Origin of the sequence: Caballeronia sordidicola (genome assembly GCF_000729995.1) — a bacterium.
In the GTDB taxonomy this organism is placed as follows: Bacteria; Pseudomonadota; Gammaproteobacteria; order Burkholderiales; family Burkholderiaceae; genus Caballeronia; species Caballeronia sordidicola_A.
The window spans coordinates 115,005-172,005 of the sequence record NZ_JNFG01000003.1; the positions used below are offsets into that span (position 1 = coordinate 115,005).

The window sequence follows — 57,001 nt, forward strand, 5'->3', positions numbered from 1 at the left end:
AAAGCCGAAGCCGATCCAGTGGTCCGGCGTTTCCGCCATCGGAACGCTCAGTGCCGCGCGCTTGTGCAGCACGTATTGAATGCGCATTTCTTCGAAGGCCGTCTCGATCGAGGTCTGATCCACGTTGCCTTCGCCCGACGCGCCCATCGAGCCGCCCGTCCAGACGCGGCCGCCCGCCATCTGGACAGGCAGAAAGATCGATGTGCCGACACCGAGCACAGCACAATCGAGATTGCCGCCGTATTTGCCGGCGAAGTTCGCGCTCACCGGCTTGTCGCCCGGCGGCTGCGTGCCGATATACGCCTGAAATGGCTTCAACGGAATGTTGACGCCGGGCACATACGCGGCCGATGTGCGCTCCTTGTCGAACTTCAGGTAGCGCAGGTAGGGCTTGAAATCGTGCGGCAGCGCGCCAACGCCTGGAGGCGCGGAATTCCAGCCCCAATCGATCGGGCGCATGCTCAGCATCCGGCATTCGATCAGGTCGCCCGCTTCGGCGCCCTCCACCACGACCGGGCCAATCAACGAGAACGCGCCATTCGGATACTTCTTGCGGATCGGCTCGCGCTCCTTGAACGTCATGCCGTACTTCGCTTCATTGCCCCAGTTGGTCCACGTACCGTCGTACCACACGGTGTCGCCTGATTTGACGGCAGCGGCGACCGGCGTGTCCGGCTCCATCTGGCCCACCCGTACCGTCTCCTCCGAAGGCACGAGCCTGACGAGCGCGCCGTCCGGCGATACCAGTCCACCGGCCTGCCCCGGCGTAGCCGCGCTTTGCGCACGGACGGCGCGCGGCAATCCGAACGTGCCTGCGGCCAACGCGCCGAAGCCGAGCTTGAGCATCGTGCGACGGCAGCGGGCCGTTGCATCCAGCGTCGTCGCGCCACACTGCTGCGCCCCGCCTTCTGTGACGAGTGATTCGATATCCTGCTGCGTCTCTATTTTCATTTGCATTCCTGATCTATTTTAGATGTACTGGCCCGATTCATCGCGTGGTCGACGCACCAATCGATTCGATCGCGCTCTTGACGACCCGTTCGTCTATGTCAGAAGGCGCCCCGCCAGCGCCCAGCGCGCCGAGCAGGTGTCCGCCGGAAAAGATCGGCTGCACGCCCCGTCCAGGCAGGAACGGCGCGTAATAACCGGCGCTGGACACGTTGCTGTACTCCGACGGATCATCCCTGAAACGTTGCTCCAGTGTTGTCCCTGACTGTCCGCCAAGCGCGACAGAGGCGAAGGCTTTGCCGCGCGCGAAGTCGAGACTCGCAAAAGGCGCGCCGTCCATGCGCACAGCCGCGATCAGATGGCCGCCCGGATCCACCACGGCGAAGCTCAGCGCAAGATGATGCGCACGAGCCTCAGCGGTGCCGGATTCGATCAGCTTCATCGCCTGAGCCAGGCTCACCGAATACGTCTCGACTGGCACGACCGCCTCCGGCACGGATGCCGGGTCGGCCGCGTTGGCGCTCCGTACACCGGCGAAGCACAGCGAGCAAAGCGATGCAATCGCGGCCTTCCTCATCAATCGAAACGGAATATCCAATTTCACACTTGTCTCCTCTTTGTTGTCGCGTGGCCTTACTGCGCGACTCGTCTCAAGCTAAAGCCTACGTGCCTGTCGTCCGCACGCCATAACCAGAAAGCCCACACATTTACCGCTGAGTCCGATTAATTCGAAAGACTCACCGCGCTCGAACGTGCCACCCGTTCAGCCCACCTTGCGATGAAAGCGGTGAATTCTGATTTCGCCCCAGAGCTGAGCCGCGAAGAGCGGGTCATTTCGATTGAAAGTCTCGACTTCCTCGCGTGTCTGCGCTTCCACCAGAAAGAAGCTGCCGATCTTGTTCTCGCCGGCGTCGTCCATCAATGGACCGGATGTGACAAGCGTGATCGGCCCGCTCTGCAGATACGCGCGATGCTTCGGGGTGTTGGCTTCGCGAATGGCCAAGGCACCAGGCTTATCGGTGCAGAAAACAATCCAATGCATGATTTACAGTTCCTATCAAAGTCCGACAGGATGGGTATGCACCTTCCGGGCAGCACCTGGAATCCCGTCGGGTTAATCGTTTCATTGCCCTGCAGCGGGCGAGGTATTGGCCGGATTACCTGACGCCGGCGCGAAAGCAGCGGCCGCATCAAGCCGGGCAAACGTGAGGCACGGGGTTGCGATGACCTTTCGCGACGCAATGCGGCGTTGAACCAACGGTGAATCTCCCGAATTACGTGGATGCAGAAATAGCCTCCAGGGCCGGGCCTCTGCGGCCGGAAAACGGATGCAGTATCAGTCCATTGCGGCCTAACCGGATGGGCTGCACGTCCTGTGGTTTACCGAATGATCCGATTTTTCTACGCCGCGCCCCGACCGGTTCAGAATGATTCAGATCTTTTAGCCAGCCGAATGAGAGAATTTCGAGCATGCGATACCGTCATTCGCATCCGAATTCAACGTCTCAGAACATTTAAGTTGTCTGGAAATCGAACTGCTGGCAATGTGGTTCGAAACTATCTACGTTATTTCTTAGCGGCCACGTTCCATAGTTTCTACTTTTCGTTCATGCTTGAACCACGTACTCCGGACTGGCGGTCATGCGCAGCGCGTTCGTTGCCCCCTCTCCGGTGGCCGCTGATTCTGCTGACTCGTTCAACTCGCTGTCGGGGTGGCGCCTCATACGCCGTCCCGTTCAATCGTGTTCGCCCACTGACGGTCGCGGACGCAACATCATGGAGTCAAGCCGATGAAAGCCTATGTCTTTTCCCTGCTCGGCATTCTCGCTGGAGAGCAGATCATCCCGGTGGCCAAGCAGATGCTTGCGGGAAGCGGCTTTCACACCGCCTGGCAACAATCGAAATGTACCCAGCACATGTTCGGCTCGCTGCCTGGCCGCAATGCAGGCGATACGGCACGCGTCGCCTCGGCGAACTTGCCGGACAAGCGCTCATGAGCAATCACGCGCCGAACGTCCCCGATCGGGTCTTGCAAGCAGGGCAACGACTACTTCGGGCATAACGGTGACGCCTCCGCCCGCAGCCCCGATCACGCTCCCGCCCGCGCATACGCGCCTGCTGCTAATCGGCCTTGGCCTCGCCACCGGCATGGAGTTCTATACGTTCGACAGCATGAACCTGGTGTTGGCGGATCTGACCGGCACGTTGGGCGTGTCGGCAGACGAGGCGAGCTGGCTGCTGACGGTCTATAGCTGCTCGCTGTTTCTCGGCGTACCCATTTCGATCTGGATGGCCGGACACTATGGCTACAAGCGCTTCCTGCTCGCGACAATTGGCGTGTTCGCGCTCGCATCGATGGGATGTGCGATATCCCCGAATCTCGATTCGATGCTGATCTGGCGCGCCGTCCAGGGGTTGGCCGGGGCCGGTCTGGTCGTATGGTGGCGCGCCAGCATCTACGTGCTGATGCCCAAACCCCAGCGCAGCCCGTCGCTGATGAAGGCTTCCACGCTCCTCTATCTGTCGAGCGCAGCCGGGCTTCTGGTCAGCGGCTATATCACGGATCATTTCAACTGGCGCCTGATCTTCCTCCCCAATCTGTTGTATGCGTTCGCCGCCATATGGCTGCTGGCCCGCTACTTCCCGACGCTCCCGCCTCCCGCCTCCGAACGCGTAGTCAGCTCTGACTGGCTCGGCATTGTCCTCCTCGCCACCGCGCTGATTTCGCTTCAGATCATCCTCAATCGCGGTGAAATCGACGACTGGTTCGGATCCCTTCATATTCGCGTACTAGCCTGGACAGGCGGTGCGGCTCTGCTTCTGTTCATCGTCTGGCAGGCGAGTCCAGCGAATCGAACGCCGCTCCTTTGGCTCGGTCTGCTGCGTGACCGTTACGTGTTGTCATCCGCGTTGATTGGTGTCTTCACGGGTATGATCCTGTCGGGCAGCCTGTTTGTTCTGCCCGAGTTTCTGCGCAATCTTTCAACCCATACCTATAGCGCGACTCAGGCCGGGCAGATCATATGCGTCTACGCGTTGACCGCAGCCGCCATCCGGCCGCTCATGGTCGGTGTGATCGCAAGAATCGGCCAGCGCAAGACCATCGTGATCGCCCTGCTCATGCTGATCGCGTCGATGATCCTCTTCAATCGCCTGCTGACGACGGACACACCTGGCTACTACTATGTCGTTCCGCTCATCCTTTACGCGTGCTGCCTGTCCCCGCTGTTGCCGGCAGTCGGCAGTGGCACCGTGGCGAGGATCGAGCAAAACAAGCTCCTCGACGGCGTCTCCCTTTACATGACCTTCCGGCAGTTCGGCGCTTCGCTCGGGGTCGCACTGCTGACCATTCTGATCGGGCATCGCGAGACGCTTCATTCATCACGGCTGTTTGAACACCTTCGGCACAACAATCCGCTAACGCAAGATTTGCTCGCGTCGGTAAGCGCAACGCTGGTCGCGCGCGGCGGCTATTCTCCGGTCGAGAGCCAACGCGCAGCAGTACGCGTTCTCGCCGAAGCAGGCGCACACCAGGCTGCCACACTGAGCTACGCGGACGCTTTCGCGTTCATGGCGGTCGTCGGCGTCGTCGCGCTGTGCCTCGTCCCAATCATTCCGCCCACCCCGGTGGTCAAAAAATAAGGAACGCGGCCATGCAAACAATGTCAGTTCCAACGCCCATTGATCCGCGCGACCGGGGGCTGCGATGAGCGAAGCGCCGCCGGTTCAAAAACCAGCAGCCACACCGCCGCCCGTGATTACACCTCCGGCTCCTCCGCAGCCTGACAATCGACGGTGGATGATCCTCGGCATTCTCGTGCTGATCGTCCTATTGGCAATCGCCGCGTATTTCCTGGTGCCGAATCTGTACGAGAAGCAGACGGACGACGCCTATGTCGACGCGCATCTGGTTTCGGTCATCCCCAAGGTCCCGGCTTATGTGCAGACCCTTCATGTCAACGACAACAGCAAGGTGGCTAGTGGCGATCTCCTCGTCGAACTCGACCCGCGCGACTACGTCACTCAGGTAGATTTGGCGCGCGCTAACGTCGCGGCGGCCATTGGCAAGCTGGAGGAGGCGCGCAATCAGGTCGCGGTGGCCGATGCCAACATCGGCCAGCAAAAGGCAGAACTTGACGTCGCCCGCGCCAATGCGAAACTTGCCGTCGCCAATCTGGCGCGGCTGCAATCCGTCTCCGATGTGCGCGCCGTGTCATCGGAGCGCGTCGATGAGGGCAAAGCGGCCGCTGACGGGACGCGGGCTTCCGTGACTGCGGCCCAGGTCAAGGTCGATGCATTACAGGCGCAGGCGACGCTTGCACGCGCCCAGGTGAAAACCGCCGAGGCTTCGGTCGCTCAGGCTCAAGCCATGCTCGCGCAAGCGACGCTCAACCTCTCGTACACCAGGATCTACGCAACCGAGTCCGGCAGCGTCGCGAACAAGAGCGTCGAGCAGGGTAACTTTGTGCAGCCTGGGCAAACGCTCTTGTCGATCGTGCCGGACAAGCTCTTTGTGATTGCTAACTACAAGGAGACCGAACTCACCCACGTAAGACCGGGCCAGTCAGTCGCGATATTCGTCGACGCGTTTCCGGACTTGCGGCTTCGCGGCCACGTCGACAGCATCCAGCGCGGGACCGGCTCGCGCTTCGCGCTTCTGCCGCCAGAGAACGCAACGGGCAATTTTGTGAAGGTGGTGCAGCGGGTGCCGGTGAAAATCGAACTCGACAACCCCGGGGAAGCACTTGAATGGATCTCGCCAGGGATGTCGGTCGAAACAGAAATCTTCATCAGGGAGCGCCCGGCGTGGCTCGGCTTTCGAAACTAGCGTCGCGGCCGGCTAGCGTTCATCCTGGCCGTCTACGGCGTATCGCCAGTCTCACCGCTAGCATCGCTGCATCGGCGGGACTCCTCACGGCTTGCACCGTGGGGCCCGACTACGTGTCGCAGAAGCCGGTCATGCCGGCGAGTTTTACAGAACATATCGGCTCGGCAACGAGTGAGGCGACAAGACCACAAACGTCGAATACGTCGAATGACACCTGGTGGGAAGGGTTCGATGACGCTACGCTCAACGCGCTCATGGCAGACGCGCTGCGTTCAGCACCCGACGTGGCCATTGCCGAAGCGCGTGTACGCGAAGCGCGGGCTTTGCGGGGCATTGCCGGCGCCGATCAATACCCAAGCGCCGAAGCCGGCGCCGAATATGACCGGACCCACGGCAGCGCCAATGTGCCGATCGGCGTACCGCCCGGCGGTCTCGGTCCGGGCGCCACCGGCAATCTCTGGCAGGCCGGATTCGACGCATCGTGGGAGATCGACGTGTTCGGCGGCACGCGGCGCGGCGTAGAAGCGGCCGAGGCGTCCTATCAGGCCACGGTGGCAGACCTCGGGGACGTCGAGTTGACACTGCTCGCGGAGGTCGCACGCAACTACATCGAATTGCGCGGCGTGCAGCGACAACTCGCGGTCGCGCGCAGCAATCTTGCCATCCAGAAGGATTCGCTGTCGCTGACCCGGTCGCAATTCGACGCTGGGCTCGCCTCGCGTCTCGACGTGCTGCGTGCGCAAGCGCAAGTCTCCGATACCGAGGCTGCCATCCCAACGTTCGAGGCGAATGAGCGCGCGTCCATTTATCGAATCGGCGCGCTGACCGGTCATCCGCCGGAGCAATTGCTTGCCCAGCTGGATACCCCGCAAGCGATTCCTTTGGCAGTCGCGGACGTGCCCGTGGGCCTTCCGTCCGATCTCCTGCGACGCCGGCCGGATATTCGCGCGGCAGAACGCCGGATTGCCGCCGCGAACGCCCGTATCGGCGTCGCTCAGGCAGATCTTTATCCTCACTTCTCGCTAACCGGCGCTGCGGGTCTGGAGAGCCTGAACGCCTCGACATTTCTCACTGCGCCGAGCCGCTATTTCTCGATCGGCCCGAGCATCAACTGGCTGATATTCGATGCCGGCAAGGTTCGCTTCGCGATGCGCGCGGAACAGGCGCGGACCGATCAAGCCGCCGCTGCGTACCAGCGGACGGTTCTCGGTGCGCTCCGGGATGTCGAGACGGCACTTGTGTCTTATGCGCAATCCCAGGTGCGCCATGAGCGACTTGCCGCGGAGGTAACAGCCGACCGGGAAGCCGTGAGCATCGCAACACGGCTCTATCGGCAAGGTCTCAATGACTTCCTCTCCGTGCTCGACGCCGAACGCTCGCTGTATGCTGCCGACGATAAATTGGCGCAGATCGATCGGGATACCGCGCTTGCGCTCGTCGCGCTCTACAAGGCGCTCGGCGGCGGCTGGCAGGCCCAGGACAATACCCCTAACGTCTCCACCCTGCAGCAATGAAAAAAAGATCCCGACTTCCTCTCCCGCCTGGAAATTGTTGTCAATAAAACAAATTATTCAAAGTCGATTTTTTCTAAATGCAGCCATTCCGGAGGCTTTCACTGCCCCTCCCTAAGACAAGAATAGGCGCTCGGTCAAACGGCATGCCCGAACGTGTTTCTACCGATTGACGACACTTAGCACATTTGATTAATGTAACGAGCATGACAACAGTACCAATTGATGGCGAAAAGCCTGTGTGGATTCTGCAAGGAAGCTTCGGGCGAGCAACCGTAAACTTCATAAGCCGTCCGCTTGTTGCTCACGCTCACTCCCAGTACCAGTTTCTTTTCAAGCTTGGCGGAAGCAACTGCAATTTCCGCATCGGCGCGGACGAATGCGCGCTTACAACCGAACGGGCAATTTGCCTGAATCCCTGGCTCGAACACTCGAAAAGCAGCAGTGATGGCGAGCCATCCCTGATCCTTTCTCTCGTCATTGAAGCGCCCTGGCTGCGCCAGCAATTGAAACTTGCTGAAGGCGGGACGGCGAGCATCTTCCCGAAGGCTGCGGTGGTCGTCACGCCGGACGTTCGGCACCACGTGGATCGCATCGCTGCCGCGATCACCAACCACCTGGTCGCCCAGGACGACGGTTGCATGCACATTCTTGAAGATCTGGTGACGGCGCTCGGTCGGGACTTTGCCGATCCTGCGCTGACGGCCGGGATCATATCGTCAGGCAGACCCATCGACTTTCGCATCCGAAAAGCGCTGGATTTCATCAAGCACGCCTCGGTAACCAATCCCACCGTCGCACAGGTGGCCGCTCAGGTCGGGCTATCCAGGTCGAGATTTTTTCAGCAATTCCGCCTATGCATGGGCATTTCACCGCAACACTATATCGATTGGGTCCGTATGTCACATGCGATCCAGTTGCTTGGGGCAAGCGACAAACCGCTATCCGACGTGGCAGAAGAGTTGGGGTTCGAAGAACACAGCCACTTCACCCGTTTTTTCGCCCAACACATGGGTGTGCCGCCCAGTGAATTTCGCAGGCGTTCGGTTACGCTGGATAGGCAGAAAAGTTGAGCGTGCCAATAGCTCACATTCGCGCGTGGCGAAAAAATTTTCACACATAGCGTTGTCAAAGCAGTCACCCACCGAGCCCATCGAGGGGCGCGCGCCGGTCACCTACAACGAGGATCGTTGGGGAATCAAGCAACGATCCTATTGAGGCTTCGGCCAGGGACGACCTGCTCACCTCACCGGCTTAACGCTCGCCCACCGATTTAACCCGGCACATACGAGCAGCAACGACGACGTCACAAAAAACACCGCGCGCAAGCCGACATGCGCGCCGATCAGCCCACCGATTAACGGGCCTATCACCTGCCCGCTGAACTGGGCGGACTGCAAATAGCCGAGCGTCTTGCCGGAGTTGTGATCGGCGACCGCGTGCCGGATCTCCTTGGCTATCGATGGAAGCAGTCCCGCGAGCGTCATGCCCATCAAGCCGCGCAGAATGGCCAACTGCCACCAGTCGGTGACGAACGCCTGCGGCACCAGCACCACGCCGGTCGCGATCAAACACCCGATGATGACCTTCGAGCTGCCAATGCGATCGGCCAGCGCGCCAAACCGCGCGGCCGTCAACATGCTGCCGAACGCCGATGCCGCCATCACGATCCCGGCCATGCGCGCGACATGGTCATGCGGCACGCCGAGTTGCCCGATATAAACCGTGATGATCGGCTCGATCGACATGTTGGCGAGCAACACCATCATGGCTGTCACCAGCAGCGCGAGGATCACCCGCCGGTTCATGACCGGAGGCAAAGCCGCGCCAGTATCGACACGCTTCTTCACGTCGGTCGCACGATCGAAGTCTTCGCGCACAAGCACGATGGTCAGCAGCGCAGCCACGGCGATGATCGCACCGCCTACGAAGAAGGTGCCGCGAATACCGACGTAGGTCGGCAGGAAACCGCCCACCAGCGGTCCCACGAGATTGCCTGCGAGCGCACCCGTCGACAGCACGCCCAGTGCCCATCCGGCGCGCTCGCGAGGCGCTTGCGTGCCGACCATGACGATCGATGCCGAGGCGTATCCGCCGATTAACCCCGCGATCAGCCGCAATACGACAAGCTCGGTCAGGTTATGCGCGAGGCCGATCATCGACATCACGATGGCCATGCCGAGCGCCGCGCGGATCAACATGGGCTTGCGGCCATAACGGTCCGCCAGGCGTCCCCAAAGCGGCGCTGTAATCGCGGTGCCAAAGAACGTGGCGCCGAATGCGACACCCGACCACTGCACGACCGCCGCCGGAGAACTCACGCCCAACTGCTGTACATACAGCGGCAGGAACGGCAGCAACATGCTGAGACTAAGCAGCGTCGTAAAAGACCCGAATACGCAGACAAAAAGATTGCGCCGCCAATATGGCGCGTTGCGTTCGGCATAACTGAGCCTCTGGACATGGCCGTCCGGCGGCATAAATGAACTGGTTGCTTGATTCATGAGGGCCTCGATCGTTCTATCTGGCGTTGGGCGATGGCCGGGCGCATGGGCGTCGATCCGGGTCACCATCGCAAAAGGAGTAGACCGCTTGCATATTATCTCAATTTAGGAATATGATGTTTATATCGTTCTCAAATTGAGATTTTTATGGACCACACCAGTCTCGACATTTTTCGCGTCGTCGCCGCCGAACTCAGCGTGACCCGGGCGGCCAAGCGGCTCGGCCGCGTGCAGTCGAACGTGACCACGCGAATCCAGCAGCTCGAGGAGGAACTGGGGGTGGCACTGTTTCGGCGCGACGGCAATCGCCTTACGTTGAGCACGGAAGGCGAACGTTTTCTCGGCTACGCCAACCGCATGCTCGCGCTGGCCGACGAAGCACGGCAAGCGCTAAGCCCGCAAGCGCCCTCGGGCACGCTGCGAATTGGCAGCATGGAAAGCACGGCTGCGGCGCGTCTTCCGGGACCGCTTTCAGCCCTGCACGTCCAGTACCCCGACGTCCAGCTCAGGATAACGACTGCGCCCTCGCGGCAACTGATCGAACAGGTTCGCAACGGTCTGGTCGATTGCGCGTTCGCGGCGCTGCCGCCGTGCGGCGAGATGGCGTCGGCATCGGATCTCGAGGCAGTTGGACTTCACGCTGAACCCGTGTTTCGCGAGGAAATCCTGCTCGTGCTGCCGCCGGGACATGCCGCCGTCCGCCGGGGCGCGGACATCACCGTGCGTTCGCTTGCTGCGTTCGCAGACGGCTGCAGCTACCGCGTGCTCGCTGAAGAATGGCTTGGTCAGGACAGGTCGCCGCTCGACATCCAGGAAGTCGGGTCGTATCACACCATGCTGGCGTGCGTCGCGGCGGGCGGCTGCGTATCGCTCGTGCCGCGCAGCGTGCTCGAGTTGCTGCGCGAACCGCCGGCGTTGCGCACGCATGTCGTGGCGAAGGTGGATACGTGCCTCATCCATCGAAACGGATACGAGACGGCGGCTTTCAACGCGCTGCGCGAAGCGCTTGCGCCATTTATGTCGAAGAATCGCGCAGCAAGGAGAAAATCATCATGAGCACGATTCGCCAGGTTTCATCGACTGCAGGCCAAGGCATGGCGGCGCTGGTTGCCGCTCTCGTCATGGCAGTCGGAATGGGCTTCGGACGTTTTGCGTTCACGGGCATCTACCCCGTCATGGTCAGCGATGCCGTGCTGACCGTGCACCAGGGCACGCTCGCCGCATCGGCGAACTATGCGGGTTATCTGGCCGGAGCGCTGCTGATTGCTGCAGTGCATCCGCGACACTCGCGCAGGCTGTGCATGCTCGCGCTCGCGGGCATTGTGGTTTGTCTCGGGGTGACGGCGCTGTTGAGTGCGCCCTGGTTGATCATCGCGATGCGCGGCATCACGGGCGCCGTCAGCGCGGTCACCATGGTGGCGGCTTCGCTCTGGCTGCTGCAACATCGCGGCCACACGCACGGCGCCCCCTTGCTTTATGCGGGTGTCGGCATGGGCATTGTGCTGTCGTCGGAAATGCTGATCGCGGGACGTGCATTCGATCTGCATAGCGCCGGGCTTTGGTGGGTATTGGCAGCAGGCGCATTGATCCTCGGTGCAATTGCGCTGCCGAGTCTCGATGCACGCCCGGTTGACGCTCCCGGCACGCGTGCAAGCTTGCACGGACATGAGTCCTTCCCCGCGCTCGATGCGGGGCGGCTGATTGCGCTTTACGGGCTGGCGGGCTTCGGCTACATCATCACCGCGACCTATCTGCCGTTTTTTGTCCGGAACGCGCTTGGTTCAATCGATCCGATCCAAGTCTGGGCGTTGTTCGGGCTGGGCGCGGTTCCGTCGTGTTTCATCTGGCATGCAATCCATATGCGCCTTGGTACGCGACGCGCGCTGTTCCTGAATCTCGCGCTGCAAGCGGTAGGCGTCCTCTTGCCGGTCGTGTCGCCGAACGCGGTTGGATTCCTCGGCAGCGCGTTGATCGTAGGCGGTACATTCATGGGCACCACCACTATTTCGATGCTCGCAGCCCGCCGGGTAGCGCACACGATGCGCATGAGCATTCTCGCCGTGATGACCGCATGCTTTGGCATCGGGCAGATCGTGGGACCGCTTGTCGCCAATGCGATGTACGCACCGCATCATTCGTTCTCGGGATCGTTGGAGACGGCTGCGGCGGCGTTGGCGGTGGCGGCAATGCTTTGCGTACGTCTGGGCAGGTCTGAGCAGAGCCACGCAGATTGAAATGGCAATAGAATGCGTGGATGACTACCTACGCCGCTCTCTTGCGGGCCGTGAATGTTGGCGGCACCGGCAAGCTCCCCATGTCTGAACTTCGCGCAATGTGCGCCTCCGTTGGTTTTTCCAACGTGCGCACGTATATCGCCAGCGGCAATGTTGTGTTCGACAGCAAGCTTTCGGAGAAATCCGTGAAAGCGAAACTGGAGCGTTGCCTTGAGACTTATGCGGGAAAGCCGGTAGGCGTCCTAGTCCGGACAGGCGCTGAGCTAGCCGCGGTTCTTGCCAACAATACCTTCAGCTCAGCGGCGCCGGATCGAACCGTCGCAATCTTCCTCGACGCACCGCCTCCTGCAGACTTGCTCGATAGTGTGAGCGGCCAGCAAACAGAAGAAATCGCACTCGGGACACGTGAGATCTACGTGCACTACAAAGACGGAATAGCCCGTTCAAAGCTGAAAATCCCGGCCGCCGGAACTGGAACCGCTCGCAACATGAATACCGTCGCCAAGCTCTCCGAGTGGGCGGCTGCGTAGGTGGTTTGTCATGGCTTGGATTGTAGATTCGAGGCCTGTTTCGAGGAGTGAATCGATGCTGCATGTATTAACAATAAGCGTCTCCATCGATCGCGATTGGCAAGACCTGTACAACGCGATTTGGCGTCCTGAGGCATTCCAAACCTGGGCGTCAGGACTGGCAGATTCGACGCTCGAAGAGTGCGACGATCACTGGAAAGCTCACGGCCCGGAGGGAAGCGTGAGCATTCGATTTACCGCTCACAATCAGTTTGGCGTGATGGACCATTACGTTCGCCTGAGCAGCGGCGAGAAAATCTATGTGCCGATGCGCGTATTTCAAAATGGTGCCGGAGCCGAGGTCGCATTCACGTTGTTCCGGCAACCGGGTATGTCGACTGAGAAATTCGAAGCCGATGCAGCCTGGGTGCGGCGCGATCTGGCCGCGCTCTGTGCCCAGTTTTCTTCATGATTGCTCGTTGCGTCTAAATGGCAGCGTCAAGGTCCGATCGATAACGCGCAGCCCGCGGCTTCAGACGAACACGACCACGAACACGAAAAAACAGGATTGAAAATCATGAACGACACGCCAGATGCAGCGCCAGACAGCACAGCTGCGCGAGTCGCCTTGTGGCGCGCTCTGCATGTCGAGGCCGACGCAACGCCGCATGTACTTGAAGACGAAATCGGCCTGAAGCTGCTGGCGCCGGACAAGGATTGGCGCAGCCGCGGGGACATGGACCCGCAGTTCACGCGGCCCTTTCGCGCCTCAATCGTGGCTCGTGCGCGCTTCATTGAGGACCTGGTGGTGGAACAGGCCGGCCACGGGCTCAGGCAGTATGTCATCCTCGGCGCCGGCCTCGACAGCTTCGCGCAACGGAGGCCGGAGATCGCTTCCCGCCTCCGGGTGTTCGAGGTCGACCAGCCTGGTCCTCAGGCATGGAAACGTCAGCGTCTGATCGAGCTCGGCTTCGGCATCCCGGACTGGCTGCGATTCGTGCCTGTCGATTTCGAGGCGGGAGAGGCCTGGCGAGATGAGCTAGTGACAGCCGGCTTCGATGACAGCACGCCTGCCATCGTGGTCTCCACGGGCGTCAGCATGTATCTCTCCAAGGAGGCGAACGCGGCCGCGCTGCGTCAGGTCGCGGCCTTCGCCCCGGGATCGACGCTCGCCATGACATTCCTGCTCCCGCTGGAGATGGCAGACCCCGAGATACGTCCCGGGCTCGAGATGGCAGAGAAGGGAGCGCGAGCAAGCGGGACGCCGTTCCTCAGCTTCTTCACGCCGTCGGAGATTCAGGCAATGGCCCGCGAAGCGGGCTTTAGAGAAGCACGGCACGTCTCGGCGGCCGATCTTACCCAGCGCTATTTCGTGGACAGGACAGATGGTCTGCGCCCGCCAAACAATGCGGAGGAACTGCTGGTCGCAAGTACATAACGTTACTGAAAGGCACTCAATCACCCAGCCCATGCCCGGCGATCCATGCAGCGCTGACGTCATCGTTCAGGCGGGCACCTTTGGCGCTCTGAAGGTCGCCGCAGGAATCCTGCGACAATCTCCGATACACAAGGAGCATCGAAAATGTTGATTGCCTTCGGTGGACTACCGGGAACCGGAAAGACAACAATAGCGCAAACGCTCGCTCGCAAACTCGCGGCGGTTTATCTGCGTATCGATACGTTGGAGCAAGCATTCATCGCGTCAGGGAGCGCTCAGGCGGATATCGGACCTGCCGGCTATCTCGCTGGATATGCTGTTGCGAGCGACAATTTGCGGCTTGGGTTGACCGTTGTCGCGGACTCCGTCAATTCGTTGCATGTAACGCGTAGCGCCTGGAGAAATGTGGCGCTCGAAGCAGGTGTGCAGGTCTTCGAGATCGAGCTGATTTGTTCCGATACAACGACGCACCGTCAGAGAGTCGAGGGCAGACGGGCCGACATCCCGGGCCACACGTTGCCGACATGGAAAAGCGTGCTTGAACGTCAATACGATCCATGGCACTCAGAGCATCTGATAGTCGACACTGCTAACGTGTCAGTTGAGCAGGCCGTCGAAACAATCATTCATTACCTGTCGATGTCGCTTCCGGAAACTCGAATGCTTTAGCGTTTAAAAAATTCGTTTCTTTGGGACATCCCTGAAGAACGCAAGGGCCTCAGCGACTCCCTTGATAGACGCCGTCTGCTCGCCGGCCACAACGACCGATACCCCACCCTCTTTGGCTGGGATCAAAATTCCCGTTCGTTATGGGGTATTTACGCTCACGATCATGCCGATCGACGCCGGCCTCTTTGGATAGCCATGATCATGTTGGTGCCGTCGGGGTCCGCCAGCATCAGGAGCACAGCGGCCTCCGTGCCGCGATAGATAGGAAACGCGACACAATCATCACGCAAAACGCGCAGGCTTTAAAGGGCCGAGGAACTGCGCCCAAGCTCGGGCTCAGTTCCCCTCATGCAAAACGCCATGGTGAGCAAGCGTGAACCGATCCGCGACTCGATTAGCGGAAGCCGTAGATCAGCACCTTTTTCCCCTCAAAGCTCACTTGCACAGCTACCTCGCAATTCGAACACGATTTGCCGTCGGCGGCCGGCCCGGCGGACGGGACGGTCTCCGTGGCGATAATCGCTTTGACGAGCGTCCCGTCGTCAGCGACCACCATTTCCAGGTCAAGCACGACGCCGGCCGGCACGGGGCCGGCGGTATACGTGATTTGCATGGTACCGGTGCAATCGTCGTTCACCTTGTAGGTGCCACTCTGATTCGGATTGAATGCAGTCTGCCCACCTTTCGGGACCCCGTTCATATTCCCGAAGTCGGTTCGTGTAAACCGACCTGAGCCATCAAACGTCACGATGGCGACGTCATTCAGGATGGACGGGGTGGTGAACGGGTGCAGCGTAGTTCCCTCCAGCCATCCAAGAACTTCACCCTGGGCGCTAAACCCATACGCTCCCTTTAGCGTTGCGTTCGAACAAAGCCCGCCGGCCTGCGCGGCGCCACTTAGCGAGACAAGTACAACGGCGGTTGCTGACAAAATGCTCAAATGCTTGATCTTCATGATCATCTCCTTGTCCCCGAGTCAGGTACTTGAGTTCCGAGGCGCAAGGGTTCTTATTGCCAGACTCAATCAGGCTCGCCATTCGGAAAACTGAAACTAATACAGACACAGTTATGCCCGGACCACCGCCTTCTGCGGACCCGGCGATAGTGAAACGGGGGACCGTCGACGCGGTCGTCTGTTCGAGAAGTGAGGCGGGAAAGCCCAAGCGCAGGCCAGCTAATGCATGGCGAAACGCTTCACCAAGCAGTGATGTTTCGCTCGGTGTTGGCAGACACGTGCAAAAGGGGTGCACGAAAGTCCGCGCAATGGTGACTTCGTGGGTCAGCCATGCTTGAAGATCGCATAGCAAAAAATAGTGTATGCCACGATATTCGCAGATGCCAAATCAATATCGCAAATATTGGATCTTCCTGCATACAAAGGGAAATACGGCGCCCCACGTCTCTCCGGCTGAAGTGGAGCAGTCGGCTTGGAACTATACTGAGGCACCTGGAGGTTTCAATGGCCGATCACGACCGACTACACCCGCTACGTCCGCTCCTGAAGAACTGGATTTGGGAGCATGGCCGGATTGGGACTCGCTATCTCGACTACATCGATGGCGAAATCAAGTTTGATGAAGGCAAAAAATCGCATTTCGCAGCCGAAAAATATGTCTATGTGCCTCTCGACAAGGACGCTCAGGACGATGCATCCGTGGAGGGTCCTGCGATCCAGGACGCGGGCCTTGCCCGGTTCTTGCGGGCTGCGCAATTAGGCACACCGGAGGAAGCCGGCTCTGTCGCGGAGGTTCAGCGCGCAGTGCAGGATTGCGTGGAACTCGGCCTGTTCAGCGCCTATCAACAGGAAGCTCGCGAGGCATTGGCCCGCTATGAGCAAGAGGCCATGTTTGACGACGAGATCCGTGCGGCGGTTGTCGAAGACATCCGGCGTATCTACACCGGCATGCGGGAGCAACTGGCGCTGTACGATTTCAGTGTGCTTTACGGCTTGCCCACGCCGCTGCTGATCAGCGAGGCGCCCTTCATCGACTGGCGCGTGCGAGTCAGTCCGGGTCTTCCGTTTGTATCGCTTCCGCTGGGACCTTACTGCCTGCTGGTCGGCGCGGTGTCGGGCAGGAAGAGCAAAATTGGCCCCGTGGTCTGGAAGGCCGCTAGTGCGATGGGTCCATTGAAGGACCACAACCGCCAGATCGCGGAGCGCGCACGTCTGTGGCTGGTGGCGACTACGGATGACCAGCTCGTCCCAGTACAAAGCCGCCTTGCCGCGGCCATGGGCTGGAAGCCGGAAGATGCAAAGCCCTGACCGAAGCCGGCGACGGAGCACAACTTCCGCTCCCGTTCAACAGCGCTTATGTGACCGGCCTGACGGTCTGCGTGCACCGCTGCGGCTCCGTTTCCCCGAAGCTGTTACTCTTCCCGCTTTCGACCGCAGCCTGGTCGCACGTGGTCGGGCCAAGCGCCTGGCGTCACGCAACACAGGATTTTGAATGTTCGGTTTTCTACGCAGTTATTTTTCCAACGACCTGGCCATCGATCTCGGCACCTCGAATACGCTGATTTACATGCGCGGCAAGGGTATCGTCCTCGACGAACCTTCGGTCGTGTCGATTCGTCAGGAAGGCGGCCCGAATGGCAAGAAAACCATTCTGGCCGTGGGCAAGGAAGCCAAGCAGATGCTCGGCAAGGTGCCCGGCAACATTGAAGCCATACGCCCGATGAAGGACGGTGTGATCGCCGACTTCAGCATTACCGAGCAGATGATCAAACACTTCATCCGGATGGCGCACGAGCACCGCATGTTCGCGCCATCGCCGCGGATCGTTGTCTGCGTGCCGTGCGGATCCACTCAGGTCGAACGGCGTGCGATCAAGGAAGCCGCGCATAGCGCCGGCGCGTCGCAGGTCTACCTGATCGAAGAACCCATGGCGGCCGCAACCGGTGCCGGCCTGCCCGTGTCCGAGGCGACCGGCTCGATGGTGGTCGACATCGGCGGCGGCACCACCGAGGTAGGGGTCATTTCACTCGGCGGTATCGTGTACAAAGGTTCCGTGCGCGTCGGCGGCGACAAATTCGACGACGCGATCGTCAACTATATCCGTCGCAATTACGGCATGCTGATCGGTGAGCAGACCGCCGAAGCCATCAAGAAAGAAATCGGTTCGGCTTTCCCTGGCTCCGAAGTCAGGGAAATGGACGTGAGGGGCCGTAACATGTCCGAAGGTATACCGCGTAGCTTCACGGTATCCAGCAATGAGATCCTCGAAGCCCTCTCCGACCCGCTGAACCAGATCATTTCAGCGGTCAAGATCGCGCTCGAAAACACGCCGCCTGAACTTGGCGCCGACATCGCCGAGCGCGGCATCATGCTCGCGGGCGGCGGTGCACTGCTACGTGACCTCGACCGTCTGCTTGCCGAGGAAACCGGCCTGCCGGTGCTCGTCGCTGAAGCGCCCCTGACGTGCGTCGTGCGCGGCTCTGGCATGGCGCTCGAACGCATGGACAAGTTCGGCAGCGTCTTCTCCTACGACTGAAGGCATCGGCGCCATCGCTCTTGCGGTTACTGCTTCCGTGCCAACGCGGGGGCGTTGAACCATCACTTGATGGAGGCATACGTTTCGTATGCCATTCGCGTGTTTCTTTAAAACAGCTTTTGCCATTCATCCTGCTTCTGCATATCTGCTCGAGTGTTGACCTCGATCAGGACGCCACCCGGTGAGCGGCAAAAGAACCGCGAGCCACGCGAGTTGTTAAATACCTCTGTTTCCATGCGAACGCCGCCCTCCATGAATTCCTTATAGAGAATATGGACGTCATCGAGGCTGTCGACCTCCAGGCCGAAGTGGAAATTTTTGGGCCACGCCGGCACGTCTTCCGCGACGTGATCCAGAACGATGTCAAAGCCATTCCGTTTGAGCAGGCAGCTCTCCCCAGCGGCGACGATCTCGCAGCCGAGGTATTTCTCGAAAAATGCAGCCGTCTCGGCTACGTTGGTAGTGGGAAAGCTCAGGTGATTCAGTTTTGCTTCTTTATGAAGATTCATGGTCGATCTCGCAGACAGGTTGAAATGCGCTTTAGAGGGAGTGGTCACCGATCGGCCCCTATGCGGTTGTGCCGATCGTGCGACGCTCCACGGCGTCCATTTTGCGAGTAATTGCTCGATTTTTAAACTCGCATTGGACAGCACACTTTCCTTGGCGCGTGGCCCAGTAACGGCGGGGGTTTACGCGTCTGCCACACCACTGATATGAACGATTGCTCGCATTTACCGCGCTGTCCGGGAAGACGCCTATTTCCGGGCTCGTGACTTTTCGGGCTGACGATCCACGATCCCCAGGTATCCGAATAAGGCACGGCTGACGCGCCTTTCCAGATCCTTTCGATCCGATTCCCCGCGCTCTCCAGCTGCATCCACGATGGCGCGAAGCACAACGACGAGGTCGTCGGTCGTGGTCTCCATGTTTGGCTGCGGTGGAATATCCTCACGGGCCAGGATCTGTCGAATCACTTCGCGAAAAGCGGTCTTCGATGTCGCCAGTTCGCTGGCAATGGCGGGACGGTTTTCTTCGAAATCGAGCGCGCGTGCAAGCGCAGGACGACGCAGTTGCTGACGGACCGAGACGGTAATCAGGTGCTCCAATGCCCTCTGACCCGTGGGCTCGCTCAATGCGCCTTCAGCCTCTGCAAAAAACACGGCCCCTTCCCGCTTGCAAAGGGCAACAATGATCGCGTCCTTGTTAGGAAAGTATTGATACAGGGAACCGACGCCGACGCCCGCGCGCTGCGCGACGAGATTGGTATTCATCCCGTCCATTCCTTTCGTTTCGAGCACGCGGGCCGCTGCCTCCAGGATCGTGGCGACGGTTTGTTCGGCACGGGACTGCTGCGGAATCTTTCGCGGCTTTAATGATTGACGTCTGATTTTCGTCACGATGCGACCTGGTAAAAAGCGAGTATTCACTCGAATTCTACCGCGCAGCGAACGATTTCCTTAAGGGACACAGCCATGTTAGTAGCAACATGTTAAACACAATGGAAAGGTATCCGAAATATAAACGCCACAAATCCTTCACTGTTTGCAATAAAGGCTAGTTGTACGATGGCAAGCCGCAGTCACAGGAAATGATCATGCCTGATCTCATGTTTCCTCAGACAAGTGCAGTCAGTGCGCGTACCCGAAGCACCGGCCTGGCAATCTTCCTGCTGATCATCGCGGTAGGCGTCGCCTACGTCGCAGTCCATCTGGTAATAGACCTCGAACCGGTCAAACAAAGCTCGGCATTCCCCTACGTCCTGCTTGGCTTCGCGTTGCTGATTGCGCTTGGCTTCGAGTTCGTCAATGGCTTTCACGACACTGCGAACGCCGTAGCGACCGTTATCTACACTCACTCTCTAACGCCGAATCTCGCCGTGCTCTGGTCGGGTGGATGGAATTTTGCGGGCGTACTGGTCTCCAGCGGCGCGGTGGCGTTCGGCATTGTCCAGTTGCTCCCCGTCGAGCTGATTTTGCAGGTGGGTGGGCACGCCGGTTTCGCCATGGTATTTGCGTTGCTGATCGCGGCGATCGTCTGGAATCTGGCAACCTGGTACCTCGGACTACCCTCCTCCAGCTCACACACGCTGATTGGTTCGATCATCGGCGTCGGTCTGATGAATCAACTGATGCGCGGCCCCTCAGGTACTACCGGGGTCGACTGGGCACAGGCCGTCGGTGTCGGCAAATCACTCCTGTTTTCGCCGATCGTCGGCTTCTTGCTCGCCGGCCTGCTCTTGTTGATACTCAAGGCCGTGGTACGTGTTCCCGCGCTCTACGCTGAACCGGTCGGCAATAAACCGCCGCCATTCTGGATTCGCAGCCTGCTGATCCTCACCTGCACGGGTGTCTCTTTTGCCCATGGATCGAACGATGGGCAAAAGGGCATGGGCCTGATCATGCTGATCCTCATAGGCACGGTGCCGACAGCCTATGCCCTGAACAAAGCAGTCACGCCCGAGCAAACGCAGACCTTCGTGAATGTCGCCCATCAGGCCTCGGCCGTGTTCGACAGGTACGCCGCCGGCCTGCCCGCGTCTGCACACCCTCGTGCTGACGTGGAAACTTATGTGCGAACCCGTCAAATGACAGACGCAACTCTGCCGGCGGTAAAACAACTTACCGACACCGTGGCCCAGCAGATCACAGCAGCCGGATCGATGAGTACCGTGCCGCCCAGCCTGGTCGACAATGTACGCAACAGCATGTATCTGGTGTCGGAAGCCATTCGTCTGATGGAGAAATCCAAGCTGCCCACTTTCACGGCTGATGATCTGGCCATTATCGACGCCTACAATCTGCAGCTTAATCATGCGACCAAATTCATCCCGACCTGGGTCAAGGTCGCGGTCGCCATTGCACTGGGGCTCGGCACAATGGTCGGCTGGAAGCGGATTGTCGTGACGGTCGGGGAAAAAATCGGCAAGCAGCACTTGACCTATGGCCAGGGCGCATCGGCAGAGGTGGTCGCCATGCTGACCATCGGAGCCGCGGATCTATACGGACTGCCGGTATCGACTACGCACATACTGACATCGGGCGTTGCGGGCACGATGGCAGCGAATGGATCGGGCCTTCAATGGAACACCTTGCGAAGCCTGGTGCTGGCTTGGGTGCTGACGCTGCCGGCGTCCATTGCGTTGGCCGCAGGGCTCTATTGGCTGTTTCGCGTGATCGCTTGAACGCCGCCTGCCGTCCTGAACCACGCACCAGACGGCATCGACACTGCCGTGTCATCGCGCCTTGCTCGCGGTTGCAACCCACTGGTCAAATTGCGGCTTGTTGCTTCCAACCCATTCATCGGCCAGCTTCGTAATCAGCGGCGAAGACCCGCCATTTTTGCTGATCGCATACTCCCACTGTGACCATGTCGCGACCGGGAATTTGATCTGTTCAATCAGCGTCTTGATGGCGGGATTGGCGGCGATGAATTCCTTGTTCGCCACGGAATCGAAGTTCCATGACGACATCGCCATGCGGCACGGGTCAGCACCGCCAGCACAGCCTTCAACGCCCTTCAATAGCGCTGTGGCCTTGTTGGGCACGTTGGGCGGCATGGCATCCGCGGGCGTAGGCAGCCATACCACGTCCTTTCCTGGAACCAGCGCGTTCGTGGCCCATGAGGGACTCCATGCGTAGAAAAACGCGGGCTTGCCGCTCTTCACGCGCGTCACCGCATCGACCATCAATGCCTCGTACTTACCGCGCACCGCGTGGACGGTTTGCTTGAGGCCGAATTTATCCAGTTGGTAATCCACCACGTCACCGCAACTCCAGCCCGGGTCGCAACTGATCAGTTCCGCCTTGCCATCGCTGCCGAAAAGCCCCGCTATCTTGGGATCCTTCATTTGGTCCAGACTGGTAATGTTGTACGCGAGCGCCGTCTTCCTGTCGATGACATAGCCGTTGATGCCGCCGCCTACAATCATGCCGCTGCCGACTATTTGCGCCTGCTTTTCAACGGCCCGAAAACCTGGCTCGCGCTGGGGGAAATTTACATCGGTCGCGATATCCTCGTCGCCCTGCGACGCTGCCTGGAAGAACAGCGTGGTGTTCATCGTGCTCATCTTCACGTCGTAGCCCAGCGCTTTCATCGCTTTCATCACGATCTGGGCCGCGACGTAGTTGCCACCGAGGCTGTCGCCCTGTGCGTAGCGAATTATCTTGCCGTCTCCCGGCAGCGCCGGCGTGGCAGCAACCGCGTTGATCGATATCAGGCCGACAACTGCGACGGCAGCGAGTGCGGCGGCTGCCCGGACAAATGCTCTCATCAATGCTCCTCTTTCGTGATCGTTCGATCGCCTGGTTTTCAAACCAGACGCTTGCTTAGGTTCACTGACCGTCATCGCAGGGCCTTTTCAGCATCGTGGGCCGTGTCTGTCGGCGTGCCCCTGGGGAGTCGTCCACCGCGGATGAATCTCGCCAGCACCGGCAGAAGCGCGCTCCTGGTTCCACCCTTCGACTGGGCCAGCTTCTGGGTGATCCGATCGAGCATCATCGCGAGCAGCACGATGGCGATACCACCAATGCCCGCCTGGCCGACATCGAGACGTCCCAACCCCTGAAGCACCACCAGCCCCAGACCTTCTGCACCGATCATTGCGATCACGACCGACATCACCATGGCGGTGAGCACGGTCTGGTTGAGGCCGCCGAGGATCGTCGGGATGGCCAACGGCAACTGAACCTCCCACAGGAGCTGGCGCTTGTCCGCACCGAACGCGAGACCCGCCTCCACGATCTCATGGTCGACCATGCGAATCCCGAGGTGCGTAAAGCGTATCAGCGGCGGCATGGCCGTGATGACGACCGCGACCTCGCCCGGTACCGTGCCGACGCCAAAGAGCATCACCACGGGCACGAGATACACAAACGTCGGCGTGGTCTGCATGATGTCCAGCACCGGCCGGACGATCCGCCAGACCCGGTCGCTGCGCGCACACCAGATGCCGATTGGAATGCCGATCACCGCGCAGAACACAATGGCGGTTGCGATCAGCGAGAGCGTTGTGATGGCTTGATCCCAGACGCCCAGCATCGCGATAACAATCAGTCCCACCAGGGTAAACGCAGCGACCCCGAGGCTCGCCAAGCGCCACGCGAGCAGGAACATCAACAACAGCATGACCGGGAACGGGATCGCGTGAAGCACACTGTCGTTGAAGTTCAACAGCCGTTCAACGGGCCATTTGATGAGGAGGAAGAACGGCCGCAAGTTAAGCGCGATCCATTGCACACCGTGCTGGATCCATTCGCCGACCGGCAGGCCTGCGAGATCATCGGCTTTAATTAACATGGCGTACTCCCGTGGCGTTAGGCGCGCCAATGCCGGCAAGAATCTGCCCGGCTTCCAGACGGCCTATCAGCCGGCCGGTTTCGTCTATGACGCCGATCGTTCCGCCGGCGCGATAACTGCCGGCGACATCGACGAGCTTGGTATCGGCGGGTACGCAGGTGAAGCGCGCTTCCGGCCGGGGCATCGAGCCGCCGCGCGCCAGTTCGATCCCGGACGCCGTCACGGCGCCAAGGATGCGTTCATCGGCGTCGAGCATGAAGCCCGGTCCCGGTTCGCCGGAAGCATCGCCCAGCACGATCCCATCGGGGCCGCGCAGGATGGGCACAAGCGAGGTCATCACCGACCCTGCATCGAACAGCCGTCCACGGTCCACTTCACGCGTGAATGCAGCGACGTAATCGCTGCCGGGTTCAAGCACGATGGACTGCGGCGTGCCTTCGCGCACGAGTCGCCCCTCCGACATGATCGCGATGCGCGAACCGAGCTTGAGCGCCTCCTGGAAGTCGTGCGTGATGAACAAAATCGTCTTGCTCAACGTGCGCTGCAGACGCAGCAACTCATCCTGCATCTCGGTGCGGATCAGCGGGTCCAGCGCGCTGAACGCTTCGTCCATGATGAGGATGTCCGCATCGGTTGCGAGCGCACGCGCCAGGCCCACGCGCTGACGCATGCCGCCGCTCAGTTCATGCGGAAGGTGATAAGCCCAACGCGCGAGGCCGACCACGCTCAGCACTTCCTCGGCGCGCTTGCGTCGCTCCGGCGCCGACATGCCGCGCAGCTTCAATCCGAACTCGACGTTTTCGATCACCCTTCTATTGGGCAGCAACGCGAAATGCTGGAACACCATGGAGATGCGATTGCGCCGGACCTCGCGCAATCCGGTTTCATCGAGCGTGCAGATGTCCTCGCCGTCCAGCAGGATCTTTCCGGCGCTCGGTTCGTTGAGCCGATTGATACAGCGTGCAAGCGTGGACTTGCCCGAACCCGAGAGTCCCATGATCATGTACATCGAACCCGACGGCACGCTCAAGGAAACGTCGTCGAGCCCCACTACCTGACCCAGCGTCTCCTGCACCTCCGACTTGTTTTTCCCGGCGTTCAGCATCGCCAGCGCTCTCTCCGGCTTGTCCGTGAACACCTTGTACAAGTGCTCGATCTTCAAGCGCTCGGTCATAGCCTCTTCTCCTCATGAGAGCCGGCGGAACAGGACAGATGCTGCAACGGTGAAAAGTCCGTCGGCACGAGAATCCTGTTTTCCGCCTGCTCGATGTTCTCTGACAGCCTGGGCAGGAAAGCCTGCCATCTTGAATCATTCGCCAGTTGCTGACGGCGGCGCGCCCGGTCCTGAAGGTCTGCATAAGCCCACCAATGAATCACCTGGCTGAGCGGACCGATATCGGTAGTGAAATATCCCACGAGATCGCCGAGGATGGGCTGCTGGATGGCCAACCCCTCCTCCCGCACAAGCTGAAGATAACGGCCCATGCGGCCGTTCCTGATCCGATAGATCCGCTCTTCGACAATCATCGGCCCGTCTCCTGATCATCACCCGCCAGAAAGCGGCGCATCAGCGTCGCGACAAGATCCGGCGCCTCGATCAGGATCGAATGCCGCAGGCCGGGGAGGATCTCGAGTTGCGAGCCGGGAATGCGCTCGTGCATGAAGTGCGCCATGCGCGGATTGGAACCCTGGTCTTCCTCTCCGGTTGCGATCAGGGTCGGTACGCTGATCTGATCGATAAGACCACCGAAGTCCGTTTGCGCCAGCACGCGATAAGCGGACGCGTAGCAGTCGGGATCGTTCTCGGCATTGCGCTGACGCATGCGCTCGACCAGCTCGGGATTGCGCTCCTGAAACCCTTCGGTCAGCCAGCGCGACAACGACGCATCGTAGTGGGAGCCCCGGTCGCCGGCTTGCAGTGCAGCAAGCCTCGCTGCGACCCGCTCACGCTCCTCGGGCGTACGTCCCGCGACGGTGGCCAGCAACACGAGCTTCCTCAGGCGCGTCCTATGCGTGAGCGCCAGCCGCTGCGCAATCAGGCCGCCGAGCGAGAAGCCGGCGAGGTCGAATTGTTCGAAGCCGACATGATCAGCGAGAGCCAGCACGTCCCCGACGAAATCATCGATTTCATAGCGGCCCTTGATCAGCGATGAGCGTCCATGACCACGCAGATCCAGCGTCAGGATGCGGAAGGTGTCGCCAAGTTTTGCTGCGACGCCTTCCCACGCTTCGAGACTCGAACCCACGCCGTGGATGCAAACCAGCGACCGCGAACCCTCACCCTGAAGCCGATAATTCAGCACCACGCCACGGCCGCTGAACGTGCGGTCACTCGCCGTTTGCGTCGTTGAAGTCCTGGCGGCGTCCATTGCTCAGTACCCCGCGGCTGCAACAGCCTTCCGCTCGCCTTGCGATTGCCGTTCGCTGGCAGAATCGCGGGCGGCAAAGTGCGGCATCACTTCATCGATAAAGAGTCGCAACGTCTTGACCTGCAGCTCGAACGGCAGATTGAACGAGAGGCCCAGACAGTATTGATCGACGCCCTGATCCTCGTAGATCTGCAGCTTCCTGATCACTTCGTCCGGCGTGCCGAACATCAGGTTATCGCGAATGTTGGCCGGGTCGTAGTTGGCACGATTCGCCACGGTCTCGTAAGGCACGGGCTCAGGGAAACCATCCGTAACGGTGCCAATATTCTGCATCAGGTTCTCGAAGGTGCGGCCATAGTCCACGCTGTGGCGCACAACGGTTTGCCAGTCATCAGGGCGATCGTAGACGCATGTGCGACGCTGCATCATGAAGCGCGGGCGTGCACGTTCGGGATGGTCGGCGACCGCCTTGCGAAATTTCTCGCCGAGCACGGCGACCTCAGCCGGCGGTGAGGACAGCGGGGTAGACAAGATGTTCGCGCCAATTCCCACTGCCCAGTCGAAACTGCCGGGGTCCCGCGTGGCGACCCAGATAGGCGGATGGGGTTGCTGCAATGGCTTGGGCACGGAGGTGGCAAGCGGAAACTTCCAGTAGTGTCCGTCATGGGCGTAGTCCCCTGCCCAGAGCTTCTGCACGGCCGGCACGAGCTCCTTCATATACCCTACGCCCTCCTGCTGAGGAATGCCGCCGGCCATGCGATCGAACTCGTACTGATACGCACCGCGCGCAATCCCGAATTCGAGGCGTCCACCGGTCAGGTGATCGCACATGGCGGCTTCGCCTGCGAGCCGGATCGGCGACCAATATGGCGCGACCAGCGTCGCCGTCCCGAGCCTGATGCGCTGCGTGTGCTGGGACAGCCACGTCAGGATAGTGAACGGATTAGGCGACACGGTGCATTCGATGGTGTGATGCTCGGCGGTCCAGAGCGTCTCGAACCCGCCTTCATCGGCTATGCGGGCGAGCGCAAGCATATTGGACATGGCAGTCGACATTGAATCCGTCGGCGAAAACCGCTCCATGCTGATCGAGATGGCAAATTTCATAATGGGTCTCTTGATTTGGTTTTTTTGGCAAGGCGCGTGGCTTAGCGCAAACGAATCACGAACGGGTCCTGCATGGCGCCCGAGTAATCGATCACGACGTTCTTCAGACGCGAGAACTCGCGCATCACTTCGAAGCCGCCGCGACGGCCGTAACCGCTTCGCTTGGTGCCGCCGTTCGCAGACATATAGGCCGCCGAGCGATAGGTGTTGACCCAGACCGTGCCCGCCTCAATGTCGCGTGCAAAGCGCAGCGCGCGGTCGATGTTCTGGGTCCAGATGCCTGCGGCCAAGCCGTATTCGGTATCGTTGGCAAGTGCGATGAGTTCCTCTTCCGTGTTGAATGGAACCACGCCCACGACCGGTCCAAAAATCTCCTCCTGCATGAAGCGCATCTCGTTGCGAGCCTGCGTCATCACGGTCGGCTCGAAGTACCAGCCACGTGATAGCGCCGAGTCTTTCGGCTGGCCGCCGCCTACTGCGATCTTCGCGCCTTCGTGCACACCGGACGCGACGTAACCCATTACCTTGTCGAGCTGACTGGCGAGCGCGAGCGGCCCGATATCCGTGTCGTCGGCCATTGGGTGTCCGACCTTGACACGACGCGTACGCTCAACCAGCGCCTCAACAAAGCGCTCATACACCGGTGCCTCGACGAAGCAGCGCGAACCCGCCACACAGGTCTGCCCGGCCGCCGCGAAGATGCCCGACACAACACCGTTCACCGCCCGTTCCACGTCGACATCCGAGAACACGACGTGGGGCGACTTACCTCCCAATTCCATCTGGCAGGGGACGAGATTTTCCGCCGCGTTGCCGGCAATCTTGCGACCGGTCACCGTGCTGCCGGTGAACACAAATTTGGAAATGCCGGGATGGCGCGTGAGCGCGTCGCCGGTGGTCGCGCCGTCGCCGGTGACCACGTTGAACACGCCCGGCGGAAAGCCCGCTTGTATCGCCAGTTCAGCCAGCGCGAGCGTCGAAGCCGTCGCGTGTTCCGAGGGCTTCACCACCACCGTATTGCCTATCGCCAGACACGGCGCGAGCGTGCCTGTGAGCATCATCAGTGGCGAATTCCACGGGATGATCATCCCCACCACGCCAATCGGTTCACGCAAATTGAAGTTCAGCGTGTCGAGCTTGTTGACGGGAATCGTGTCGCCTTGAAGCTTGTCGGCCATGCCGGCAAAGTAGAGATACGAATCAGGGATCGCCCGCATTTGCGCACGCATTTCCTTGATGAGCTTGCCGTTGTCGCGGCATTCGATCAGCGCCAGTTCGTCAGCGTTCGCGAGAACGAGATCAGCGAGACGGCGCACCAGTTTGCCGCGATCGGTTTGCGTGATCCGCCGCCACGCCGGGTTCTTCAGCGCCGCTTGCGCTGAACGTACAGCGGCATCCACGTCCTCGGCATTCGCCTGCGCAAACTCGTACCAGGGCTGCGCCGTCGTGGGGTCATAACTCGGTACATACTGGCCGCTGCGTGGAGGCGTGAACTCTCCATGGATGAATAGATTTTGTCTCGACCCTTGCAAACTTTCGACTGTCGTTTTCATCGTGTCCTTTCCAGATTCAGGGTTGCAAATGCTGCATGTGTGGTGTGTGGCTGCGCTGCGCTCACCATCGCGACACGGCCACCATCGTGTGAATCCATGTAGATGCCGAACCGTCCGCCTGCGCTCTCGGTCACAAAGCGCCGCAGCATTCCGCGTATTTCCATCGTTGGAATGTCGTCGTACGGAAGCTGGTCGAGCGGGAAGAAACGGAAGTTCTGGGGGATCTCGCAAGCCGCACGCGGCAGCGCCAGCCGGGCGCGATAGATCAGGTAACCAGAATCGCTGCCGGCGGCGTCGAAGACGGAATAGAGGAACGTATCGTCGGGCAGCAATTCCAGATCGTCGCCTCCTGCAATAGGAAGCCGGCCATTGACGAGCCGGTGCGGAGCGCTTGGCAGCGTCCAGCCGTTCTTGCCATCGCCGGCCAATAGCAGCGACCCTTCTGCCGCGATGAGATAGCCGACCATCATGTTGTGCGATGAAAGCCAGCCGGGCGGCAACGGATTCTTGACCTGCGCATAGCGGCCGCGGCAAAAGCCCAGCGGTGCTGAAGGGCTCGTTCCAAAGGCCTGGACGCGGCCGATGAGAATCGTGTGGTCCCCGGCATCGACCCGGTCATGAACCGTGCAGTCGAACCACGTCAGGCATTCGGTCAGGACCGGGGCGCCGGTGTGCACGCCGTCGTGACTGACGGCGGCGAATTTATCGGCGGATTTGGAGGCGAACAGATTGGAGACGTCGGTCTGCGCTTCGTGCAGCAGATTGACGGCGAAGTGATCGGTATCCTGGAAGACAGGAAAGCTCGAAGCACCCTTTCCTACGCATACGAGCAGAAGCGGCGGATCGAGCGACACCGACGTGAACGAGTTTGCCGTCATCCCTCGCGGACGGCCTTCGGCGTCGCGGGTGGTGATGACCGTCACCCCTGTCACGAAGGTGCCGAACGCTCGGCGCAAGGCCACCGGATCGACGGCGACAGGTTTGTCTGAAACTTCGGCTTGCATGCACTTCACCTCGAACGTCGTTACGTTGAGGTCTAAGTTAAGCCATGCAAAAAACGATTTCTTCCGCTGGATCGGAGGACATCCGAGCCTGATTAACCTCTCATTCGAGGTATCGGCTTCGAGTGCTTCGCGGACGGTATGGTGCTATCGACCAGGCTGTGCAGTTGCAACGCAAGCTCGATCGCGAAACGCTGCTCCGGCGTTTCGACCTGGATGCCGAACAGGTCAGAGATCCGCGAGAGGCGATACCGCAGCGTGGTCACGTGAAGGTCCATCGCATCGGCGCAATGCTGACTGCGACAGCCCGAGCGAACATACGCGGCCAGGGTCTCGAGGTAAGCCGACTTGTGCTTCTTGTCGTGTTCCACTACCCGGCCTATGGCGCCGTCGATAAAGCTGCGCACGTCGGCTGAGTCGGCGGCGCCTATAAGCATGGGCAACGGCCCGAAGTCGGGAACAGTCATTGCGCCCCGTCTGCCGAACGTGCGGGCGACCCGGATCATGCGCCAGCAGCGCTCCCATTCCTTGGCGATCGATTCGAGACCTTCACACGTATCGCCAACGACTACGATGGGTTCACTGCCGAACGACCGGAACAAGGTCTCGGAGACGCGCTGCGCCAGTCGTGCGACGCGGTCCAGTTCCATGCCCTCTTCCTGCGGCACGAGACACACCAGCGCCCCGCCGACTGTCACGATGTGCACCGCAACATGCAGCTGCGCCGCGAGCTGCGCGACTGCGCGATGGGCATCGACAGAAAGATCGGCGGACCCGTCCGACCGATCCGGAAAATCAGTCACGAGCATGCGCATGGGCGACGCGAGCGACAGCCCGAGACGTCGGGCGCGGCGCAGCATATCCTGCTCGTCGCGCCAGCGCCGTTCGACGATCTCGAAGAACAATTCGGTCAGCGTTCGGGTCTCGAAGCGAAAGCGTATGACGCTGCGCATCAACTGCACGCTCAACGCAAACTTCGCACTTTCGATGAGGAGTTTCTGCAGATCATTCGGGTCGGACTTGTCGAAGGTCAGTAACGCGCCGACCGCTTCGTCGTCGACCATGAGCGGTTCTATGCGGGCGTCGAGCGAGAGCTTGTCGCCAAGATGCAGGGTGATCGTCTCCGCGCGCCGCGTGGTCACAGCGTCCCGGACCTCACCAAGAATCTGGCGACCCGTCGCGCCCTCGAGCGTGAGGCGCCACGCGTCGTCGTCATGAACGCCCGGCACCGGCGACGCGGACGCAAGCAGGCTGCTTGCGAAGAAATCCAGAATGAGCACAGGGGCATTGAGAAGATCGCCGAGCATGGCCGTGAGGGATTCTATGGACCCGCCAGCAAGCACTTCCTGCAACAGCGAACCCTGAGCGCCGAGCACGCGGCGCAATTGCTCGGCCGCAGCAATCTGCGCGCGATGACGATGCGCACGTTCAATCGCAATCGCGCCCAGATGCACGATGATCCCCATGAACGCGAGGTCATCCGCGGATACATCCACCACTTTGCGCGACGTCACGGACATCACCATGGGCCGCCCCTCTACATCGACGCTCGCCATGGGATAGATCAGCACGGTGCAATAACCACGCTCATGGGCTTCAAGCCGATAACCAGGGAATTCAACGGACTCACGCGCGTCGCGGATGTACACAGGCTCGAAGCGCTGCAAGGCAACCAGCGCGGGACTGGTCGCCAGTTCCCAGCGATCTCCCAGCGGGCGGCGCAGCATCGCATTGGTCTCATGACGCGCGGTGACCAGCGCGTAACCGTGCGCCAGGTCCACGGTCATGATCGAGCCCAGGTCCCACGAGCCGTGTCTGCATGCCGCCTGGATCAGGTCCCGCAGCAGCGTATCGAGGTCGCCGTCCGAGTTGATTTGGCTCGCGACATCACGCAGCGACATGATCCGCGACAATTGATCTGGCATATCAAAGCATCCAAAAGTCTTATTTCAATATACGACATAACGTAGCAAAAAATAAAAGATTCATCCGCCGAAGACGCGGAGGACGCACCCGGTTCCCATCGTTAGCATTCGGTATAGGACGAACCTAACCACGCTGGCCAATGGAGTGCGCAAATGGAAACTGGGATTCGCAAGATCGCGACGTTTATTGAAGAGACCGTCATTGAGGGTGGCCGGGCAGCAGAGCGGCCCATTACGACGGTGGTGGTTGCAGCCATTGTTCGCAACCCGTGGGCAGGTCAGGGCTTCGTGGAAGACCTCCGGCCGGAGATCCTGCGACTGGCTCCGGTGCTTGGCGCCGAGATGACACGCCGGCTTGTGGCCATCATGCCGGCCGATCGCGTCGAGGCGTATGGCAAGGCAGCGACTGTCGGTGTCAACGGTGAGATCGAGCACGGCTCGGCACTGATCCATACGCTTCGCTTTGGCAATATGTTCCGCGAGGCGGTCAACGGCACTGCTTTTCTCAGCTTCACCAACACGCGCTCAGCCCCAGGCGCGCTCCTGTCTGTCCCTATGATCCATAAGTCCGAAACGGGCAAGCGATCGCACTTCATCACGGCAACGTTCCAGGTGGCGGATGCTCCCGGCCCCGACGAGATCCTGATCGCGATCGGTGCGGCGGACGGCGGGCGCGCTCATCCGCGCATTGCTGATCGCTTCCAGGACATGGCGGAGATGGAGGCCGAAAAGGCGAGCGCTTGATCAGCAGGACGTGCTGGCGGTGGTGATTCGGACCGGCTTGATCTGAACGCCGCTTGACAGCGCTCGCACGCGACGGCTTTGCATGGGCTGGTCACTTTGAATTCGAACTTCACCTGCATGCCGTTGGAGTTTTCATGTCTGACCCGATCGCTTTGATCGCCAACATACGTTCTGATTACGAAGCAAGCTACCTGTCGGCGCTTGCTTCGGCCATGCCTCTTGAGAAGGTCGTCCTGTTTCGCCAAATGAGCGCGGATCAGCGCGCGTGTGTTCAGATCGCGTTAGTGGCAAACCCTGATCGGGCGGACATAACTGCATTGCCGAGCGATCGCAGCGAAGAGCGCGCATGCCCGGTGGCCGCCTCACCGTGATCAAGCTCGACCGCTACGACATCGCCATCCTGCGCGTTCTTGCTCGCGATGGCCGCATCACCAAATCAAAGCTTGCCGAAGAGGTGAACCTCTCCATTTCACCCACCTGGGAACGGGTGCGCAAGCTCGAGGAAAGCGGCGTCATCAAGGGTTATCGTGCGGAGCTCGACTGGGTCGGGACCGTCAACGCGAGCCGGATCGTGGTGGAGGTGACGCTAGCGCGGCATACGGAGAGAGATATGCGGCGTTTCGAAGAGGTGATGCTGGCCGCGCCGGAAGTCGTGCAGTGCTATGCAACGGGCGGCGGCGTGGATTATGTGCTGCATGTGGTGTCACGCGATATCTACCACTATCAGCGCTTCATCGAGTCCCTGCTGATAGGTGAAATAGGCATCGAACGCTACTTTACTTATATCGTCACGAAGGTCGTGAAAAGCATGCCTGACAGCGTGCCCGAGTGGGATTGAAGAACGCTTCGGGGTGATGTCGGGAAAAAGAATGCAATCGGGTGCATCCCGCCCCTTGTGCAAAGCCACCGGATGCACGCTCCAGACTACGCAGCAACGCTGCCTTCATGATCGCACGTCACTGCGGCTACCCGACTCACCCCAGCCAATGATGTGGAACGTCCGAGCCGCCGCGCTCGACGCATCTTCGCGCCACTGCCCGCGGCGAAGCCGCAACGCCGACACCATACGCTGAACGGTAGGCCATCTTGGCGCCACCGTCCTTCCTTTCGATGGAAGACGCATTTTTTAGTGTCAAGTACCTTATATCGCATCTGCACGACGGCGAAACCGGTCACCACTCCGATGACCCGCTGCAGCGGTAGACCACCCAAATCTCAATACCATATCGGGAGACAACGTTCATGAAAGCAATGATGCGAGCGGCAACAGTCGGGACGTGCCTGGCAATGACAGCATTGGCAACGCCTGCAATGGCCGCATCCCCGCCAGCGCAGCCAGGCGCGGGCAAGACGATTCACTATGCCCAGACCGACAGCCTGGGCGCGAATTACGTCGCCGTACAGATTGTGAAGAAGGCACTCACATCGCTGGGCTACGAGGTGAATCTGAGCACGATGGGGACCGTGCTGTTCTTCCAGGCGGTCGCGCAAGGTGATGTCGACATGGAGACCGACGTCAACTTTCCGCAGAGCGAACCTGATTTTCGTGTGGTCCAGAACCAGGCCGAAATGGTCGGCGGCGGCGAGATCATTGGCGGCGGTATCAACGGCTATCTGATCGACAAGAAAACCGCGTTGGCGCACCACATCACCAGTCTCGACCAGATGAAGGACCCGAAGATTGCCGCGCTGTTCGGTGACGATAACAAGGCGCAACTAATCAGCTGCGATCCGGGCTGGAGTTGCGGCGACGTCGTCAATTATCAGTTGGACAAATTCGGACTTCGCCAGACTGTGCATCCGGTGAGCGGCAAATACGAGGCGCTGATGGCGGACGTCGTGACTCGCGTCAAGGAAGGCAAGCCAGCGTTCTTTTACGCGTGGAGTCCGTCATGGACAGTCAACGTGCTGGTTCCAGGTAAAGACGTCGTGTGGCTGCCAACGCCCACCGACGCATTACCGCCGAACGTGCCGAACCACGGCTCGGCGCTCGTGAATGGTGTCGAAGGGTGTGCGGGCGGAGCCAATCCGTGCCGTATGGCGATGGCATCCTGGAACTACGGTGCGGTCGCGAACAAGCAATTTATCGCGGCCAATCCGGTCGTGAAGAAACTCGTCGAGCAGATCCGTTTTCCATCGGAGACATGGTCGTCATGGGAGCTTGCGATCAGCAAGGGTAATGGCGCAACCACAGTCGTCGCGACACTGGCCGACCAGTGGCTGGCCGCGAACAAAACGCAGTTCGACGGCTGGGTCGATACGGCTCGTAACGCGCACTAACGGAGTGGTCTGCGAAGGTGCAAGGCAGTGGCCGAGCTATTGCACCTTTGCAATATGGCCTTCGTGTTCGACCACGTTGCAAAAACACTGGCTCGGCGTTTCACGAGGCTACGCGCTTGCCCGAACGGACTCACGGCTACTTAACCGCAACCGCCTCTTTCCCACACGATGGACAATAATGTGCAAACGCGTTCTTCCGCGTTTCGCAGAAGGCGCATGCGTCAAACAAGCTGATGCCGCAGTGCATGCAGAAGTCGAGTTTCGGATTGCTCAGGTCGGCCTTGCGTTCACATCCCGGACAGATTCCCTTCGCAAAGCGGCTTTGAGCAACGTCATAACTCAACGCCTGGCGACGCTGGTCATCGGGTAACGTCTCCGCGGATTTCTGATTTTGCAGGTAGCGTTGCAAGGCATTGATGGAATAACGCCCGACCAGGATCGTCACGATCACGCCTACGATGTACCGGACATAACCGCCGTAGTCGGGAAGGTACGGAACCAGTTCGACGAAAAACGCAAACAGCGCGAAAAATATGAAGCCCCACACAAAGGGCCAATAGCGGTTCTTGCGATGCTTCGCAAACAACCATCCGCCAATCACCAGCAAAGGCAAAGTGATCGCCAGCCGGATGAGGAAATTCTTCATGTCGATGCCGCGCTGAAGCGTATCGAGTTTTTCTTCGGCCTGGGTACGAAGCGCCACTTCTGCCGCCCGTTCCTTCACCAGCAATTGCCGGTTCTGTGCGTTGGTTTGCTCTATCTGGTCCAGCGCTTTTTGTGCGGTACGGACGTTGTCATTGAGCGTCTCAAGCGAATGCGTACGGCTGACAAGCTCCTTGTTTTGATCGGCCTGCTCGGTCGCCGTGCGGGTGGCAAGCCAGTTCGAGAATGTGTCGTGCACGCTCGTATATTCGGCCGTCGCGGCCTGCAGTTTGAGCCGCGCGGACTCCTCGGCGGTCTCGCCATCGCGGGCATTGCTTTGCGCTTGTTTAATCGATGTTTCGATCGCGGCGTTGGCGCTCGGATCGATCAGCGAGTCCAGCGTAGGCGGCGCCTCGACACCGGGTAAATTCCCGACAACCAGTCCACCCAGGCCAATCAGGAAACCCGCAAACGCAAAAGCGATCAACCATAGCGCTCGGTGAAACCATTTTTCTGACACTCGCATGGGTTGCATCGGTCAATCCCCGTATTGAATTGCTACATGGTGGTCCATCGGTTCATCGGCGGCCCGATCTTCGGACGCACGATCAAACCTCACCAGGAAGCGATGAGGCGAGTCGATGAACCAGGGCTTTGGTCTGCGGAATAATAGCGTAAGGGCTGTGGAAGGACGCGCTTACGGGGAGAGAGGGGTATAGCTTAGGGTGTGAATCCCATGCTTCGCATCCGAACGAGGCGAAGCTCGTGGAGAAAGGTCAGGCCGAATCGCTGACTAATTCGCTGACTGAGCAGGCAAGCGTTCGCTGGTCTGCCGACTCAATTCCATTGCCAGCACCGCGCAACAACGCAGCGCTCGCCGGCAATGAACAACGAGCGCGCGAGCGCTTCAAATACATGCTCGGCGTCATGCCGCAGAAGCGCTTGAAATGCCGGGCGAAATGGCTCTGGTCGAAGAACCCGACTTCAGCCGCCACCACCGATCCCGGCACGCCCGCCAGCAACAACGCTTGCGCACGTTCGATCCGCAGCCCGCATAAATAGCGGTACGGTGAAGAACCAAATTGCTGCCGGAACGCAGTCGCGAATCGCGACACGCTAAGCGCCGACAGCTCGGCAAGTTGTGCAAGCGTGACGGGTTCATCGAAGTGTGCCTCGATGAACGCCCGTGCCTCGGTCAGCGGCATCGCTTGTTTCATGACGCCGCCACCACTGGTTGAGCTTGCGAGGCAGACGCAAACGCAGCCGCAAACGCCGCGAACCGGCTGATCGAAAACGGCTCGAGCGGAATCGGTGTACTGCCGGTATCGATCAGCTCGGCCAGCGTCTCGCCCACGCCCGGGCCAATCTGAAACCCCGAGCCGCTGAAGCCGAACGCATAAAACAGACCGTCGGTAGTCGAGCTGCGGCCGATCACGGGCTCGCTGTCGGGCAGGTAGCCTTCCACACCGCTCCAGACCCGGATCACGTGCAGCGGAGCCATCGACGGGACCAGGCGGCGCAGTTGCGCAACCTGGCGCACGGTGTTGATCGGCAGCACGGACGCGCGTCGCGTCACGGCATCGGCGGGACCGGGCGGCCCGCCACCTATGATGATGTTGCCGCGCGGAATCTGGCGGAAGTAGATGCCCTCCTGCTTGATCGATGTGAACACGCCGATCGATGACTTGAAGACATAAGGCACCGGTTCGGTGACCGACATTTGTGGTCCGCTTGCGCGCAGCGGCACCGGCTCGCCGAACTGCTCAGTGAGCCGGCTTGCCCACGCGCCCGCACAAATCACGAGCTGCGCCGCGCGATACACGACGCCTGCCGCAGTCTCCACGCGAAAACCATCGCCGTCCTTTTCCACATGCGCGATCTCCGTGTTCTCCACCACCTGCGCGCCAAGACGCGCCGCCGCCCGGCCGAAGGCCGGCGCGGCGAGGCGCGGGTTGGCATGACCATCGAGCGGCGAGATGGAAGCGGCCAGCACTTCACGGCCAAGAAAAGGGAAGCGGTCGAACATGGCCTTGCCGTGCAGCACTTCCAGTTCGAGACCGTAGGCGCGGGCATCGGCGGCGTAGCGGTCGAAGGTATCCGCATCGTGGGCGTGATAACAGACCCGGGTATGACTCGACGGCAAGAATTCGACGTCCTCGCCCAGCAGTTCCTTCGAACGCTGCCACGTGTTGAGCGCGCGATTCGCCATCGCAAGTTGCGGCAGCGCGCGGCCTTGCCTGCGGATACCGCCGAAGTTGACGCCGCTCGCTTGCTGGCCGGTCAGGCCGCGCTCGAGCAGGATCACTGAACAAGCGGGGTTGCGGCGTCGCAGGAAGAACGCAGTGGTCGTGCCCATGATGCCGCCGCCGATCACGATTACATCGGCTCGGCGATCGGCTTGATGAGCGGCTTGTTGTGACGTGGTCATTCGATTGCCCCCTCTTCCTCGACCAACGCCACCGGCAACGGCTTGACGGGTGCTTGCCCACGCAGCCGTCCGACGGAAGCCAGCGGGACGGATGCCGCGGCCGCGATCACTTCCGCTCCGGCGTGAGCGCAAAAGCGCCCTTGGCACCGGCCCATGCCCACGCGTGAAAACGCCTTGGCACGATTGGCTTCCTGCGCGCCCGTTTCGCGCACCACGCGACGTAATTCACCGGCCGTAATGGCTTCGCACCGACACACGATAGTCTCGTCTGGCAGCATGCCCGCGAACCGGGCCGGCCATGGAAAGGCCGCACGCAAGCCGGCCGCGAAGCGGCTGAAGACCTTCAGTTGTTCCCGCAAGGCCGCCAGGCCTTCGACTTTCAGGCCATCATCCTGCATTGCAGCGAGCGCGGCGAGACGGCCCGATCGTTCGGCGGCATCAGCGCCGCGAATACGTGCACCATCGCCCGCCAGATAGACGCCTTTGACGCTGCTGCGGCCATCTTCATCGGTGGCGGGAAGCCATTGCTGCGCGGCTTCATCGAAAGAAAATTCGCAGCCGGCCAGATCGGCAAGCTGCGTTTCAGGCCGCAAGTGATAACCCAGCGCGACAGCGTCGCAGGCCACCTTCATGGGCATGCCGCTTTGCAGCGCGACCTCAACGTGGGTCACGCCGTGCTCCGGTGAGCCGCTTATTTCCAGCGGCCGCACGCCGCGATACACCCGCACCCGCGCTTTCCTCAGCACTCCCATCAAAGCGATGCCTTTCTTCAGTGCTGCTGGAATGGCGAGCAGCTTAGGCAACGCGCTGAGCCGTTGTAAGAGCGTGGAAGTATCGAAGACAGCGGACACTGCCGCGCCCGCTTTCACATACTGCGCAGCGACAAGATAAAGCAGCGGCCCGGTGCCCATCAGCACGACTCGCGAACCAATCGAGCACCCCTGCGACTTCAACGCGACTTGCGCCCCGCCCAGGCTATACGTGCCCGCGTACTGCCAGCCTTTGACCGGCATCAGCCGGTCCGTAGCGCCGCTGCAAATGATCAGCGAATCGAATTCGAGTGTACGGTAGGACGTTCCGCTGACAAGATGCACGGCGTTCGCCGCGATGTTCCAGACCAGCGTTTCAGGCAGGTAGTCGATACGGCTCTTGAGCGAGTCGAAGCTCTGATGGAGGGCCGCCGCGCGCGCACTTTCAGTGCCATAGAGCGTGTCATAAGAGCGCGTGAACCCTTCCGGCTGGCGTCGATAAATCTGCCCGCCGTCTCGCCGCCCTTCATCTATCACTGTAGGCCGCAGACCTGCTTCGACCAGCGCCTCGGCTGCCCGCACGCCTGCCGGCCCTGTGCCGATCACGATTACCCGCGCGGCCATACACCCTCCCCGGCTGTAGCCAGTTGCGTCACGATCGACATCCCCTCTACCGCCGGCGTTGTACATGCACGCAACCGGTCGCCGTCAGCGGTCCAGACCCAGCAGTCCTGGCATGCGCCCATCAGGCAGAAACCCGCGCGCCTGCCGTCGCCAAATTCGGAGTCGCGCAAGGTCCTCGTGCCGGTCAGCAACGCGACCATCAGCGTGTCGCCCTCTGCTGCCTGCCGCGCCACGCCATCGACAGTAATCACAAACGTCTTGCGCTCCATTTCCGCCAGCCGCACGAACCGTCCGCTCATGCTTCAGCCACCTCGATGGTTTGCAGCCGGCTCAGCTCGGCCGTTGAATGGTGGCAAAGAATTTCCGCGCCCGAAGGCAGCTTCTTCATGGCAGGCGGCGTGGCGTTGCATTTACCGTCGATACGAACCGGACAACGCGCCCTGAAGCTGCACAGCTCGGCTATGTCAGCGCTTTCGCCCATCTGCGGCAATGCGGCGATGCCGATCAGGCGGCGTGCGTCGAGCCAGCCGGGTTTCAGCTCCGGCACGGAGTCGACCAGCAAGCCTGTGTAAGGGTGATAGGGCGGCGCCGCGAGCACGTCGCGCTCGCCCGCCTCCACGCGATGCCCCGCGTACAGCACGATCACTTCGTCGCAGATCGAACGCACCGTTGAGATGTCGTGGCTGATGAACATGTACGACACACCCAACTCGCGTCGCAGTTCCGCGAGCAGATCGAGAATCGCCGCACCGACCACGGTGTCGAGCGCGGACGTCACTTCGTCGCAGAGGATCAGCGCGGGGTCCGCTGCAAGCGCACGCGCCAGGTTGACGCGCTGCTTCTGGCCGCCCGACAAACCGCCCGGGGTGCGCTGTGCAATCGATGCCGGCAGCTTGACCAGATCGAGCAGTTCCATCGTCCGCTTGCGTGCCGCCGACCCGCGCAGATGATGATAAAAAGCGAGCGGCCTGCTGAGGATATCGGCAATGGTATGGCTTGGGTTCAACGCGGTATCGGCGTTCTGGAACACGATCTGGATCTGCCGGTATTGATCAGGAGTCCGCTTCGATAGCTGAGCCGGGAGCGGCTTGCCATCGAAGAAAACCTCGCCGCGTGCCCGGTCGACCAGACCCGCTACCACGCGAGCCAGCGTCGTCTTGCCTGAACCCGATTCTCCGATAACACCCAGCGTACTTCCACGTGGAATGGAAAGACTCACGTCGTCGAGCACACGCACGGCCGGCGCACCATACCGGTCGATACGGCCATAACCCGCCGCCAGCCCGCGGATTTCAAGCAAGGGCGGCGCGAGTTTCTGCGCTGCCGTCTGCACCGACAACACCGGTTCCGGCCGCCGCGTGGCTGCGAGTAATTGCTGCGTGTAGGCATCGACGGGGGCGTCGAGCACTTGCGCCACCAGACCATTTTCTTTCACCCGGCCGCCGTTCAGCACGACAATCCGGTCCGCCATTTGCGCGACCACCGCGAGATCATGCGACACGTAGATAGCGGTCGTGCCCAGCTCGCGAATCACCTTCTTGAACGCCGCAAGCACTTCAATTTGCGTGGTCACATCGAGCGCGGTCGTCGGCTCGTCGAACACCACTACCGCTGGATCGGTAATCAGCGCCATCGCCGCCATCAGGCGCTGCAACTGCCCGCCCGAGACCTGGTGCGGATAACGCTCGCCGATCGTCTCCGCTTCCGGCAACGCCAGCGCACGAAACAACTCGATCGCCTTGCGACGTGCCGCATCCTTCGTCATGAGCCGATGCAGCAGCGCGGGTTCCGTGACCTGATCGATGATCGTGCGCGCCGGATTAAACCCGGAGGATGCGCTTTGCGCCACATACGCCACGGTCCGCGCACGCAGTGCCCGGCGACCTTGCTGGTCGAGTTCAAGCACTTCCGTCTCGCCGATGCGCACCGACCCGCCGCTGATGGAACACCCTTGCCGCGCGTATCCCAGCAGCGCCAGCGCGATGGTCGTCTTGCCCGATCCCGACTCACCGATCAGCGCCAGCACTTCGCCTTTTTTCACCGAAAAGTCGACGCCCTTGACGATCTCCGTCACCGGATCGGGTGCGGCGCCTGCCACTACACGCAAGCCCTTCACTTGAATCATGTCGATTGTGTGGGCAGTCATTGCGCAGCTCCTTGCCCGCGGCCGCCACGACGGCGCAGGTTATCGATCAGCAGATTCACGCCGATAGTCAGCGTCGCGATCGCGATGGCCGGCATCATGACGGCAGGCGCCCCTTCAGACAGCCCGCCGATGTTCTCGCGCACGAGCGAGCCCCAGTCGGCATTGGGCGGCTGCACGCCGAGGCCGAGAAAGCTCAGGCCGCTAAGCAGCAACACGATGAAGACGAAGCGCAGGCCGAAGTCGGCGAGCATCGGATGGATCATGTTGGGCAGCACTTCCACGCGCGCGATGTAGAACAGCCGTTCGCCGCGAGCCCGAGCGACCTGCACGTATTCGAGCGTCATCAGGTTGACCGCGAGCGAACGCGAGATGCGGAACGCGCCGGGAATGTAGGCGAGCGCGGCAACCCCCATCAGCATGGGAATCGACGAACCAAACGCGGCGATCACGACCAGCGCGAGCACCTTGCTCGGAATGGAGATCAACGCGTCGAACAGGCGGCTCAGGATTTCATCGACCCAGCGGCCCGACACGGCGGCGATCAAGCCGAAGCACGTGCCGATGAGACTCGCCATCAACGCCGCGGCCAATGCCAGCCCGACCGTATAGCGCGTGCCGTAGAGAATCCGGCTCAGCATGTCGCGGCCGAGATAGTCGGTGCCTAGCAGGAACGCATGGCTTGAACCGGCGAATACATCGACGGACGACAGCGCCCCGCTTTTGTAAGGCGCGATCCATGGGCCGATGACCGCAATGGTCATCCAGAATACGACCAGCACGAGGCCGATCAAACCAAGTACAGAGAAGCGCCGGTGCAGCCGCTTCAGCAGGCCCGGTTTCGGCCCGACAAGCTCAGGCTCCGGCACGGCCGGTTCATTGACGATTTCATCGAGGCCCATGTCGTAGAGCTCATTGCCGGGATGGTGAATGGAGGAGTTGGCGGGTCGGTTCATCGTTGACGCAGCCTCGGGTTGGATACGATTTGAGCAAGATCTGCTATCAGCACGAGCAGCAGGTAAGCCGCGCAGAACACCATGACGCAGCCCTGCACGAGCGGCATGTCGCGGTTCGTGACGGCGTCGACCATGAGGCTGGCGAGGCCCGGATAATTGAAGATCGATTCGACGATCACCACGCCGCCGAACAGATACGACAGGCTCAGCGCCACTGCATTCGCGATGGGGCCAATGGTGTTCGGCAACACGTGGCGCAGGACCACGCGCATGGGAGACGCGCCCTTCAGGATCGCCATCTCGACATACGATGCATTGAGCTGGTCGAGCACGGCGGCGCGGGTCATGCGTGCCATCTGGGCGACGAGCACGCAGCACAGCGTCATGACGGGCATCGCGTAGATCCGCAACAGGCCGCCGAACGACGACACCTCGGATAAATACGACAACGCGGGCAGCCAGCGCAGCTTCACGGCGAACACCAGCACGGCGATGGTCGCGATCAGGAACTCGGGCACCGCGACGGTGGATAACGTCAGCACGTTGAGCACGCGATCGAGCAGCGAGCCGCGAAACATGGCCGACGAGATGCCGATGAACAGTGCGACCGGCACGGACACCATCGCCGTCAATCCGGCCAGTACGAGCGAGTTCGGTAAGCGCGTGGCGATCAGTTGACTGACCGGCAAGCTATTCGACAACGAGGTACCGAAGTTGCCGGTGACGACCAGGTAGAGCCACTCGAAGTAGCGCTGCAAGGCCGGCTGGTCGAGCCCGAACTGGTGGCGTAGCGCTGCCACCGCTTCGGGCGTGGCGGCCTGCCCGAGCGCCTGCTGCGCGGCGTCGCCGGGGAGCAGGCCCGTAATGCCAAACACCACTGCCGAGACAATCAGCAGCGTGAGCAGTGCGAGGCCCAGGCGAGCAGCAATAAGTCGTGACGCGTGTGCTTTCATAATCCGCCTCCGGGGTTGAAACGGCACGCCCCGCGCGGGCGGCGTGCTTTTACTGCCTGATTCAAGGGCCCAGCTGGACCCGCTTCAGCTTTCCAGCCAGACATGCTCCGCGAACATGAAGCCCATCAGGCCGGCCAGCGGAATCGAACCCAGGCCCTTGAGCTTGGTCGTGTAACCGTCGAGCGAACTCTGGAACATTGGAATACCGACACCGCCGTTCTCGTGCACCAGCACCTGCATGTCGCCGTAGATCTGCTTGCGCTTGGCGTCATCCGGTTCGCCGCGCGCCGCCAGCAGCATCTGGTCGAACTTCGGGCTCTTCCAGTTCGCTTCGTTCCATGGCGCGTCCGACTTGAAGAACTGGGTGAACAGCACGTCGGCGCTTGGGCGCGCATTGATATTGCCGAAGCCCAGCGGATGTTTCATCCAGTGGTTCGACCAGTAGCCGTCAGCGGGCACACGCGTGACCTGCAGGTTCAAACCCGCCGCGGGCGCGGCCTGCTGCAGCAACACAGCCATTTCGACCGAGCCGTCGGCCGCCGGCGATGCAAAGATCTGCACGGGCGTGCTGCCCACTTTCGCCTTCTGGAAGTAGAACTTGGCCTTCTCCGGATCGTAGGGACGTTGGGGAATACCGTGCATGTAGTACTTGTTGGTCGGATCGATCGGCTGGTCGTTGCCGATCGCGCCGAAACCCTGGAACACGGCGCGGCGAATCTGCTCGCGGTCCATGAGATAGAACATACCCCGACGAAAATCGTCGTTGCCGGAAATCCCGCCGTCGTCGCGAACAATCAGGTCCGTGTACTGGCCCGTCTTCGTCTCCAGCACGGTGAAACCCGGCGTGCCCTTGATGCGGCCCGTCGAGCGCGGGCTGATCGCGTTGATCAGTTGCACGTCGCCGGAAAGCAACGCATTCACGCGCGCGGATTCGTCGCCAATGCCAATCAGCTCGACTTCGTCCAGATGCGGCATGCCCGGCTTCCAGTACTTCTCGTTCTTTACGACGACGGTGCGCACGCCCGGCGAGAAGTCCTTGACCTTGAAGGGACCGGTGCCAACAGCCGTCTTGAAGTCGGTCGTGCCGTCCTTGATGATGAGAAAGTGCGAGGTCGCCAGGATCACCGGCAAATCGGCATTCGCGCCTTCCAGCGTGATGGTGACTTCATTCGGGCCCGTGGCTTTCGCTTCCTTGATCTGGTCGGCGAGCGTCTTGGCCTTCGATGCCGTTGCCGGGTCCTTATGGCGCATCAGCGAATAGATCACGTCGGCGGGCGTAAGCGCTTTGCCGTCGTGGAATTGCACGCCGCTACGCAGCTTCACGACCCACACAGTCGCGTCTTTTGTTTCGAGCGATTCCGCCAGCGCCATCTTCGCGCCCAGATGCGAATCCAGTTCGGTCAGCCCGCTGTAGACCATGAATGCACGCACATAGTCCGTGCCGAGCGCGCCCTTTGCCGGATCCAGCGTATCCGCGGCGGATGCGGACTGCGTCGCCACGCGGATCTTCCCGCCCTGCTTCGGCTTCGCCTGGGCGAACGCAGCGCCGCTCGCGGTGAGCAACCCTGCTCCGGTGAGCGATGCCATGCCGGCCGCGGTCAGCGCGCGCAGCACCTCGCGCCGTGACGCGCCCCGGCGCGTCAGGCGCTCGAGTTCGGTCACTTCAGTCCCGGCTGGGGCATCGGCGTGTTGCAGATTTTCTTGTTTCATTGAGACTTCTCCGCGAGGGTGGCTGGGGTTGGTTTTGGTTTATTCAAGCTTTGGTGCAAGTCAATAAAACACGTCCTTGATGCGGTAGTACGTGCCGACAAGCGGCAGAAACCAGGGCTTGCCCGTGTGGCCAGGAATCGCGGGCCACTCGAATTCACGCCACGGATTCGCGTTCTCGCGGCCGTCGATGACATCGGCCATGACCTGCCCCATGTGCGTGGACATCTGCGTGCCGTGGCCGCTGTAACCCATCGAAAAATAGATGCCTTCATGCTGGCCCGCACGCGGCAGCCGGTCCGCGGTGATATCGACGAGACCACCCCAGCAATAGTCGATACGCGCCTGCGCCAGCGCCGGGAACATCGCCGCGAGGCCGTCCTGCAGGATGCGTCCGCTCTTCGCATCCGAGGGCTGCTCGGACGCCGTGAAGCGTGCGCGGCCACCGTAGAGCAAACGCGAATCGGGCGTGATGCGGAAATAGTTGTGCATCAGGCGCGAGGTCGTGTATGCGCGAAGATTCGGAAACACTTCGTGCACCAGTCCCGGAGGCAAAGGCTCCGTCACCACGATGAAAGAACCCACCGGTGCCAAGCGTCGCCGGTACCAGCCGAACGGCCCTTGCCGCGACGGTCCGGTCGCGATCAGCACCTGCTTCGCCCGGACTTCTCCACGCTCCGACACAACCCTATAGCCTCGATCAGCAACCTTTTCTATCGACGTCACGGGCGCGTTCTCGTAGAGCTTCGCACCGTGGCGTGCGGCGGCGTCCGCCAGACCGACGGTGAACTTGCCCATGTGCATCTGGCCGCCATGCCGCTGCAGCAGGCCGCCGAAAAAGCTGTCCGACTGCACTTCGGTCGAGATCCGGTCGCGGCTGATGATCTCGATATCGGCATCGACTTCACGCCGGATCACTTCCGCCGTCTTCTCGAGATGCGCGAGATGATGTGGCTTGGACGCGAGCTTCAGCTTGCCCGACGCAAGGTAATCGCAATCGATCTGCTCTTCGCGGATCAAGCGTTCGACGGTATCGACCGCAGCCGCATACGCCCGATAGCAACCGCGCGCCTTCTCCACGCCAAGCTGCTCGACCAGCGCAGCGAAGTCCTGCGCGACGCCGGTATTGACCTGACCGCCGTTGCGCCCCGACGCACCGCCGCCGATTCGCCCCGCGTCCAGCACCGCCACCGATGCGCCGCGCTTACCCAGCGCCAGCGCCGCAGACAAACCCGTGAAGCCCGCCCCGATCACGGCCACATCGACATGACCATCGACCGGACCATCGCTCGTTGAAAGCAGCGGCGGTGCGGTGTCTAGCCAGTAGGAGTCGAGCTTCATAGGGCGGCTTAAAGGGTGGCTTACAGTCGGGTGGATTACAGGCCGAGCAGCGAGGCGAGATGCGGGATGTCGTCGACTTCGGTGTAGTCGTAGTACGGCGTCGACGGTTCATGGCCGCGCTTGACGAACGCCTTGTGCTTCACGCCCATGTCGTGTGCGGTCATCAGGTCGTAGCGCAGGCTCGACGACACATGCAGCACGTCTTCCGGGTTGCAGTTCAACTGGTCGAACATGTACTCGAAGCCCTGCATGCGCGGCTTGTACGACTGCGCCTGCTCGGCTGTGAACACAGCATGGAACGGCGCGCCGAGCTTGTCGACGTTGCTCTGGATCTGGTTGTTCGACGCATTCGACAGGATCACCAGCTTGTACTTCTTCGCGAGCCGCGAGAGGCCTTCCGGCACGTCCGGGTGCGGACCCCAGGTGGGCACGGCGGTGTAGAAGGTTTCCGCCTTGGCTTCATCGAATTCGACGTTCATGCGTTTGCAGGCCCGTTTGAACGCGTTCACGATCACATCGCGATACGGCTTCCATGCGCCGAGCACTTCATCGCGGCGATACCCCGAGAAGAAGGCGATCAGCTTGTCCATGTCGGGGGCGCTCAGCACGTCGCCGTACATTTCGCGCGTCATGTCGGCGAGGCGGAATTTGGTCAGAGTGCCGTAGCAATCGAAGGTGATGTACTTCGGTTCGAATTCGATCATGGTGATAGTCCTATCGTTGGTATGAACCCGCGAGGGGTTCAGTGGCGAAAACAGGAAAGCGCATTCCTGTATGAGATTTAATCAGCGCAAAAACAAAGATGTCCCTGATTCGCGCAATTCAAAAACATAAAACATGCGTTTTTTGGGGTGTCCGTAGCACAGTCTGCGGTTGGGGTTCAGGCCCCTTCGCAGCCTCAGGGTTTGCCCTTCCTTTCGCATGCCCGGGCGGGCTCGGGCCCACGGATCTACTCACGCAAATCGATCAGCACACTCTTGAAGCGAAGGTTCGCTTCGTAAGCCTGGCGGCCGAGGTCCTTGCCGATGCCCGAGCGTTTGTAACCGCCGGTCGGGATCATGAAGTCGGACGTCCTGCCGTAGCGATTAACCCATACCGTGCCGGCTTCCAGGCCGCGGACCAGCCGCAGCGCACGGCCCAGGTCGGCCGTATGCACGCCGGCGGCGAGACCATAGTCGGGGTGCTGCGCGAGCGCGAGCGCTTCTTCTTCCGTATCAAAGGTCTGCAGGGTCAGCACCGGCCCAAATACTTCCTCGCGAACCGCTTCCGATTGCTGGGTCACGCCGCTCAGTAGCGTTGGCGCATAAAACGAGCCGGAACCGCCGCCATCGGCTCGCTGGCCGCCGCAATGCAGGGTCGCGCCGCCGGCGAGCGTGCGCCCGACAATCGCTTCGATACGCGCCGCCTGCGGTTCCGAGATGATCGGCGAAAGCGTTGTGCCGGGTGTCCAGGTCGCGCCTGCTTTCAGTTCGCTGAAGACCGCCTGGATGCGATCGGCCAGCGGTTCCGCGAGCGAACGCTCGACCAGCAGCCGCGAACCTGCGACACACACCTGACCTGCATTACCCGAAATGGCCCCGGCAATCCGGCGCGCGACAGCGTCAAGACGCGGGGCATCGGCGAAAACGATTTGCGGGCTTTTGCCGCCCAGCTCCAGTGTGACCGGCTTGGTGCCCGTTTCGGCGCACGCGGCCATGATGGCCGCACCGGTGCGCGTGGAACCGGTGAACGTGACCTTGGAGATCTTCGGATGACGCACGAGCGCGTCACCGGTCGTACGGCCATCGCCTTGCACGACGTTGAAAATGCCCGCCGGAATGCCGGCGCGGATGGCGAGTTCGGCGAGGCGCAGCACCGAGAACGGCGTCATTTCGGAGGGCTTCAGGACGACGGCATTGCCGGCCGCGAGCGCCGGCGCGATCTTCCACGATGCCATCACCAACGGAAAATTCCATGGAGCGATAGCGCCGATCACGCCATACGGTTCGGCGATCGTCATGCCCAGGTGGTCGTGATCAGTGGCCACCACGTCGCCGCCGATCTTGTCGGCGAACTCCGCGTAGAAGCGGATGCCTTCGGCTGTGAACGGCACGTCCCAGGCGGTTGCATCGCGAATCGGACGGGTTGAACCGAGCGCCTCCAGGGGGCCGAGGGTATCAACGTCGGCAACGATCAGATCGGCGAAACGGCGCAGGATCCGGGCGCGTTCGCGCGGCGGCATGGTTCGCCAGCCGCTCGTGCGGAATGCCTGCCATGCGTTCTCGACCGCGCGCTCGATCATGTCGGCATCCGCGAGCGGTACCGATGCATACACCACGCCGTCCGACGGGCGCGCGACCTCGATGCGGCGTGCGCCTTCATCCACATATTCGCCGCCGATGAAATGGCCGCTGCGTACGGCGACGGCGGCGGGATCGAAGCTATCCATATGAAGGTCCTTTGAGTAGCGGTGCCGGAAGCGGCCGCGGATGCTGCGCGACCTTATGAAATCGTAGGGCCAGGCGCGCAGCATTTATCGCCGACAAAAATAGCGGCTCAGCAGATCACACGCGTTATAAGGGCGCCGACATGCCGTTTTGCATCGAAGTGGGTGCGAAGTGGGTGCGACCCGGCTTCGGGGTCGTTTCATGAAAAGATCGTCCTAGTCACGTTCGTTGTGGGATGCGAGAGTGGCGGCGTGAAACCTGAGCTTGATTTGAGCTTGATTAAAGCAGGCCTGAAGAGGGGTTGCTGAGCGGCTGAAGTCAAAGCCATCGAGGGAGGTCGGCGTGTCCGAGCAAGTCAACGAACGAGTTACCGAACAAATTACCTATAGAGCCTTTACCGGCGACGATATTGCTGCGGCGCATGCATTGACCGTTGAACTGAAGTGGCCGCATCGGGCGGACGACTGGCGTTTCGTGGTGCAGGCGGGCGCGGGGTTTGTCGCCGAGGTGGCGGAAGGGGTGATTGGCACGGCGTTGTACTGGACTTACGGGGCTGAGCGTGCGTCGTTGGGGATGGTGATTGTGTCGCCGGCATGGCAGGGCCGGGGAATCGGCAAGCGGCTGATGGAACTGGTGCTTGAGCGGCTGGGTGGGCGCGTTACGTTTTTGCACGCGACGCCTGCTGGACAGCCGTTGTATGAGAAGTTGGGTTTCCGGGCTGTTGGCACGTTGGACCAGCATCAGGGAGCGGCGTTTCAACCGCCGTTGGTGTCGTTGCCGCCGGGTGAGCGGTTGCGGCCGCTGGGGTCCAACGACACGCCTCAGTTGATCGAGCTGGCTTCGCGGGCGTGCGGCCTGGATCGGGGTGAGGTATTGCCGGCGTTGCTTGAGAGTGCGGATGGCATTGCACTGGATCACGATGGCGAGTTGCTGGGATTTGCTTTGTTCAGGCGTTTTGGGCGTGGCTTTGCGATTGGGCCGGTGGTGGCGCCGGATGCGCCAGATTCGAGCCGTGCGAAGGCGTTGATCAGCCATTGGCTGGCGTTGAACGAGGGGGTGTTTGTTCGTATCGATACCCCGGGGGATAGTGGGTTGACCGAGTGGCTGGACGGGTTGGGATTGCCGAGGGTGGATACGGTGGTCAGGATGGTACTGAATGGACCGAAGGGTTCGGTAGCGCCCTTTCCTCCCGCCGATCCGGACGTTAAGCAGTTTGGAATTATTAATCAGGCCATGATGTAAGGGCCCGCCGGGAGGGTCGTTCGCACTTGGGGTTTGGGTTTGTGGGGGGTTTTTAGGGTTAGCGGTTGGGGTTGATGCCGGGTTGCTAGGTTCTAGGGTTAGCGGTCGGAGTCATTGCCGGGTTGCTAGGTTCCTGCGTTAGCGGTCAGGGTCATTGCCGGGTTGCTGCTTTCTGGCCTAGCGGTCTGCGAGAGTTGGCTTTTTTCTTTATCGCCATTAGCCACTGTGCGTGGCGGCACGTCATTTCTTTGTCCAAAGCGACAAAGAAACGAAGCAAAGAAAGCGCTTTCAAAACGCGGGCTCGTAAGTTGACCTAGCGTGCAGTCTCCACGTTTTTGGCACCCCAAAAGCACGGTGCTCGCCAGAACCACGGATGTGTGAACCCCTCCTTCTCGCGAATTCTTACACGCACACGCTTCGCCCCGCACGCTCTCGGGCAAGCACGCTTGCCAAGGAAACCCGCACCGACTCACGCGTATTTACCGCTACAGGTCTTCATGGGTTAGCTGCTTGGTCAGCGTGGTCAGCGTGGTCGGCGGGGTTACATTCGTTAGGTACGGTCTCGCGCATCTTCGCGGCCTCGTTTCAGGGAGGGTTGCCTACGAGGTCCGTTACCCGTACTTACTTGGCAGATGGTTTTACGCGGATAGCGCGGGGTGCCCCTTGGGCAGGTTCAGTCACTGGTGGCGAAGCGTGTGGGTATCCGTGTTCGGAGAAGGAGGGTTTCACACATCCTCCGTTCTGGCGAGCACCGTGCTTTTGGGGTGCCAAAAACGTAGAAACTGCACGCTGGGTCAACTTACGAGCCCGCGTTTTGAAAGCGTTTTCTTTGCTTCGTTTCTTTGTCGCTTTGGACAAAGAAATGACGTGCCGCCACGCACAGTGGCTAATAGTGATAAAGAAAATAGCCAACTCAAGCAGACCGCTAAGGCCGAAAGCACCAACCCGGCACTGACTCCGACCGCTAACGCAGGAACCTGGCACCCCGGCATCAACCCCGACCACTACCCCGACCGACCAACCAGCCCCCCAACCCCCAAACCAAGTGCGAACGGAAAACCTAGGATTTGGCCCCATTGCGCCCGCAATTTCCGCTTGTTAGCTTGCTAGTCCGATTGCAAATCGCCCATCACCGTGTAATGCCCGCCACCGAAGACTTCCACTTCCTCCTGCTGCCCGAGTTTTCGTCCATCGGCTTCATGTCGGCAATCGAGCCGCTACGCGTCGCCAACCGCTTTCGGGGTGCACTCTACCGCTGGCACATCCTGAGCCTCGACGGCGGCCCCGTCTGCGCCAGCAATGGCATCTCGCTCAACGCAGAAAGCGCCCTGGCCGACGTCGACGAAGCCACCAACGTTATCGTCGTGGCAGGCTTCAACCCGCTAAGCCGCTACACACGCGAAATGGCCGACTGGCTCCGGCGGATGGATCGCAAAGGCGCAACGCTAGGGGGTATCGATACAGGAAGTTTCGTACTGGCCGAAGCAGGCCTCCTCAAGCACGAGCGCGTGACATTGCATTGGGAAGCAGCATCGGCGTTCCAGGAGCGTTATCCGTCGCTGACGGTCAGCCAGGAGCTATTCGAAATCGACGCGCGACGCATCACCTGCGCCGGCGGCACCGCCTCCATCGACCTCATGCTCGACCTGATCGGCCGCCGCCACGGCGCCGAACTCGCCGCGCAGGTCTCCGAGCAATTTGTACTCGGCCGCATCCGGCAACGCTCGGACCACCAGCGCATGCAGATCGCAGCACGCTACGGCATCCACAATCGCAAGCTGATCCAGGTGATCGGCGTGATGGAACAACACATGGAGGAACCCCTGTCGCCAGATGCACTGGCAGAGGAAATCGGCGTGACGCGGCGTCAGCTTGAACGCCTGTTCTGCTCGGCAATGAAAGACACACCCACCCACTTCTATCTCGGACTGCGCCTTGCACGCGCCCGCGAATTACTACAACAAACCGATATGTCCATTACCACCGTCTGCGTGGCATGCGGCTTCGAATCACCCTCGCACTTTTCACGCACCTACCGCACGCGCTTCGGCTCAAGCCCGCGCCAGGACCGCAGTTCGCCACGCGCGACGGCGCCCGTTGGGGAAACCGTCGCGACCAGCTGAAACAAACAGATAACGCTTAGAACGAATGCCGGATACCAATGCGAACATCGCTTTGGGTGCTCGACGTCGACGGCGTAAAGCTATAGCCGATCACCGCGTTCACGCCACTCGATGCCTTGAGGTAGTCGCCCGACACATAGACGTCGGTACGCTTGGACAACAGGTAATGCAGCCCGAGCGAGCCCATGTTCCACTTGTGCCCTTCAAACGCCGTGAACTGGTAACCGCCGTACAGGATCAACGCAGGCGTGAAGTTATATTGCGCACCTCCTTCACCCACGTGCATGTGCGACGACTGTCCGAAGCCCTTGATCGTGGTGTAGGTGTAATTGCCCAACAGCGTCAGGTTGCCGAGTGCATACGATGACCCAATGCCGTAAGTCATCTGGCTGTCGACGTTGAACGCGGTGCTGCTGAACAAGTCGGTTACCGCGCCCGTAGTCGGGTTCACCGTTGCAACGGTCTGACCCAGGAAGGTCTTCGTGCCGATCATCGCGTACGGGTCGAATGCATAGATACCGTTCGGATTGTTCAGGCGCGTGACCGCCGTGCCGATCGTGAAGTCGCCGTGCGCGTAGTGCGCGCCCAAGCTGTATGCGCTCTTCTCGTGGAAATCACCCGCAACATTGCCGAACGAATACAAGCCGCCGAACGTCAGGCCGCTGATATCGGGCGACATGTATTTGATCGAGTTCGGCAAGCGGTCGCCGTTCATGCGGTCGAAGTCGCCCTGGTGGATCGCGTAGCCGCTGCCGAACGAAGAGATGTTGTAACCCTCCATGAACTCGTTCGTCAGGTCGAGCTGGTTACCCGCCGAGATCGTGCCCCACTGGTTCTGCAAGCCCACATAGGCCTGCCGGCCGAATTCCGCACCACCTTGGGCGAACGTGCCGTTGCCGAGGTGGAAGCCGTTCTCGAGCACGAAGATTGCCTTCAATCCACCGCCCAGGTCTTCCGTGCCCTTAAGGCCGAACCGGTTACCGTAAGAGATGCCGTCGTCGAACTTGACGACATGCGAGCCACCCGTGTTGTTGACGTAGGTAATACCGGCGTCGAGGATACCGTACAGCGTTACGCTGCTTTGCGCTTGAACCAAAGCAGGTGCGCAGACGGCGCCTGCGCCCAATGCGAGGGCCGCCAGCTTTACGGCATTTCGCTTCTTCATCGTTGATTCTCCCTGATACCCGCTTGCACGTTTCGTTGGACCAAGCGAGGTCCGCGCTGCTCCGGCGATGGATTGATATCGCGCAGCGCTTCTCGCTCGAATTTTTATTGCAGAGACCGGCGTACTACAGTGATCTGACGCATGGGATGCGGGTGCATGCACTGAGACTGAGCTTCAGGCGCATCCACCAGCCTTGCAAAAGTAAGAGGCCATATTTAGTGGGGCTCGACCTTTTGCGACGTAAACCTGTCCAGGTGCGACGCACTGTTGTTATTTGGAACCAAGCGCTGTTTGCACGGCCTGCCACGCATTTCCGCCCGTACTCGTGGTAACGCCGTCAAGCCAACCCTTCACGAGATCGGGGTTGCGTTTAAGCGCCGCTGCAGCAGCGGTATCCACGTTGGTCTTGTTTTGAAGGACGTCGGTGATGATGCCGTTCTCCAGGTCGACGTTGAATGTCATCTGCTTGAAAAGCCGTCCCACGTTCGGGCATTCGCCCGCGTAACCCGCCCGCGAAACCGTGTTGACCGTCGCGCCGCCGAAGTTCGGGCCGAAGTATTTATCGCCGCCATCGAGGTAGGTGAGATGGAACTTCGTGTTCATCAGATGCGGCTCCCAAGCAAGGAAGACGATCCACTTCTTGTCACGCACCGAGCGTTCGACTTGCGTCAGCATGCCGGTCTCACTCGACTCCACCAGCTTCCAGCCATTCAGTCCGAAGGCCTTCTCATCGATCATCTTCTTGATGTTCTGATTCGCGGGTGCGCCCGGTTCAATGCCATAGATCTTGCCGTCGAACTTGTCCAGGTTCTTCTGCAGGTCGGCAAACGTGTGAACACCGGCAGCCGCCACGTAGTCCGGCACGGCCAGCGTGAACTTCGCGTTCGTCAGGTTCGGGTGCACCACGTCAATCGACTTCTCATCGACGAACTGCTTGACCAGCGGCCCTTGCGCGGGCATCCAGTTACCGAGGAATGCGTCGACTTGGCCTTTCTTCAAGCCCTGATACGTAATTGGCACTGAAAGGTTCGAAACGCTCTGCTTATAACCGAGCGCCTTCAGCACGACACCGGCCATGGCGTTGGTCGCGTCAATGTCAGTCCAGCCCGGGTCCGCCATCTTCACCTGCAGGCAGCTTTGGGGCTCGGCAGCGACTACCGAACCGATGGATGCGCAGAGTGCCGCAATGCAGAATAGCGCGTGTTTAAAGGGCTTTTTCATGTTGGCTTCCTGTGGGTGATGTGGTTTTGGTTTTGGTGCATCAGCGTGGCTTTAGCGCGTGACAGCGGGAAAACGCGCCATGGCTTCAAGCGTGTCGAGGTCAATGTGATTGCGCATATAACGTTGGCTGGCGTCTTCCGACGGTTGCCAGTCCCATGATTCAATCCTGCCCTGCGTGGTGGCTTCGAAGTGAAATTGCCGGCGTCGCTGGCTTTGCACGACTTCGGCACGCAAAGCAACGAGGTCCCAACGCGCAGCAATTTCCTCGCGCAACGCCGCGACCCTCGCCGCGTGTTCCGGCAACGTCGCAAGGTTGGTGCGTTCGAGTGGATCATCTGCGACGTTGAAGAGCTGGTCGGGGTCCGACGGCGTATGGATGAACTTGAAGTCGCCGCGCCGCAGCATCACGATCGGTGCTATCGCGCCTTCGGCCAGGTACTCGCCGATGGCTTCATCGTGTGCGTGCGGCTCGCCGCGCAGATGCGGCACGAGGCTTCGGCCATCGAGCGTATCGGGCCATGCGGGTCGCGGCGTGCCACGGCCCAGTTCCACGAGCGTCGGTAGCAAGTCGAGATGCGAGACAGAAGCGCTCACATGTGCCGCCTTGAATTGTCGCGGCGCGTGCACGATCAGGGGCACGCGGCAGCCGCCTTCGAAGAACGTCATCTTGTACCAGAGACCACGTTCGCCAAGCATCTCTCCATGATCGGATGTCACGATCACGATGGTGTCATCGGCCAGTCCCGCCTGATCGAGCGCTTCGAGGATCGCGCCGAATTGCGCATCGACGTAAGAAATCGCGCCGTAATACGCATGGCGTGCGTTGCGGATCTGCTGGTCGGTCGGCGGCGTCTTGTCCGTCTCGCACACGTAACGCAGGCGCTTCGAATGCGGATCGGCAGCATCCAGCGTGTCGCGGTACGCAGGCATTCGAATGTCTTCGTCGCGGTACATGTCCCAGTATTTCTGCGGAATCGCGTAAGGATCGTGCGGATGCGTGAGCGACGCCACCACGCAAAACGGCCGCTCGTCTTTCCCGGCTTGCCGCTCACGCGCTATGTCGAACAACTTCTGGCGCGTGGTGTAGGTCACTTCATCGTCGAAATCGAGTTGGTTCGTGCGCACGCACGGCCCGGCATCGATCACGGAACTCATGTTGTGATACCAGCTCGGCCGTGTCTCGAAGTCGTCCCAGTCCGGCGTCCAGCCGAAATCCGCCGGGTAGATGTCGGTGGTCAGGCGCTCCTCGAAACCATGCAATTGATCCGGACCGCAAAAGTGCATCTTCCCCGAGAGAATCGTGCGATACCCCTCCGCGCGCAGGTAATGGGCGAACGTTAATGTTTGCGAGGGAAATTCGGCGGCGTTATCGTAGGCGCCTATGGCCGAGGGCAGCTTGCCCGACAAGAACGAAAAGCGCGACGGCGCGCAGAGCGGACTCGCGCAATACGCCGAATCGAAGACCACGCCCCGGGCCGCGAGCGCGTCCATGTTCGGCGTCTTCGTCACGTGATGGCCATACGCGGACAACGCGAACGGCGTCATTTGATCAGCCATCAGAATAAGGATATTCGGTTTGCGTTTAAGCATCGGAGCGGGGCTCGAATAGAATCAGGAAGGTGGCGCAGCACAAAGCAAACGCACGCAGAACGGCTCGGTCGTGCATCACTATTGCCGTTCACTGAGCGGCTGTGAAGAGAGCAAAACGTTATGAGCACATAAGGGGGACTTATGCCGAGACAGGATCGTTTGCCGCCCATGCAGGCGCTGTCGATGTTCGAGTCCGCCGCGCGTCTCGCCAGCTTCACCGCTGCCGCCCGAGAACTGGGCTCCACGCAGCCGGCGGTCAGCCAGCGCGTGGTGCAGCTCGAGGAAACCCTCGGCGCGGCGCTGTTCGAGCGCGGCCACCGGGGCGTGACGCTGACCGAGGACGGCGTGCGCCTGTTCGAAGCGGTGCGCCAGAGTCTCGACACCATCCGCGTGGCGACCAACGACATTCGCGCCCGCCACGCAACGCCCGCGCAGCGTTCGCTCAATCTCCTGACTGACTTCGGCTTCGCGACGTATTGGCTGATGCCGCGCCTGTCGCAATTCAAGGCGCTGATGCCTGACGTCGATGTAAGGATCACCACGGCGCAAGATGTATTCGCCGCCGATCACGATCATGCGGATATCGTGATCGGTTTTGGTCAGGCGGAGACAGACTGGGCCGGTCGCGGCACGGTTAAGCTATTTCCCGAGCAAGTCACGCCGGTGTGCAGCCCGGCGTTTTTCGCGCGGCATGGTAGACCCAGCCGTCCTTCAGATCTTGTTGGTCTGCCGCTGCTTCATCTTGAACCCACGAACCCGGAACGGTGGCTATCGTGGCATGGCTGGTTCGCGGCGCATGGGCTGGAGGCGCCCCCCGCGCATCGCGGGATTACATTCACTAGTTATGGTTTCGTCGCGCACGCGGCCATCATGGGCCAGGGCGTGGCGCTCGGCTGGGCGCCGCTGGTGGATGAACTCGTCGCGAGCGGACAACTGATCGAATTGTTCGACATCCCGGTGACGACGGACAGCGGATATCTTCTGAACGCGCCGCGCGCTCAAACCGCGGCCGTCGGTGCGTTTCGCGACTGGCTGCTGGCTGATTGCGGCGTGGTCGCCTGAGACCCTGAAACCCGCCTGACGCTCCGATACCAGCGTCACGGCGTTTAGCTTCTAGCCGCCGTCCCATGCAATTTGTTCTACTGCAATGCATGCGCGCCGCGTTCGCGGCGCCGCCATTTGCATAGTGGAGAACCGCATGGCTGGTAGCAACGTCATTGACACCCTTTCCCATCAACTCGTGCTGACGGTCGCTTGTCCCAGCGCCGCGGGACAGGTCGCCGCC

At 60.8% G+C, this 57,001-nt stretch carries 53 protein-coding genes (2 of these 53 only partly in view); 22 read left to right on the forward strand and 31 right to left on the reverse strand.

Features of this window, described 5'->3' with window-relative positions; translation table 11 throughout:
• The 3 genes from FH08_RS0102600 to FH08_RS0102610 all read right to left on the reverse strand — a co-directional run.
• On the reverse strand, positions 1–951 hold the 5' portion of the coding sequence (locus FH08_RS0102600; protein WP_235210268.1) for an acetamidase/formamidase family protein. It extends 255 nt beyond the left edge of the window; only the first 951 of its 1,206 coding nucleotides appear in the window; the start codon lies at positions 949–951; its stop codon lies beyond the left edge, outside the window.
• A 37-nt stretch (positions 952–988) separates the two neighbouring features.
• A complete protein-coding gene (locus FH08_RS0102605; protein ID WP_235210269.1) occupies positions 989–1,552 on the reverse strand; it encodes a GlcG/HbpS family heme-binding protein in 564 nt (187 codons plus the stop codon).
• Positions 1,553–1,711: 159 nt separating this feature from the next.
• Positions 1,712–1,990, reverse strand: coding sequence for a YciI family protein (locus FH08_RS0102610; RefSeq protein ID WP_031356821.1), 279 nt, complete (start codon positions 1,988–1,990; stop codon positions 1,712–1,714).
• A 748-nt stretch (positions 1,991–2,738) separates the two neighbouring features.
• Between FH08_RS0102610 and FH08_RS0102615 the strand changes: the two genes are divergently transcribed.
• From FH08_RS0102615 to FH08_RS54290, 5 genes are all read left to right on the forward strand, one after another.
• On the forward strand, positions 2,739–2,945 hold the full coding sequence (locus FH08_RS0102615) for a DUF1427 family protein (protein WP_081889335.1): 207 nt from the start codon (positions 2,739–2,741) through the stop codon (positions 2,943–2,945).
• A gap of 67 nt (positions 2,946–3,012) precedes the next feature.
• The gene (locus tag FH08_RS0102620) at positions 3,013–4,590 is read left to right on the forward strand and encodes an MFS transporter (RefSeq protein ID WP_235210270.1); all 1,578 of its coding nucleotides are present in this window, start codon (positions 3,013–3,015) and stop codon (positions 4,588–4,590) included.
• 64 nt (positions 4,591–4,654) lie between these two features.
• Positions 4,655–5,776, forward strand: coding sequence for an HlyD family secretion protein (locus FH08_RS0102625; RefSeq protein WP_035565142.1), 1,122 nt, complete (start codon positions 4,655–4,657; stop codon positions 5,774–5,776).
• The gene (locus tag FH08_RS0102630) at positions 5,755–7,290 is read left to right on the forward strand and encodes an efflux transporter outer membrane subunit (RefSeq protein WP_160172430.1); all 1,536 of its coding nucleotides are present in this window, start codon (positions 5,755–5,757) and stop codon (positions 7,288–7,290) included. The genes FH08_RS0102625 and FH08_RS0102630 overlap by 22 nt, the downstream gene beginning before the upstream one ends.
• Before the next feature lie 857 nt (positions 7,291–8,147).
• Positions 8,148–8,360: a helix-turn-helix domain-containing protein gene (locus FH08_RS54290; RefSeq protein ID WP_419177978.1), complete on the forward strand. Its 213-nt coding sequence runs from the start codon at positions 8,148–8,150 to the stop codon at positions 8,358–8,360.
• 168 nt (positions 8,361–8,528) lie between these two features.
• Here the strand turns inward: FH08_RS54290 and FH08_RS0102640 are convergent, their stop codons facing one another.
• The gene (locus tag FH08_RS0102640; protein ID WP_051887699.1) at positions 8,529–9,791 is read right to left on the reverse strand and encodes an MFS transporter; all 1,263 of its coding nucleotides are present in this window, start codon (positions 9,789–9,791) and stop codon (positions 8,529–8,531) included.
• 147 nt (positions 9,792–9,938) lie between these two features.
• Here FH08_RS0102640 and FH08_RS0102645 point away from each other — a divergent pair, with 147 nt between their 5' ends.
• The 6 genes from FH08_RS0102645 (at position 9,939) to FH08_RS0102675 (ending at position 14,641) form a co-directional block, all read left to right on the forward strand.
• The gene (locus FH08_RS0102645) at positions 9,939–10,847 is read left to right on the forward strand and encodes a LysR family transcriptional regulator (protein WP_051887676.1); all 909 of its coding nucleotides are present in this window, start codon (positions 9,939–9,941) and stop codon (positions 10,845–10,847) included.
• The gene (locus FH08_RS0102650) at positions 10,844–12,025 is read left to right on the forward strand and encodes a YbfB/YjiJ family MFS transporter (RefSeq protein ID WP_081889337.1); all 1,182 of its coding nucleotides are present in this window, start codon (positions 10,844–10,846) and stop codon (positions 12,023–12,025) included. Before FH08_RS0102645 ends, FH08_RS0102650 begins: the two co-directional genes overlap by 4 nt.
• A 20-nt stretch (positions 12,026–12,045) precedes the next feature.
• The gene (locus FH08_RS0102655; RefSeq protein WP_031356830.1) at positions 12,046–12,555 is read left to right on the forward strand and encodes a DUF1697 domain-containing protein; all 510 of its coding nucleotides are present in this window, start codon (positions 12,046–12,048) and stop codon (positions 12,553–12,555) included.
• 55 nt (positions 12,556–12,610) lie between these two features.
• Positions 12,611–13,006: a hypothetical protein gene (locus tag FH08_RS0102660; RefSeq protein WP_031356831.1), complete on the forward strand. Its 396-nt coding sequence runs from the start codon at positions 12,611–12,613 to the stop codon at positions 13,004–13,006.
• 105 nt (positions 13,007–13,111) lie between these two features.
• Positions 13,112–13,972, forward strand: coding sequence for a class I SAM-dependent methyltransferase (locus FH08_RS0102665; protein WP_031356832.1), 861 nt, complete (start codon positions 13,112–13,114; stop codon positions 13,970–13,972).
• Positions 13,973–14,116: 144 nt separating this feature from the next.
• On the forward strand, positions 14,117–14,641 hold the full coding sequence (locus FH08_RS0102675; RefSeq protein WP_031356833.1) for an AAA family ATPase: 525 nt from the start codon (positions 14,117–14,119) through the stop codon (positions 14,639–14,641).
• Between the two features lie 394 nt (positions 14,642–15,035).
• Here the strand turns inward: FH08_RS0102675 and FH08_RS0102685 are convergent, their stop codons facing one another.
• Entirely contained in the window at positions 15,036–15,596 is a 561-nt protein-coding gene (locus tag FH08_RS0102685; RefSeq protein WP_031356834.1) for a hypothetical protein, read from the reverse strand.
• Positions 15,597–16,100: 504 nt separating this feature from the next.
• Between FH08_RS0102685 and FH08_RS0102690 the strand changes: the two genes are divergently transcribed.
• Together FH08_RS0102690 and FH08_RS0102695 are read left to right on the forward strand one after the other, a co-directional pair.
• The gene (locus FH08_RS0102690; protein WP_031356835.1) at positions 16,101–16,904 is read left to right on the forward strand and encodes a hypothetical protein; all 804 of its coding nucleotides are present in this window, start codon (positions 16,101–16,103) and stop codon (positions 16,902–16,904) included.
• A gap of 184 nt (positions 16,905–17,088) precedes the next feature.
• On the forward strand, positions 17,089–18,132 hold the full coding sequence (locus FH08_RS0102695; RefSeq protein WP_031356836.1) for a rod shape-determining protein: 1,044 nt from the start codon (positions 17,089–17,091) through the stop codon (positions 18,130–18,132).
• Between the two features lie 107 nt (positions 18,133–18,239).
• Here FH08_RS0102695 and FH08_RS0102700 read toward each other — a convergent pair whose 3' ends face one another.
• Positions 18,240–18,641: a VOC family protein gene (locus FH08_RS0102700; RefSeq protein WP_031356837.1), complete on the reverse strand. Its 402-nt coding sequence runs from the start codon at positions 18,639–18,641 to the stop codon at positions 18,240–18,242.
• A gap of 246 nt (positions 18,642–18,887) precedes the next feature.
• Positions 18,888–19,403, reverse strand: coding sequence for a TetR/AcrR family transcriptional regulator (locus FH08_RS0102705; protein ID WP_419177977.1), 516 nt, complete (start codon positions 19,401–19,403; stop codon positions 18,888–18,890).
• Positions 19,404–19,726: 323 nt separating this feature from the next.
• Between FH08_RS0102705 and FH08_RS0102710 the strand changes: the two genes are divergently transcribed.
• Complete coding sequence (locus FH08_RS0102710; protein ID WP_031356839.1) at positions 19,727–21,313, forward strand: inorganic phosphate transporter; 1,587 nt, start codon at positions 19,727–19,729, stop codon at positions 21,311–21,313.
• Between the two features lie 51 nt (positions 21,314–21,364).
• Here the strand turns inward: FH08_RS0102710 and proX (FH08_RS0102715) are convergent, their stop codons facing one another.
• From proX (FH08_RS0102715) to FH08_RS0102755, 9 genes are all read right to left on the reverse strand, one after another.
• Complete coding sequence (proX, locus tag FH08_RS0102715; protein WP_031356840.1) at positions 21,365–22,402, reverse strand: glycine betaine/L-proline ABC transporter substrate-binding protein ProX; 1,038 nt, start codon at positions 22,400–22,402, stop codon at positions 21,365–21,367.
• 71 nt (positions 22,403–22,473) lie between these two features.
• A complete protein-coding gene (locus FH08_RS0102720) occupies positions 22,474–23,427 on the reverse strand; it encodes an ABC transporter permease (protein ID WP_031356841.1) in 954 nt (317 codons plus the stop codon).
• Positions 23,417–24,601, reverse strand: a complete 1,185-nt coding sequence (locus tag FH08_RS0102725; RefSeq protein WP_031356842.1) for a quaternary amine ABC transporter ATP-binding protein — start codon at positions 24,599–24,601, stop codon at positions 23,417–23,419. The genes FH08_RS0102720 and FH08_RS0102725 overlap by 11 nt, the downstream gene beginning before the upstream one ends.
• Positions 24,598–24,954 (reverse strand): NIPSNAP family protein, encoded by a 357-nt coding sequence (locus tag FH08_RS0102730; RefSeq protein WP_031356843.1) that lies wholly within the window; start codon positions 24,952–24,954, stop codon positions 24,598–24,600. Before FH08_RS0102730 ends, FH08_RS0102725 begins: the two co-directional genes overlap by 4 nt.
• Positions 24,951–25,796, reverse strand: a complete 846-nt coding sequence (locus FH08_RS0102735; protein WP_031356844.1) for an alpha/beta fold hydrolase — start codon at positions 25,794–25,796, stop codon at positions 24,951–24,953. The genes FH08_RS0102730 and FH08_RS0102735 overlap by 4 nt, the downstream gene beginning before the upstream one ends.
• 3 nt (positions 25,797–25,799) lie before the next feature.
• Positions 25,800–26,903 (reverse strand): LLM class flavin-dependent oxidoreductase, encoded by a 1,104-nt coding sequence (locus tag FH08_RS0102740; protein ID WP_031356845.1) that lies wholly within the window; start codon positions 26,901–26,903, stop codon positions 25,800–25,802.
• 41 nt (positions 26,904–26,944) lie between these two features.
• Complete coding sequence (locus FH08_RS0102745) at positions 26,945–28,456, reverse strand: aldehyde dehydrogenase (protein WP_031356846.1); 1,512 nt, start codon at positions 28,454–28,456, stop codon at positions 26,945–26,947.
• Entirely contained in the window at positions 28,453–29,460 is a 1,008-nt protein-coding gene (locus FH08_RS0102750; RefSeq protein WP_051887678.1) for a flavin reductase family protein, read from the reverse strand. Before FH08_RS0102750 ends, FH08_RS0102745 begins: the two co-directional genes overlap by 4 nt.
• 92 nt (positions 29,461–29,552) lie before the next feature.
• Positions 29,553–31,382, reverse strand: coding sequence for a helix-turn-helix domain-containing protein (locus FH08_RS0102755; RefSeq protein ID WP_031356848.1), 1,830 nt, complete (start codon positions 31,380–31,382; stop codon positions 29,553–29,555).
• A gap of 153 nt (positions 31,383–31,535) precedes the next feature.
• Between FH08_RS0102755 and FH08_RS0102760 the strand changes: the two genes are divergently transcribed.
• The 4 genes from FH08_RS0102760 (at position 31,536) to proX (FH08_RS0102775) (ending at position 34,406) form a co-directional block, all read left to right on the forward strand.
• Positions 31,536–32,126, forward strand: a complete 591-nt coding sequence (locus FH08_RS0102760) for an amino acid synthesis family protein (RefSeq protein ID WP_031356849.1) — start codon at positions 31,536–31,538, stop codon at positions 32,124–32,126.
• A gap of 134 nt (positions 32,127–32,260) precedes the next feature.
• A complete protein-coding gene (locus FH08_RS0102765; protein ID WP_152602711.1) occupies positions 32,261–32,497 on the forward strand; it encodes a hypothetical protein in 237 nt (78 codons plus the stop codon).
• The gene (locus FH08_RS0102770) at positions 32,494–32,964 is read left to right on the forward strand and encodes an Lrp/AsnC family transcriptional regulator (RefSeq protein ID WP_031356851.1); all 471 of its coding nucleotides are present in this window, start codon (positions 32,494–32,496) and stop codon (positions 32,962–32,964) included. Before FH08_RS0102765 ends, FH08_RS0102770 begins: the two co-directional genes overlap by 4 nt.
• A gap of 413 nt (positions 32,965–33,377) precedes the next feature.
• A complete protein-coding gene (gene proX / locus FH08_RS0102775) occupies positions 33,378–34,406 on the forward strand; it encodes a glycine betaine/L-proline ABC transporter substrate-binding protein ProX (RefSeq protein ID WP_419177979.1) in 1,029 nt (342 codons plus the stop codon).
• A 136-nt stretch (positions 34,407–34,542) separates the two neighbouring features.
• Here the strand turns inward: proX (FH08_RS0102775) and FH08_RS0102780 are convergent, their stop codons facing one another.
• From FH08_RS0102780 to FH08_RS0102835, 12 genes are all read right to left on the reverse strand, one after another.
• Complete coding sequence (locus tag FH08_RS0102780; RefSeq protein ID WP_235210271.1) at positions 34,543–35,574, reverse strand: serine endopeptidase; 1,032 nt, start codon at positions 35,572–35,574, stop codon at positions 34,543–34,545.
• 250 nt (positions 35,575–35,824) lie between these two features.
• Positions 35,825–36,265, reverse strand: a complete 441-nt coding sequence (locus FH08_RS48125; protein WP_035565148.1) for a helix-turn-helix domain-containing protein — start codon at positions 36,263–36,265, stop codon at positions 35,825–35,827.
• Positions 36,262–37,476 carry an NAD(P)/FAD-dependent oxidoreductase gene (locus tag FH08_RS0102790; protein WP_051887680.1) on the reverse strand — a complete coding sequence of 405 codons (1,215 nt, stop codon included), beginning with the start codon at positions 37,474–37,476 and terminating at the stop codon, positions 36,262–36,264. Before FH08_RS0102790 ends, FH08_RS48125 begins: the two co-directional genes overlap by 4 nt.
• Positions 37,473–38,849: an NAD(P)/FAD-dependent oxidoreductase gene (locus FH08_RS0102795; RefSeq protein ID WP_031356856.1), complete on the reverse strand. Its 1,377-nt coding sequence runs from the start codon at positions 38,847–38,849 to the stop codon at positions 37,473–37,475. Before FH08_RS0102795 ends, FH08_RS0102790 begins: the two co-directional genes overlap by 4 nt.
• Positions 38,834–39,148: a (2Fe-2S)-binding protein gene (locus FH08_RS0102800; RefSeq protein ID WP_031356857.1), complete on the reverse strand. Its 315-nt coding sequence runs from the start codon at positions 39,146–39,148 to the stop codon at positions 38,834–38,836. The genes FH08_RS0102795 and FH08_RS0102800 overlap by 16 nt, the downstream gene beginning before the upstream one ends.
• Positions 39,145–40,995 (reverse strand): ABC transporter ATP-binding protein, encoded by a 1,851-nt coding sequence (locus FH08_RS0102805; protein WP_031356858.1) that lies wholly within the window; start codon positions 40,993–40,995, stop codon positions 39,145–39,147. The genes FH08_RS0102800 and FH08_RS0102805 overlap by 4 nt, the downstream gene beginning before the upstream one ends.
• The gene (locus tag FH08_RS0102810; RefSeq protein WP_031356859.1) at positions 40,992–41,948 is read right to left on the reverse strand and encodes an ABC transporter permease; all 957 of its coding nucleotides are present in this window, start codon (positions 41,946–41,948) and stop codon (positions 40,992–40,994) included. Before FH08_RS0102810 ends, FH08_RS0102805 begins: the two co-directional genes overlap by 4 nt.
• Positions 41,945–42,901 (reverse strand): ABC transporter permease, encoded by a 957-nt coding sequence (locus FH08_RS0102815; protein WP_031356860.1) that lies wholly within the window; start codon positions 42,899–42,901, stop codon positions 41,945–41,947. The genes FH08_RS0102810 and FH08_RS0102815 overlap by 4 nt, the downstream gene beginning before the upstream one ends.
• Before the next feature lie 84 nt (positions 42,902–42,985).
• The gene (locus tag FH08_RS0102820; protein ID WP_031356861.1) at positions 42,986–44,611 is read right to left on the reverse strand and encodes an ABC transporter substrate-binding protein; all 1,626 of its coding nucleotides are present in this window, start codon (positions 44,609–44,611) and stop codon (positions 42,986–42,988) included.
• A 60-nt stretch (positions 44,612–44,671) separates the two neighbouring features.
• The gene (locus FH08_RS0102825) at positions 44,672–45,949 is read right to left on the reverse strand and encodes an NAD(P)/FAD-dependent oxidoreductase (protein ID WP_031356862.1); all 1,278 of its coding nucleotides are present in this window, start codon (positions 45,947–45,949) and stop codon (positions 44,672–44,674) included.
• Between the two features lie 35 nt (positions 45,950–45,984).
• Positions 45,985–46,653 (reverse strand): haloacid dehalogenase type II, encoded by a 669-nt coding sequence (locus FH08_RS0102830; protein ID WP_031356863.1) that lies wholly within the window; start codon positions 46,651–46,653, stop codon positions 45,985–45,987.
• A 245-nt stretch (positions 46,654–46,898) separates the two neighbouring features.
• A complete protein-coding gene (locus tag FH08_RS0102835; protein ID WP_031356864.1) occupies positions 46,899–48,377 on the reverse strand; it encodes an aldehyde dehydrogenase family protein in 1,479 nt (492 codons plus the stop codon).
• A 340-nt stretch (positions 48,378–48,717) separates the two neighbouring features.
• Here FH08_RS0102835 and FH08_RS0102840 point away from each other — a divergent pair, with 340 nt between their 5' ends.
• Together FH08_RS0102840 and FH08_RS0102845 are read left to right on the forward strand one after the other, a co-directional pair.
• Entirely contained in the window at positions 48,718–49,617 is a 900-nt protein-coding gene (locus tag FH08_RS0102840; RefSeq protein ID WP_051887684.1) for a GNAT family N-acetyltransferase, read from the forward strand.
• Between the two features lie 1,139 nt (positions 49,618–50,756).
• Positions 50,757–51,740: a GlxA family transcriptional regulator gene (locus FH08_RS0102845; protein ID WP_031356866.1), complete on the forward strand. Its 984-nt coding sequence runs from the start codon at positions 50,757–50,759 to the stop codon at positions 51,738–51,740.
• Positions 51,741–51,756: 16 nt separating this feature from the next.
• Here FH08_RS0102845 and FH08_RS0102850 read toward each other — a convergent pair whose 3' ends face one another.
• From FH08_RS0102850 to betC, 3 genes are all read right to left on the reverse strand, one after another.
• Positions 51,757–52,905, reverse strand: coding sequence for a porin (locus FH08_RS0102850; protein ID WP_031356867.1), 1,149 nt, complete (start codon positions 52,903–52,905; stop codon positions 51,757–51,759).
• Positions 52,906–53,175: 270 nt separating this feature from the next.
• The gene (locus tag FH08_RS0102855; RefSeq protein ID WP_031356868.1) at positions 53,176–54,126 is read right to left on the reverse strand and encodes a choline ABC transporter substrate-binding protein; all 951 of its coding nucleotides are present in this window, start codon (positions 54,124–54,126) and stop codon (positions 53,176–53,178) included.
• A 51-nt stretch (positions 54,127–54,177) separates the two neighbouring features.
• Positions 54,178–55,716, reverse strand: coding sequence for a choline-sulfatase (gene betC / locus FH08_RS0102860; protein ID WP_031356869.1), 1,539 nt, complete (start codon positions 55,714–55,716; stop codon positions 54,178–54,180).
• A gap of 141 nt (positions 55,717–55,857) precedes the next feature.
• On the opposite strand from betC, the gene FH08_RS0102865 reads away from it, so the two are divergent.
• The gene (locus FH08_RS0102865; RefSeq protein ID WP_031356870.1) at positions 55,858–56,778 is read left to right on the forward strand and encodes a choline sulfate utilization transcriptional regulator; all 921 of its coding nucleotides are present in this window, start codon (positions 55,858–55,860) and stop codon (positions 56,776–56,778) included.
• A gap of 136 nt (positions 56,779–56,914) precedes the next feature.
• Positions 56,915–57,001, forward strand: the 5' portion of a protein-coding gene (purU, locus tag FH08_RS0102870; protein ID WP_031356871.1) for a formyltetrahydrofolate deformylase. 798 nt of this gene lie beyond the right edge of the window; only the first 87 of its 885 coding nucleotides appear in the window; the start codon lies at positions 56,915–56,917; its stop codon lies beyond the right edge, outside the window.

Bases quoted from the DNA above. Each gene is read 5' to 3' on its own strand.
- FH08_RS54290 (WP_419177978.1), top strand. From the start codon at position 8,148: ATGGGCATTTCACCGCAACACTATATCGATTGGGTCCGTATGTCACAT.
- FH08_RS0102735 (WP_031356844.1), bottom strand. From the start codon at position 25,796: ATGGACGCCGCCAGGACTTCAACGACGCAAACGGCGAGTGACCGCACG.
- FH08_RS0102725 (WP_031356842.1), bottom strand. From the start codon at position 24,601: ATGACCGAGCGCTTGAAGATCGAGCACTTGTACAAGGTGTTCACGGAC.
- FH08_RS0102720 (WP_031356841.1), bottom strand. From the start codon at position 23,427: ATGTTAATTAAAGCCGATGATCTCGCAGGCCTGCCGGTCGGCGAATGG.
- FH08_RS0102815 (WP_031356860.1), bottom strand. From the start codon at position 42,901: ATGAAAGCACACGCGTCACGACTTATTGCTGCTCGCCTGGGCCTCGCA.
- FH08_RS0102615 (WP_081889335.1), top strand. From the start codon at position 2,739: ATGAAAGCCTATGTCTTTTCCCTGCTCGGCATTCTCGCTGGAGAGCAG.
- FH08_RS0102650 (WP_081889337.1), top strand. From the start codon at position 10,844: ATGAGCACGATTCGCCAGGTTTCATCGACTGCAGGCCAAGGCATGGCG.
- FH08_RS0102835 (WP_031356864.1), bottom strand. From the start codon at position 48,377: ATGGATAGCTTCGATCCCGCCGCCGTCGCCGTACGCAGCGGCCATTTC.
- FH08_RS0102665 (WP_031356832.1), top strand. From the start codon at position 13,112: ATGAACGACACGCCAGATGCAGCGCCAGACAGCACAGCTGCGCGAGTC.
- FH08_RS0102830 (WP_031356863.1), bottom strand. From the start codon at position 46,653: ATGATCGAATTCGAACCGAAGTACATCACCTTCGATTGCTACGGCACT.
- FH08_RS0102705 (WP_419177977.1), bottom strand. From the start codon at position 19,403: ATGAATACCAATCTCGTCGCGCAGCGCGCGGGCGTCGGCGTCGGTTCC.
- FH08_RS0102820 (WP_031356861.1), bottom strand. From the start codon at position 44,611: ATGAAACAAGAAAATCTGCAACACGCCGATGCCCCAGCCGGGACTGAA.
- FH08_RS0102790 (WP_051887680.1), bottom strand. From the start codon at position 37,476: ATGACCACGTCACAACAAGCCGCTCATCAAGCCGATCGCCGAGCCGAT.
- FH08_RS0102865 (WP_031356870.1), top strand. From the start codon at position 55,858: ATGCCGAGACAGGATCGTTTGCCGCCCATGCAGGCGCTGTCGATGTTC.
- FH08_RS0102645 (WP_051887676.1), top strand. From the start codon at position 9,939: ATGGACCACACCAGTCTCGACATTTTTCGCGTCGTCGCCGCCGAACTC.
- FH08_RS0102805 (WP_031356858.1), bottom strand. From the start codon at position 40,995: ATGACTGCCCACACAATCGACATGATTCAAGTGAAGGGCTTGCGTGTA.
- FH08_RS48125 (WP_035565148.1), bottom strand. From the start codon at position 36,265: ATGAAACAAGCGATGCCGCTGACCGAGGCACGGGCGTTCATCGAGGCA.
- FH08_RS0102610 (WP_031356821.1), bottom strand. From the start codon at position 1,990: ATGCATTGGATTGTTTTCTGCACCGATAAGCCTGGTGCCTTGGCCATT.
- proX (WP_031356840.1), bottom strand. From the start codon at position 22,402: ATGAGAGCATTTGTCCGGGCAGCCGCCGCACTCGCTGCCGTCGCAGTT.
- FH08_RS0102760 (WP_031356849.1), top strand. From the start codon at position 31,536: ATGGAAACTGGGATTCGCAAGATCGCGACGTTTATTGAAGAGACCGTC.
- proX (WP_419177979.1), top strand. From the start codon at position 33,378: ATGATGCGAGCGGCAACAGTCGGGACGTGCCTGGCAATGACAGCATTG.
- FH08_RS0102655 (WP_031356830.1), top strand. From the start codon at position 12,046: ATGACTACCTACGCCGCTCTCTTGCGGGCCGTGAATGTTGGCGGCACC.
- FH08_RS0102640 (WP_051887699.1), bottom strand. From the start codon at position 9,791: ATGAATCAAGCAACCAGTTCATTTATGCCGCCGGACGGCCATGTCCAG.
- FH08_RS0102745 (WP_031356846.1), bottom strand. From the start codon at position 28,456: ATGAAAACGACAGTCGAAAGTTTGCAAGGGTCGAGACAAAATCTATTC.
- FH08_RS0102855 (WP_031356868.1), bottom strand. From the start codon at position 54,126: ATGAAAAAGCCCTTTAAACACGCGCTATTCTGCATTGCGGCACTCTGC.
- FH08_RS0102695 (WP_031356836.1), top strand. From the start codon at position 17,089: ATGTTCGGTTTTCTACGCAGTTATTTTTCCAACGACCTGGCCATCGAT.
- FH08_RS0102740 (WP_031356845.1), bottom strand. From the start codon at position 26,903: ATGAAATTTGCCATCTCGATCAGCATGGAGCGGTTTTCGCCGACGGAT.
- FH08_RS0102825 (WP_031356862.1), bottom strand. From the start codon at position 45,949: ATGAAGCTCGACTCCTACTGGCTAGACACCGCACCGCCGCTGCTTTCA.
- FH08_RS0102810 (WP_031356859.1), bottom strand. From the start codon at position 41,948: ATGAACCGACCCGCCAACTCCTCCATTCACCATCCCGGCAATGAGCTC.
- FH08_RS0102690 (WP_031356835.1), top strand. From the start codon at position 16,101: ATGGCCGATCACGACCGACTACACCCGCTACGTCCGCTCCTGAAGAAC.
- FH08_RS0102765 (WP_152602711.1), top strand. From the start codon at position 32,261: ATGTCTGACCCGATCGCTTTGATCGCCAACATACGTTCTGATTACGAA.
- FH08_RS0102685 (WP_031356834.1), bottom strand. From the start codon at position 15,596: ATGAAGATCAAGCATTTGAGCATTTTGTCAGCAACCGCCGTTGTACTT.
- FH08_RS0102845 (WP_031356866.1), top strand. From the start codon at position 50,757: ATGCCCGCCACCGAAGACTTCCACTTCCTCCTGCTGCCCGAGTTTTCG.
- FH08_RS0102795 (WP_031356856.1), bottom strand. From the start codon at position 38,849: ATGGCCGCGCGGGTAATCGTGATCGGCACAGGGCCGGCAGGCGTGCGG.
- FH08_RS0102675 (WP_031356833.1), top strand. From the start codon at position 14,117: ATGTTGATTGCCTTCGGTGGACTACCGGGAACCGGAAAGACAACAATA.
- FH08_RS0102730 (WP_031356843.1), bottom strand. From the start codon at position 24,954: ATGATTGTCGAAGAGCGGATCTATCGGATCAGGAACGGCCGCATGGGC.
- FH08_RS0102800 (WP_031356857.1), bottom strand. From the start codon at position 39,148: ATGAGCGGACGGTTCGTGCGGCTGGCGGAAATGGAGCGCAAGACGTTT.
- FH08_RS0102850 (WP_031356867.1), bottom strand. From the start codon at position 52,905: ATGAAGAAGCGAAATGCCGTAAAGCTGGCGGCCCTCGCATTGGGCGCA.
- FH08_RS0102755 (WP_031356848.1), bottom strand. From the start codon at position 31,382: ATGCCAGATCAATTGTCGCGGATCATGTCGCTGCGTGATGTCGCGAGC.
- FH08_RS0102625 (WP_035565142.1), top strand. From the start codon at position 4,655: ATGAGCGAAGCGCCGCCGGTTCAAAAACCAGCAGCCACACCGCCGCCC.
- betC (WP_031356869.1), bottom strand. From the start codon at position 55,716: ATGCTTAAACGCAAACCGAATATCCTTATTCTGATGGCTGATCAAATG.
- FH08_RS0102780 (WP_235210271.1), bottom strand. From the start codon at position 35,574: ATGCGAGTGTCAGAAAAATGGTTTCACCGAGCGCTATGGTTGATCGCT.
- FH08_RS0102660 (WP_031356831.1), top strand. From the start codon at position 12,611: ATGCTGCATGTATTAACAATAAGCGTCTCCATCGATCGCGATTGGCAA.
- FH08_RS0102700 (WP_031356837.1), bottom strand. From the start codon at position 18,641: ATGAATCTTCATAAAGAAGCAAAACTGAATCACCTGAGCTTTCCCACT.
- FH08_RS0102710 (WP_031356839.1), top strand. From the start codon at position 19,727: ATGCCTGATCTCATGTTTCCTCAGACAAGTGCAGTCAGTGCGCGTACC.
- FH08_RS0102750 (WP_051887678.1), bottom strand. From the start codon at position 29,460: ATGCAAGCCGAAGTTTCAGACAAACCTGTCGCCGTCGATCCGGTGGCC.